Genomic DNA, 55,007 nt, shown 5'->3' with positions numbered 1-55,007 from the left:
TCGGGCGCAATGATCATCCGCACCGCGAGCGCGCCGCGCGGCTCGCCCGGCACCAGCGAGCAGAGATTGTTGGAGATGCGCTCGGGCAGCATCGGCACGACGCGGTCGGGGAAATAGACCGAGTTGCCACGGTCGAGCGCGGCGCGATCGAGCGCGGTGCCCGGCTGCACGTAGAAGCTCACATCCGCGATGGCGACGTCGACGATGAAGCCGCCCTTGTTGTTCGGATCGGGATCGGCCTGCGCGTGCACCGCGTCGTCGTGATCCTTGGCGTCAGGCGGATCGATGGTGACGAGCGGCACGTCGCGCCAGTCCTCGCGTCCCCTAAGGTTAGCCGGCTCCGCCGCTTCCGCCTCGCGCTCGGCGGCGGAGGAGAACTGCAAGGGGATGTCGTGGGCGTAGATCGCGATCAGGCTGATCGCCTTCTCCGACTTGACCGAACCGAGCTTCTCCTTGACCCGGCCCGAAGCCAGCCCAAAACTACGGGTGCGGACGATGTCGACGCTCACGAGGTCGCCGTCCTGCGCGCCGCGCGTGTCGGCGGCTGCGATGTTCAGCTCGCGGTCGGCGGACTTCTTGTCGACAGGGACCAGCCGTCCGCCACCTTCAGGCAGACTGCGGAAGACCCCGAGAATGCGGCTCTTGGTCTTGTCGAAGACCTTGATGATATGGCCGCGATAGGCCGGGCCTTCGTTCTCGTTGGTCGGCTCGACCCGCAGCAGTGCGCGGTCGCCGACGCCGGCGGCGGTACCCGGCTTCGGCCGGCGCGGCATTGTGATGAGGATCTTTGGCGGCTCGCCGCTCTCGACCTCGTCCCATTCGCTGGGGGAGGCGATCAGCTCGCCGTCAGAATCGCGGCCTGTGATGTCGGCGACCAGCGTCGTCGGCAGACTGTCCGGCTCGGAGACGGTGTGGCGCTTCTTCTTGATGGTGCCGTCGTCGGCAAGCTCGCGCAAAATGCGCTTGAGCTCGATGCGATCGGCGTTCTTCAGGCCGAACTCGCGCGCGATGTCGCGGGTTCCGACCTTTCCTGGATGTGCCTTGATGAAGGCGACGATGGCTTGCCTGTCGGGAAAGCCATGGTCATTCTTGCGTTTCACTTAACCTCTAATTGGTGCCGGCACTCTTCTTGGCCGGAGCTTTGGCTGCGCCACCTGACTTGGTCGCCGAGGTCTTTGCCGTCGACGCCACGCCTGCGCGCGCCTTGCTGGTGGATTCGGTTTTGGTTTTGGCCGCGGTTTTCTTCGCGGCCGGTTTCTTTGGCTTCGGCGCGGTGTCGTCACCGTCCGCGGCCTTCTCTGCAGTCTTCTTGGCCTTGGCCGGCTTCGCAGCCTTCTTTGCCGTCTTGGTGGTTGTCTTGGCCTTGCCGCCGCCCTTGGCGGCGCGCTCGTCGATCAGTGCGATCGCCTGTGCCAGCGTCACCGTGTCCTTTTCGAACTCGGCCGGGATCGTCGCGTTGACGCCGCCCGCGGTGACATAGGCACCGTAGCGGCCGCTCTTCACGGTGACGGTGCCGAGCGAGGGGTGATCGCCGAGCGCCTTGCCGGGATCGGCGCCGAAGCGACGGCTCGGGCCCTTGGCAACCTTTTCCGCGATCAGCGTCACCGCGCGATTGAGGCCGATGTCAAAGACCTCGTCTCCGGCCTCAAGGCTGGCATAGGTCTTCTCGTGCTTCACGAACGGCCCGAAGCGGCCGAGGCCGGCCGTGATCGGTTGGCCGGTCTCGGGATGCTTGCCGATCTCGCGCGGCAGCGACAAGAGCTTGAGCGCAAGCTCGAGCTCGATATCGCTGGGCGATGTGCCCTTGGGGATGCCTGCGCGCTTCGGCTTCTCGCCTTCCTCATAATCCTTCTGCTCGCCGAGCTGGATGTAGGGGCCGAAGCGGCCGGCCTTGACCCAGACATCGCGACCCGTCTCCGGATCCTGGCCGAGCGAACGGTCGGCGGTGGTCTCGCTGTCGGCGGCGAGTTGGCGCGTGTAGCGGCACTCCGGATAGTTCGAGCAGCCGACGAAGGCGCCGAACTTGCCGGCCTTGAGATTGAGCCGGCCGTTGCCGCAGCTCGGGCACTGCCTGATGTCGCCGCCATCCGTGCGCGGCGGATAGATGTGCTGGCCCAGCATGTCGTCGAGCACGTCGAGCACCTGTGCGACGCGCAGATCCTTGATCTCGTCGACAGCGCCGATGAAGCCGGTCCAGAAATCCTTCAGCACCTGCTGCCAGGAGATCTCGTTGTTGGAGATGCGGTCGAGCTGCTCTTCGAGATTGGCCGTGAAATCGTATTCGACGTAGCGGCTGAAGAAGCTCTCCAGGAACGCCACCACGACGCGGCCCTTGTCCTCGCCGTGCAGGCGCTTCTTCTCCAGCTTGACGTAACCGCGGTCCTTCAGCACCTGGAGGATCGAGGCATAGGTCGAGGGCCGGCCGATGCCGAGCTCTTCCATGCGCTTGACCAGCGATGCTTCCGAGAAGCGCGGCGGCGGCTCGGTGAAATGCTGGGTGACGGAAAGCGACTGCCGCTTGAGTGCGTCGTTCGGGCTCATCGCGGGCAGGCGGCGGGAGTCCTCGTCTTCCTCGTCGTCGCGGCCTTCTTGATAGAGTGCCAGAAAGCCGTCGAACTTGACGACCTGGCCGGTGGCGCGCAGCTCCAGCGTGCGACCGCCGGCCTTCGCCGTGATGTCGACGGTGGTGCGCTCGAGTTCGGCCGATTCCATCTGGCTGGCGATAGTGCGCTTCCAGATCAGCTCATAGAGCCGCGCCTGATCGGCATCGAGCTTGCGGCTCATGCTGTCGGGGCGGCGGGAAAGATCGGTCGGGCGGATCGCTTCGTGCGCTTCCTGGGCGTTCTTGGCCTTGGCCTGATACTGGCGCGGTGCATCCGGGACGTAGGCGTTGCCATAGTCCTCGCCGATTACCTTGCGCGCCTGGGTGATCGCAGAGGGATCAATCTGCACGCCGTCGGTACGCATATAAGTAATGAGTCCGGTGGTCTCGCCGCCGATGTCGATGCCCTCATAAAGGCGCTGCGCGATGCGCATGGTGTGCGCCGGCGCAAAGCCGTATTTGCGGCTGGCTTCCTGCTGCAAGGTCGAGGTGGTGAAGGGGGCCTGCGGATTGCGGCGCGCCGGCTTGGCATCGACCGCGGTCACCGCGTAGGTCGCCAGTTCCAGCGCCTTCTTGAAGTCTTCGGCCTCAGCGCCGCTGCCGATGTCGAGGCGCTGGATCTTCTTGCCGTCGGCACCGACGAGGCGCGCCTCGAAGGCATCGCCGCGGGGCGTCAGCAGGGTCGCGATCAGCGACCAATATTCGCGCGGCACGAACTTCTCGATCTCGAGCTCGCGGTCGCAGACGAGGCGCAGCGCCACCGACTGCACACGGCCCGCCGAGCGGGCGCCCGGCAGCTTGCGCCACAGCACGGGAGAAAGGGTGAAGCCGACCAGATAGTCCAGCGCCCGGCGCGCCATATAGGCGTCGACCAGGGCGCCATCGATCTGGCGCGGGTTCTTCATCGCGTCGGTGACGGCCTGCTTGGTGATGGCGTTGAACACCACGCGCTCGATCTTCTGATCCTTCAGCGCGCGCTTCTCTTTCATCACCTCCAGCACATGCCAGGAGATGGCTTCGCCCTCGCGATCAGGGTCGGTCGCCAGAATCAGGCGGTCGGCACCCTTCAGGGACTTGGCGATATCGTTGAGCCGGCCGGCCGCCTTGGGGTCGACCTCCCAGATCATCTTGAAATTGGCGTCGGGATCGACGGAACCGTTCTTCGCAGGGAGGTCGCGGACATGGCCAAATGAGGCCAGAACCTCATAGGACGAGCCCAAATACTTGTTGATCGTCTTGGCTTTCGCCGGCGACTCCACAATGACGATATTCATGTAGTTCCAGTAACTTACGGGGAAATATTGGGCCGATTTCCTCTAGATTCGGGTCGGCCGTTTCGTCCCGAACATGGGTGGTGGGGCGGGTCCTGTCAAATCGAAGGGTGTTGAAAGCCCGCGGATTGGGAAAAGTTTCATATCGAGAAAGTTGCAAATTACCACCTTGGAGTTGCGGCCGCTATCGGCGTAATGTCCCCGCGGGGCATGGATTCGGGTGGGGCTGGTGGCAAAGCCAGAGAAGAAGCGGGCGCGCGCCGCGTCGGGCGCACAAGCAGTTTCGCGCAACGAGGAACCGGGCGAGGGCGGGGCTGATGAGGCGGTTGCCTTCATTGCCGAGCAGGTCGCCAGCTTGCGCAAGCTCGCCGAGCGCCACAAGCTGGACGTGCTCCATTATCTCCTGGGCATGACCAAGCTCGAGGCCGACGAGCATTTGCGGCTACGGAGCAAGCGGAAGCTGTCGTGAGGGTGGCTGTCGCTCCACAACATTCGTCATTCCCCGCGAAGGCGGGGAATCCAGTATGCCGCAGCTTATCGGGGAATCACGACCGCCTCTGGACTACTGGATCGCCCGCCTTCGCGGGCGATGACATCGAGTGTTTGGTCACGGCTTTGCCACAGAGCGACTGGTACGATAGTTATCCCGCCGACCGCCGCCGCGGTGCCGGCCGCGGCTTCAGCGTGATGTCGGCGAGGCTGAGCAACCGTCCATCCTCGGCGTGCAGCTCGAGCTTCTTCACCGGACGGCCTTTGGCACGATCGATCATGATGGTGTCGATCTCCTCGGGCGCATCGTCGAACTCTTCGCTCCATTGCCGGAGCGCGACCAGGATTGGGAACAGGCCGCGTCCCTTCGGCGTCAGCAGATAATCCTGATAGGCGCTGCCGTCGGAGGCGGGGGCTGTTTCCAGAATTCCGTGGTCGACCATTGATCGCAGCCGCGCGGACAGGATGTTCTTGGCCACGCCCAGCTTGCTCTGAAACTCGCCGAAGCGACGCAAGCCGAGCATCGCATCGCGGATGATTATGAGTGACCACCAATCGCCGATCACCTCCAGCGATCGCGCGATCGGGCAGCCATCGCCCTCAAAGCTCGTTCGTTTCACCATCGTCCTGGTCCTATCGCGTTCGCACGATGTTGGGGCGGATCACGCGGATGTGTGGTTGCATCATAAAACCATTCGGCCTAGATGGCAACATAGTTTCATTATGCAACCACTGGAGGCGAACATGAGGCTGACGAATAAGACGGCACTGATCACCGGCGGCAATAGCGGCATTGGCCTGGCAACGGCAAAGCTGTTCGTGGCCGAGGGCGCGAAGGTGACCATCACAGGGCGCAACAAGGAAACGTTGGAGGCGGCCGCAAGGGAACTCGGCCCGAACGCGATCGCGCTCGCTGCGGATGCGACCGACATCGCCGCGACCGAAGCTGCGATCAAGAAGGGCACCGACAAGTTCGGCAAGCTCGACATCTTGTTTGTAAATGCCGGCATCCCCGGCGGCACACCGCTCGGCTCGACGACGCGTGAGATGTTCGAGAAGGTGATCAGCACCAATCTCACCGGCGTGTTCTTCACGGTGCAATCGGCGCTGCCTTATCTCAACGACAACGCCTCGATCATCCTCAATGGATCGGTGATCTCAGTGCTCGGCAATCCCGGCTACTCCGCTTATGGCGCGGCGAAGGCGGGTGTGCGGGCGATGGCGCGGATCATGGCCTCGGAACTCTCGCCGCGCGGCATCCGCGTGAATGTCGTTGCGCCGGGTGCGATCCGCACGCCGATCTGGGGCGCCGCGATTGCAACGCCCGACGCGGAGAAGGCGTTCGAGAAGCGCATCGGGCTCGCGACGCCGCTCGGCCGCATTGGTGAACCCGATCACATCTCGAAGACGGTGCTGTTCCTCGCCTCCGACGATGCCGGGCACATTCAGGGACAGGAGATCTTCGTCGACGGCGGCGCGGTGGCCTCGCCGAGCGGTGCGCCGATCTATCGCTGATGATCAAGTGAAGTGAAAATTGAATCGGCTGGTGCGCCGAAAATGGTTGCGCCGGCCGGTTCCCGCGTCTTGCGAGATGTATTTTCTGAACCTTGCGTGATGCGTTGAACCTTCGCGTGCGCTGCCAAGACCTTTCTACGGGCAGGGGGTCATAAGACCCATTAAAGGGAGCCCGTTATGCCGAAAGCAGCACGCATTTTTGCTCCGATTTCAGACCCGCGTATTTACACTGAACGTTCCGCAGTTCCCGCCAGGCACTCCGACATGTCGGAATTCATTGGGGTTGCCATATTCTCGGGCATCGGCTTGCTCATGTCGCTCGTTGCCGTGATCCTCGGCGTGCAGGGCGCCTGGTTTTAGCTTTGTCGATCTTTCAGCCGCCGCCGGGATCCGGCAGCGGCTGTCGTCGGCGCAGCCTTACGCCGCTCGCAAGGAGGTGGCCGCCTGGAGCGCGCCGGCCAACGCTTTCTCGCGATGGTCGGGGCCAACCTGGATTCCGTCAGCGACGATGAATTCGGGGTTGGTGATGCCCATGAACGCGAACACGCCGCGCAGATAGCTTTCGAGATGTTCGAGTGAGGCTGCCGGAGTGCCCGGACCGTAGTAGCCGCCACGCGAGATCGCCACGATCACGCGCTTGCCGCCGGCAAGGCCCTGCGGGCCGTTGGCGTCATATTTGAAGGTCTTCCCCGCCACCAGCACGCGATCGATCCAGGCCTTGAGCTGGCTTGGAATCGTAAAATTGTACATGGGCGCGCCGATCACGACGACGTCGGCCGCGAGGAACTCGTCCAGCACGGCCGCACTCGCCGCGAGGTCGGGTCCGAGTTCCGCCGGCGCCGGCGCGCCCTGGGCGGCCGCCAGATGCGATCCGGAGAGATGCGCGAGCGGGGTCTGGGTCAGGTCACGGTAGACGAGGTCGAGCGAGGGCGTCGCCTGTCTGAGCCGGTCGACGATGGCGGCAGAAACCTGCCTGGAGACGGAGTGGGGGCCGAGGACGCTGGAGTCGATATGGAGGAGTTTCATTGGGGTCACCCATGGTATAGATTTGTAACCCGCACTACATGAGTGACTGTCAAAACTCCCGCAAGAACGCACTTTTTTGAGCCATGGGCACATCTTTGGAACCGACACACATCGATTTTCCTGCCGAGCGGAGGCCGGATCCCAACCATTCCGACTGCCGCAGCGTCGCTTCGATCCTCGCGCGCGTCGGGGACAAATGGAGTGTGTTCGTCATCATGATGCTCAGCGACGGACCGAAGCGCTTCAATGAGCTCAAGCGCATGATCAACGGCATCTCGCAGCGGATGCTGACCTTGACGCTGCGCGGGCTGGAGCGCGACGGCCTCGTCACGCGCACGATCTTCCCGACCATTCCGCCGCGCGTCGACTACGAGCTGACCGATCTCGGTCGCGGATTGCAGCAGCCGGTGAAGGCACTGGGCGAGTGGGCGATGACCCACCAGGACCAGATCGCGGCGGCAAGAACGCGGTTTGACGGGCGGAACGGCGGCTAGAGCAGCGACACAAGTCCGCCGCCGTGGCGCTCGAGCCGGCCGGCGAGCTCGAGCTCCAGCAGCACCATGCGCACGATCGCGGGCGAGGCGCCGGACATCCGCACGAGATCGTCGATCGAGATGGGGGCGGGGCCGAGCAGGCCGGTGATCTGGTCGCGGTCATGTCCTTGCGGATCGCTCTCGAACGGTTCGCCGTCGGGCTCGCTCGCAGGACTCATCAACGGCCGCTCCATGATCGGCTGAACCGCGTTGATGATGTCGGACGCTCCCGTGACGAGCGTTGCGCCCTGCTTGATCAGATCGTTGGTGCCGGCGGCGCGCGGATCGAGCGGCGAGCCGGGGACCGCGAACACCTCGCGGCCCTGTTCGGCGGCCATGCGCGCGGTGATCAGCGAGCCCGAGCGGTGCGCGGCTTCCACCACGACCACGCCGAGCGATGCGCCCGAGATCAGCCGGTTGCGGCGGGGGAAGTCGCGGGCGCGCGGCTCATGGCCGAGCGGCATTTCGGAGATCGCTGCGCCCGCGTGATCGAGGATCGCGCTGAGCAGATCGCCATGCTCGGGTGGATAGATGCAGTCGTGGCCGCCGGCGAGCACCGCGATGGTGCCGCACTCGACGCTGGCGCGATGCGCCGCCTGGTCGACGCCGCGGGCAAGGCCGGAGATGACGATGAAGCCGGCTTCGCCGAGCTCGCGCGCGAGTTGACCGGCGAATTTCAGGCCGGCGCCGGAGGCATTGCGCGAGCCGACGATCGCGATCATCGGACGCATCAGCGTTGCGACGTCGCCGCGTACGGCGAGCAATGGCGGGGCATCGTCGAGCGTCGCGAGCCGCGCCGGATATCCGTCCTCGCCCGCTGCGAGCCAGGCGATGCCGAACTTGCGGCTCGCGGCGAGCTCGGCCTTCGCTTCATCCACGCTGCAGATGCGGCCGGATCGCTGTGCGCCGCCTCGGCGCGCCAGATCCGGCAGCCGCTCCAGCGCCGCACGCGCCGTGCCGAAATGTTCGACCAGTGACCGGAAGGTACGTGGCCCGACATTGTCCGTGCGGATCAGCCGCAGGCGGTCAATCCGCTCTTGTTCGGTCAGCTCGCTGCTCGGATTGATGGCGTCCACGGTGTCTCCTTGTAGAGGCAGCATGGAACAACCTGAAGGCGTGAGCAAGCGTGGCATGCGCTTGCGCGGCCTTGTCGCAATGCTAAAAGCGATGCCAATAAGAAGGGTATTGCCATGATTTCACTTGCCGATCTCCAGCGCCGCATTGAAGCTGGCGAGCTTTCGCCCGATGCGGCGATCGCCCAGTCGCATGCGGCGATCGAGGCCAGGGAGAAGGACGTTCGCGCCTTCGTTCGTCACGACAAATCGGCGAAAGCGCAGGCCTCCGGACCGCTGCGCGGTATCGCGGTCGGCATCAAGGACATCATCGACACCGCCGATATGCCGACCGAGATGGGCTCGGAGATCTATCGAGGCTGGCAGCCGCGCGCGGATGCGGCTGTGGTGATGATGCTGAAGCGGGCGGGTGCCACCATCATCGGCAAGACCACGACCACGGCGTTCGCCTCGCGCGATCCGACGCCGACCCTCAATCCGCACAATCCCGGCCACACGCCGGGAGGTTCGTCCTCGGGATCGGCGGCCGCGGTCGGCGCCGGCATGATCCCGCTGGCGCTGGGCACCCAGACCGGGGGCTCGGTGATCCGGCCTGCCGCCTATTGCGGAGCTGCTGCGATCAAGCCGTCGTTCCGGATGCTGCCGACGGTCGGTGTGAAATGCTATTCGTGGGCGCTCGACACGGTCGGCCTGTTCGGATCGCGCGCGGAAGATCTCGCGCGCGGACTTTTGGGAATGACCGGCCGCACCGAGTTCTCCGGCATCGTCGCGGCGAAGTCGCCGCGCATCGGCGTGGTCAGGCAGGAGTTTGCCGACGCCGTCGAGCCGGCGGCAGAGGAGGGCTTGCTGGCCGCGATCAAGGCGGCCGAGAAGGCGGGGGCCAGCGTGCAGATCGTCGATCTGCCTGAAGCGGTCAAGGAAGCCTGGCGCATCCATCCCATCATCCAGGATTTTGAGGCGCATCGCGCGCTCGCCTGGGAGTTTGACCAGCACCATGACGAGATCGCGCCGCTGCTGCGCGCCAGCCTCGATGAGACCGTCGGACTGACACCGAAGCAGTACGACGACGCGCGCCGCATCGCCCGCCGCGGCCGTCGCGAGATGGCTGAACTGTTCGAGGGTTTCGACGTGCTGCTCACTTATTCCGCGCCGGGCACGGCGCCGGCCAAGGAGCTCGCATCGACCGGTTCGCCTCGCTACAATCGGCTGTGGACTCTGATGGGCAATCCTTGCGTCAACGTGCCGGTGATGAAGGTCTGCGGCCTGCCTGTTGGCGTGCAGGTGATCGCGCGCTTTGGCAACGATCCCGGCGCACTCGCGGCGGCGTGGTTTTTGGAGAACGCGCTGGCGAAATCAGGCTAGCGCCGGCTCGGCCACGGGCAAAGCGCGTCGGGCTTCAGTGCCTGTCGTGCCTTGCCTGAGCCAGCGCTCAGCGGCCTCGCGGCCGCTTCTGTGCAAAGCGCGAATGAAGCCGCGGCCGAGATCGGCGGATGAGCGCTGCGCGAGCCCGTCAACGGAGTCTTCGGCCGCGATCCTTGAGAACCGCAGCGTTGGCGCCGCGTGCGCCTGCGCCCATTCGATCGCGGCGATCTCGGCCTTGAGCGCGGCGTTGGCCGCGATCTGGTCGAGACGGCGATCGATCGCGGCGAGCGTGATGGGCACGTAAGCATCGCGCGTCGGCGTGACCTGAACGAGGAGCAAGTCGGCGGTCGTCGATTGCTGCGCCAGCTTGATCAGCGGCGGATTGCCGCCGAAGCCCCCATCCCAATAGGCCTCGCCGTCGATCTCGACCGCGCAGTGCACCAGCGGCGGGCAGGTCGAGGCCAGCGCGACATCGGCGGTGATGACGTCATTGCCGAAAATCTGCAGCTCGCCGTCGCGGATTCGCGTCGCCGCGATCAGCAGCTTCGGGCATTTCGCGTCGCGCAAGGCAGCAAAATTGATGTCGCGCGAGAGCGTCTGGCGCAGCGGGTCGAGATCGAACGGATCGAACTGGCCGGAGCGCAGCGTCGGGCCGAAGGCGACGGAGCTTCCCGCCGGCGAGAAGCCGCCGACCAGCATCAGCGAGCGGAACGAGGCCTCGTGCATCAGCCGGGTCCAGAACCGGTTCAGACGATTGCGGGCACCTTCGCGGCCGCCTTCGGCAAGGCCGCAGCCGAGCAGCAGCGCGTTGATGGCGCCGGCGCTGGCGCCGCTGATGGTGTCGAATTCAACGGACGGCTCTTCCAGCAGCCGCTCCAGCACGCCCCAGGTGAAGGCGGCAAAGGTGCCGCCGCCTTGGAGCGCCAACGAGAGTTTTCGCGGTGGCCATTGGTTCGCACGCGTTCGCACGGGTGCGGGCCTCGGTGCCACCTCGACCGTTACAGGGGCTTGCGCGATGCGAGCAGGCTGCGGCGGCGGAACGGGAGCTGGCTCTGGGGCCGGAGGCGGCGAGGGCGCATCCGACCAGACGTTGGTCAGCGAGAGCAGGCGGCTTGCCGCAGTGCCCTGCGAGCCACCACCATCATGCGTGCCGTCAATCTTCTCGCTCATTCTGAGCTACCGCGTAACGCCATGTCCACTGTCAGGATGACAGGCATGGAACCTGACCGCCACTAGCTCCCGCGAGTCGGATGAAAGTTGCGAACAGGATTTGGCATATAATGCGGAAGCCCTGTGGCGGTATCCGTACTTTTTCCGGTCTCGGATTCGAAAGCGGGACTTAAGCCTTCTCGCCGATGCGGCCTTCTTTTCCTGATTGCAGCCGCTTGATGTTCTCGCGATGCATGTAGAACAGCAGCAGCGTCAGCACGGCGGACAGCGAGGCCAGGGCAAGGTGGCCGAACCACCACAGGAACAGCGGCGTGATGAACGCCGCCACCAGCGCCGAGAGCGAGGAGTAGCGGGTGGTGAAGGCGGTCGCCAGCCAGATCACGCAGAACACCAGCGCTGCCGGCCAGAACAGGCCGAGCAGGATGCCGATATAGACGGCGACGCCCTTGCCGCCCTTGAACTTGAGCCAGACCGGGAAGAGGTGGCCGAGGAAGGCGCCGAGTCCCGCCAGCATCGCGGCATTGGGGCCGGCGAGATAGCCCGAAATCACCACCGCCGCGGTGCCCTTGAGCGCGTCGAGCAGCAGGGTTGCCGCGGCGAGGCCCTTGCGGCCGGTGCGCAGCACGTTGGTGGCGCCGATATTGCCGGAGCCGATCGAGCGCAGATCCTGCGTGCCGGCGAGCTTGGTCAGCACCAGCCCGAATGGAATCGAGCCGAGGAGGTAGCCGATGACGAAGGCCACCGGCAGGAATGCATCAAGCCCCATGGCGGCCTCTCCATGGCTGACATAACCAGCGCCCATTAGACATGCTCGTAAACCGTTCGTCCGCCGACGATGGTCCTGATGGCGCGGCCTGTAAAGCGCGCTTCGTCGAACGGGGTGTTCTTGCAGGGTGATTTGAGGTCGGCGGGATCGACCACCCAGGGGACATCAGGGTCGATCACCACGACATCGGCCGGGCTGCCCACGCGCAGGGTTCCGCCTGCTAGACCCAGCAATTCGGCCGGCCGTGTCGACATCGCCCGGATCAGCGTCTTGAGGTCGAGCTCGTCATTGTGCACCAGCCGCAGGCCCGCCGGCAGCATGGTCTCGAGCCCGATGGCGCCGGGAGCGGCTTCCGCGAAGGGCAGACGCTTGACCTCGACGTCCTGCGGATTGTGATCGGACATGATGACGTCGACGAGGCCGGAGGCCACCGCCTCGACCAGCGCGCGGCGATCGTCCTCGCTGCGCAGCGGCGGCGACAATTTCAGGAAGGACCGGTAGGGCCCGATGTCATTCTCGTTCAGCGCAAGATGATTGATCGAGACCGAGGCGCTGACGGCAAGGCCGGCGTCGCGGGCGCGCTTCAGGATCTCGAGCGAGTCGACGCAGGACAGCGAGGCCGCGTGATAGCGGCCGCCGGTGAGCGCGACGAGGCGCATGTCGCGCTCCAGCATCACGGCCTCCGCGGCGTTCGGGATGCCCATCAGGCCGAGCCGGCTCGCGAACTCGCCTTCGTTCATCACGCCTTCGCCGACGAGGTCGGGGTCCTCGGTGTGATGCACGATCAGCGCGTCGAAATCGCGGGCGTAGGTCAGCGCGCGCCGCATCACCTGCGAATTGGTCACGCTGCGGTCGCCATCGCTGAAGGCAATCGCGCCGGCGGCCTTGAGCAGGCCGAACTCGGTCATCTCCTCGCCGCGCATGCCTTTGGTCAGCGCGGCCATCGGCTGGATGTTGACGATCGCGGTGTCGCGTGCGCGGCGCATCACGAAGTCGACGGTCGCCGAGTTGTCGATGACCGGCGACGTTTCGGGCTGGCAGATGATGGTGGTGATACCGCCGGTCGCGGCCGCCTGGCTCGCCGACGCAAAGGTTTCGCGATGGCTGAAGCCGGGCTCGCCGACAAAGGCGCGCATGTCGATCAGGCCGGGGGCCACGATCTTGCCGGAGCAGTTGACGACGTCGGTACCTTCCGGGACGCCGGCAGCACCAATGCCGCGGCGGGTCTCGCGGATGATGCCGTCGGCAATCAGGACGTCGCCGGGGCCGTCGAAATCCCTCGAGGGGTCGACGACGCGGGCGTTGGCGAGCAGGATCGGGCGGCGGTCGGTCAGCATGGGCATCACGCGTTCGGAAGGTTACGGGCGAGCGCTTCCAGCACCGCCATGCGCACGGCAACCCCCATCTCCACCTGTTCGCGGATCAGGGACTGCGCGCCGTCGGCAACCGCGGTGTCGATCTCGACGCCGCGGTTCATGGGACCCGGATGCATCACCAGCGCGTCGGGCTTGGCGTAGGCGAGCTTCTTCTGGTCGAGCCCAAAATAGTGGAAATATTCCGAGGTCGACGGCACGAAGGAGCCGTTCATGCGCTCGCGCTGCAGCCGCAGCATCATGACGATGTCAGCGCCGTTGAGGCCCTCGCGCATGTCGCGCGCGACTTCGACGCCCATGCGCTCGATGCCGGGCGGCAGCAGCGTGGAGGGGCCGACGACGCGGACGCGGGCGCCCATTGTGTTGAGCAGGATGATGTTGGAGCGGGCGACGCGCGAATGCAGCACGTCGCCGCAGATCGCGACGACGAGGCCCTCGATCCGGCCCTTGTTGCGGCGGATGGTGAGCGCGTCGAGCAGCGCCTGGGTCGGATGCTCATGCGCGCCGTCGCCGGCATTGATCACGGAACCGTCAACCTTGCGCGCCAGCAGTTCCACCGCGCCGGAGGCGTGATGGCGCACCACCAGGATATCAGGGTGCATGGCGTTCAGCGTCATTGCAGTGTCGACCAGCGTCTCGCCCTTCTTGATGGACGAGGAGGACACCGACATGTTCATGACGTCGGCGCCGAGGCGCTTGCCTGCGAGCTCGAACGAGGATTGGGTCCGGGTGGAGGCCTCGAAGAAGAGGTTCACCTGCGTCCGTCCACGCAGGACGGTGCGCTTCTTGTCAACCTGGCGGTTGAGCTCGACATATTCTTCGGACAGGTCGAGAAGGCCGGTAATGTCGGCCGCGGAAAGGCCCTCGATGCCCAGCAAATGCCGGTGGCCGAGGACGAAGGTCGATTTCGATGTCATTAAAGCGAGAGCTATAGGCGCGGATGGCGGGGGGAGCAAGGGCCAATGCCGGGGCGGGGAGTTATCCCCTGATCTGTCTGACTTCTCGCCGCAAAAAGGGCTTGGATGGCCGGGACAAGCCCGACCAGGCGATGCAGGGGCATTCCGTGAAATCAATTCGAATTGCAATTGTACTGATCGCGACCGTTTCCGCAGCCCACGCCCAGTCACTCCCCGGCGGCTTCGTCTATCTGCGCGATATCGATCCCACGATCATCCAGGACATCCGCTACGCCACGCCGAACAATTTCGTCGGCCGTCCGCTCGCCGGCTACGGCGCCGGTGAGTGCGTGGTGAAGCGGGACGTGGGCTTGCGGCTGAAAGCGGTCCAGCAGGAACTGGCTGCGCAGAACCTGTCGGTGAAAATGTTCGACTGCTACCGGCCGGCGCGCGCCTCGCTCGACATGGTGAGATGGTCGCAGAACGGCCATGAGAGCGCGGCAGATCGACGCTATAACCCGCGGATCGCCAAGACCGAGCTGTTTCGTCTCGGCTATATCGCAAGCCGCTCGCAGCATTCCACGGGCGCGGCGCTCGACCTCACGCTGGTCGATCTGAAGGCCGACAATTCGGCCAGGATTGATCCCGCAAAATCCTACGCCGATTGCACGGCGCCGGTCGCGGCGCGGCTGCCGGAAGGCAGCGTCGACATGGGCACCGGCTATGATTGCACCGATGAGAAAGGGCATACCGCAGCACCGTCGATCTCGCCCGATCAGCGCGCCTGGCGCAAGCGACTGGTGGCTGCGATGGCGAGGCAAGGCTTTGTGAACTATTCGAAGGAGTGGTGGCATTTTTCCCTGCCGGGGGCGGGCGGGGCGGCCTATGATTTCCCGATCCAGCCGCGGCGGAACTGATTCCGGTCCGAGACCCGTCATGACCCAGCCTGTATTCGCGACCCACGAGGTCTTCAACCAGTCGCCACCCTTTGAGGATGTCGACCTGTTTGCCGTGGACCGTCCGCTGGTCGAGGCCGTGAAGGCCAATGGTGGCGCCGCAGCGGAACGGGAGCTGTCGGAGTTCGGCAAGCATTGGGGCTCGGCGGCGATGGCCGATCGCGGGCGCGTCGCGAACGAGAACACGCCGAAGCTCCGCACCTTCGATGCCAAGGGCAATCGCCGCGACCAGGTCGAGTTTCACCCTGGCTATCACGAGCTGATGGCGCACAGCGCGCACGCGGGCCTGCACAATTCGACATGGACCGCGGATGGGAAGCCTGTGGGCGACGCCGCGGAAGTCATACGTGCGGCAAAATTCTACATGGCCGCGCAAGTCGAGACCGGCCATCTCTGCCCGATCACGATGACGCGCGCCTCGGTCGCCGCGCTGGCGATGCAGCCGGACCTGCTCGGCAAGGTGATGCCGGTGCTGTCGACCAAAAGCTACGATCCGAGCTTTGCGCCGTGGTGGGACAAGCGCGGCATGACACTCGGCATGGGCATGACCGAGAAGCAGGGCGGCACCGACGTGCGCGCCAACATGACGCGCGCGGTGCGCGATGGGAATGCTTATCGCGTCACCGGCCACAAATGGTTCATGTCGGCACCGATGTGCGATGCGTTCCTGGTGCTGGCACAGGCCGAGCAGGGACTGACCTGCTTCTTCATGCCGCGCTTTGCGCCTGATGGCTCAGTCAATGCGATCCAGTTCCAGCGGCTGAAGGACAAGCTCGGCAATCGTTCGAACGCGTCGTCCGAGGTCGAGTTTGTCGGCGCCTATGCCGAACGTGTCGGCGAGGAGGGCAAGGGCATCCGCACCATCATCCAGATGGTGCAGCTGACGCGGCAGGATTGCGCGATTGCCTCTAGCGGCCTGATGCGCTCAGGCCTCGCCCATGCGTTGCATCACGCCCGTCACCGCAGCGTGTTCCAGAAGCATCTCGCCGATCAGCCCTTGATGCAGGCCGTCCTCTCCGACATGGCGCTGCATGTGGAGGCTAGCATAGCGCTGGTGATGCGGCTTTGCCGCGCTTTCGACCGCGCGCCGCATAATGCGGCGGAGGCCGCCTATATGCGGCTGTTGACGCCCGCGATCAAATACTGGACCTGCAAGAGTGCGCCGCCATTCCTTTACGAGGCGATGGAGTGCCTCGGCGGCAACGGCTATGTCGAGGACGGCATTCTGGCGCGCCATTACCGGGAGTCGCCGGTCAATGCGATCTGGGAAGGTTCGGGCAATGTGATGTGCCTCGACGTACTCCGCGCGCTCTCGCGCGAGCCGGAGGCGGCGATGGCCGTGCTGCAAACGCTGGCGGCCGAGACGAAAGGCCTGCCCGGGGCAGGCGAGGTCGTCGCCTTCATCGGCAAAACCTTCCGCCGCGCCGATGGCGAGCGCGTTGCGCGGCTGGCGGTCGAGAAGCTGGCGCTGCTGGCTGCGGCCGCTGCGCTCAACGACATGTCGCCTCACAACGCTGAATTGTTCGCCACCACCCGCCTCGCCACCAATCACGCCAGCATGTATGGCGCAGTCGAGCTCGAGGGTGGCGACGTGCGCGCGCTGCTCGGGCGGGCGCTGCCGTGAGCCTGCCAGACGAAAGCCTCCTGATGGATTCCCTCAATCCCGATCATCCGCCGCCGACCGAGACGCCTGCGCCGCCGCGCGTCTGGAAGTTCTGGGGCACGGCGTTGTGGGGCTTTTTGCTCCTTGTCGCGATGTTCGTCGGGCAGATCGGCGCGGTCGTGTTGCTCGTGGTGGGGCGCGGTCTGTCTCTCAACCTCGCATCGATGCAGCTCGTCGGCGCTGAGCCTCAAGCGCTCGCCCTGTCGGTCATCATGGGGCTGCCCGCGACGCTTCTCGTTGCGTGGCTCGCCATTCGTATCAGGAAGGCCTCCTTCGTCGATTATCTCGCGCTGCATTGGCCGTCATGGCGGCAAATCGTGCTTGGCGCGGTCGGTCTCATCCTGATCGTGCTCGCCTGGGAAGTTGTCTCCCGCTCGCTGGGCCGCGAGGCGACGCCCGGCTTCATGACCGATCTCCTCAAATCGGGGCGCGACAAGGGCGGCGCGCTGCTGCTCCTGCTGGCGTTCAGCCTGGCCGCGCCGATGTCGGAGGAGGTGCTCGCGCGCGGCTTCCTCTATCGCGGCTGGTCGGAAACCTTTCTGCGTGTGCCCGGCGCGATCGTGCTGTCGTCGCTGGTGTGGACGGTGGTGCACATCCAGTACGATCTCTACTTCCTTGCCGAGGTTTTCTCGATCGGCCTGTGGTTCGGCTATATGCGCTATCGCGCGGGCTCGTTGTGGCTCACCATCGTGCTGCATGGGCTGAACAACATGACCGCGGTGGTGCTGACGACATGGTTGGGAAGCTAGCCGAGCGCTCGCCCCACGTTCCGTCATTGCGGGCCACCGGGTCCGCGCGAAGCGCGGCCCGATGACGAGGCGTGAGAGGTGCGCTTGCGCCGACGAACTCTACGCCACCAGCGCGATCGCGATCGGCATCGTGATCGCCGCCAGGATCGTCTGCAGCGTGATGATCTGGGCCAACAGCGGCGCATCGCCACCCATTTGGCGGGCCAGCACATAGGCGCTCGGCGAGGTCGGCACCGCCGCGCAGATCGCGACGATCGCGAGGTTGGTGCCTGACAGTCCGAACCAGATGGCGAGCGCCAGTGCGAGCACCGGCATCAGGGCCAGCTTGAACGCCACGCCGATCGACGCGCCCAGGCTCGGACGGAGCAGACCCTTGAGCTGAAGGCCGGCGCCGGTGACGAGCAGGCCAATGGCGAGCGAGGAGCGGCCGAGCGCGTCAGCGACCTCGTGCCAGATCTTTGGCAGCGGCAGATGGACGACATTGATGCCCATGCCGATGATGCAGGCCCAGATCAGGGGATTGCGGATCACGGTCATGGCGATCGCGCGCGCGGATTGCTTCTCGGGCGATGCGTAATGCGCGAGCACGGCGACGCTGAACACGTTCACAAGGGGGATGATCGCGACCATGGCGACAGAGGCCAGCGCCAGGCCGACGTCGCCGTACAGATTGGCAGAAACGGACAGCGCCACATAGGTCTGCCAGCGCGTCGCGCCCTGGAAGATCGAGGTGAAAGCGGGACCGTCGATGTCGAGCCGCGACAGGGCCGGGCGCAGCGCAAGGCAGAGCAGCGACATCGCGAGTGCCGCCAGCAGCAGCGCGCCGCCGACGCCGGCGACCGGCACTTTTGAGAGATCGGCCTTCACCAGCGTCTGGATCAGCAGCATCGGGAACAGCACGAAATAGGTCAGCCGTTCCAGCCCGTGCCATTGCGTGTCGAGCCGCATCAGGCTGTGCCGGAGCACCACGCCGATCACGATGAGAATGAAGACCGGCAGCAGTGCCGCGATCACGACGACCATGGATCAGCCAGCCCCTGGGCTGGCGCGCAGATTGGCGAGCCGGTCGAGCGCGCCTTGCAGGATGAAGATCGCGGCGTGCTCGTCGATCACCTCGGCGCGCTTGGCGCGGCTGACGTCCATGCCGATCAATTCGCGCTCGACGGCCGCGGTTGACAGACGCTCGTCCCAGAGACCAATGGGGAGCGGGGTCAGATTGGCCAGATTGCGGGCGAAAGCGCGAGTCGATTGCGCGCGCGGCCCCTCGCTGCCGTCCATGTTGATGGGAAGACCGAGCACGATGCCGACCACCTTGCGTTCGGTTGCAATGGCGAGGAGGCGGGCAGCATCGTGCTTGAATTGCTTGCGTTGAATGGTCTCGACACCGGTCGCGAGGCGGCGGTCCGGATTGGACACGGCGACACCAATGGTCTTGGTGCCGAGATCGAGGCCGATCAACCCGCCGCGTTCGGGCCAGTGGGTTGCAGCATCGATGAGAGGCAGGATAAGAGCCGGCATGGTTTAGCGCATATCACGCGGCGTGCTGCGGAGTGAACCGGGAACATGGATGCGCTGACATTATTCGGTCTGTTTGCGGTGACGGCGATGCTGGTCACTTACGCCTTCGAGGACCGCAGTCCCTGGTTCGTGCTGTTGTTCGCGGCCTCCTGTGCCCTCGGTTCGGCCTACGGCTTCCTGCAAGGGGCTTGGCCGTTCGGCCTGGTTGAGGCGATCTGGGCCGTGGTGGCATTGCGGAGGTGGTCCATCAGGCCGCGATGATTTCGTCGTCCTTGGTCAGGCAGGATACAAAGCCTTCGAGCGCGCTGGTTTGATGGCCGGCGCGCCGCTGGATGAACAGTGTCTCGACGCGCCCGTGCGAGGGGCTCAGCGCGTGCATCGTCACGCTGCCGGTCATCGCGCTGCGCTCGACCACCGCGCGGGGCAGCAACGTGACGCCCATATCGGCAGCGACGCAGCCGATCATGCCATCCAGCGTGCCGAGCTCGAAGCGCGCGGCCGAAGGCCAGCCGAATTCGACGAAGATCTGTTCGAGGCGCTGGCGATAGGTGCAGCCGGTGCGGAACACCAGGGCGGTCGGGCCCGACTCGGGCGTGCCTGCGCGCAACTCGGCAAGCGAGGCCCAGCGCCGCGCGCTGACCAGCACCAGCTCTTCCCGGAATGCGTTTGTCACGGAGAGGTCGTCATGCGCGATGGGGCCGGCGACGAAGGCGCCATCGAGCGTGCCTTCGAGCACACCGGCGACGAGATCGGCGGTCGTTGACGTGCGCAGGCTGAGGCGTACTGCCGGGAAGCGACGGTGGAAGTCGGCGAGCAGCGGCGGCAATCGCACTGCCGCGGTCGTCTCCATCGAGCCGATCGAAAGCGGTCCCTTCGGCTCGCCATCGTCGCGCGCCGCGAGCAGGGCTTCGCGCGACAGCGCGGCCATCCGATGCGCGTAGGGGAGGAGGCGCTTGCCGGCGCCGGTCAGCGCCATGCCGCGGCTGTGGCGCTCGAACAATGGCGTGCCGATCTCGGCCTCCAGGGCCTTGATGCGCTGGGTGACGTTGGATTGCACCGTGTTGAGCTCTTCGGCGGCGCGGGTGATGCCGCCGGTGCGGGCGACTGCGGCAAAGGTCTGGATGTCGCTCAGTTCCATGGTATCGTTTCGCTTTTGTGATGGCAGCATTCGCAACAATTCATTTTTCGAGAATGCTAGTTGGGCCTAGTCTTCCTGTCCAGAGTGGGAGACCCCATGCCGATCGCCACGCCGTTGACGGAGCTTCTCGGGATCAAGCATCCGATCCTGTCGGCGCCCATGGATACGATCGCGGGCAGCCGGCTAACCCGTGCCGTGAGCGAGGCGGGTGGCTTCGGCATTCTGGGTGGCGGCTACGGTGACCGCGCCCGGCTTCAGTCCGAGGCCGCGGAGCTGAAGGGCTTTGCACCGTTCGGGATCGGCTTCATCACATGGAGCCTGGCAAAGCAGCCCGAGCTTCTCGACATTGCGCTCGAAGCGCACCCTCAAGCCGTCATGCTGTCGTTCGGCGATCCCGCGCCGTTCGCGCCGCGGATCAAAGTGAGTGGGGCGCGCTTGATCTGCCAGGTGCAGAACGAGGACATGGCGAAGCAGGCGCTCGATTCCGGCGCGGAGATTTTGGTCGCGCAGGGGACCGAGGCAGGCGGCCATGGCGCCTCGCGCACGACGGTCGATATCGTGCCTGCGATCGTCGATCTCGCGGCCGGGCGCATCCCAGTCGTTGCGGCCGGCGGCATTGCCGATGGTCGGGGGCTCGCAGCGATGATGATGTTAGGCGCATCCGGCGTGCTGGTCGGCACGCGTTTCTATGCGAGCGTCGAGGCCAATGGTGCCGACGCAGCCAAGGAACGCATTCGCGCGGCCGACGGCAACGGCACCGTGCGCGGCGTCGTCCCCGATTGGTCGCGAAAACTGTTCTGGCCGACGCCGTTCACTGCGCGCACGCTGGTCAACAACCATATCAAGACCTGGACCGGCCGTGAGATCGAGCTGCTGCAGCGCGCGGACGAGATTGCCAAGGACTATGCCGCGGCAAAAATGGCGGGCGATTTCGAAATTGCGGCCGTCTTTGCCGGAGAAGCGGTCGGCCTGATCCATGATATTCCACCGGCGGCCGAGATCGTGGAACGGATTGCGTCCGAGGCCGAGCAGTTGCTGGACGGCCGGCGCAATTCCATCGCGTCGCTCGCCTGAACCAAGAGAGAACAACCATGTGGCCTGACCGTCGACTGATCGATCTGTTCAAGACCGAATTCCCGATCGTGCTGGCGCCGATGGCCGGCGTGATGGATGCGGAGCTGGTGATCGCCGTGGCCGAGGGCGGCGGACTTGGCTCATTGCCGAGCGCAATGCTGTCGCCGGAGAAGGCGCGCGAGCAGGTCAACGTCATTCGCCAGCGCGTGAAGGCGCCGGTGAACATGAACTTCTTCTGCCACACGCCGATCGAGCTCACGGCGGAGGCTGAGGCGCGCTGGAAGCAGCGGCTCACTGGTTACTACACCGAGCATGGTCTCGATCCGGCGGCGCCCATCAATGCGGCCAACCGGGCGCCATTCGATGCCGCCTTCTGCGAGGTCGTCGAGGAGCTGAAGCCGGAGGTCGTCAGCTTCCATTTCGGCCTGCCGGAGCAGCCGCTGCTCAAGCGCGTCAAGGCGGCGGGCTGTCTCGTCATCTCGTCCGCCACGACCGTGCAGGAAGCGGTCTGGCTCGAGCAGCATGGCGCTGATGCCGTCATCGCACAGGGCGCCGAAGCGGGCGGCCATCGCGGCATGTTCCTGACCGAGAAGATAGCGGAGCAGCCCGGCACCTTTGCGCTGGTGCCGCAGGTCGCCGATGCCGTGAAGGTGCCTGTCATCGCCGCGGGTGGCATCGCGGACGGACGCGGCATCGCCGCGGCCTTCGCACTTGGCGCCTCCGGTGTGCAGATCGGCAGCGCCTATTTGCGCTGCCCGGAGTCCAAGGTCAGCGCGGGCGGCCGCAAGGCACTCGCCGAGGCGCGGGACGATTCCACCGTCATCACCAATGTGATGACCGGCCGCCCGGCGCGCGGTGTCCAAAACCGCCTGATGCGCGAGGCGGGCCCGATCTCGCCGGACGCGCCGCCGTTTCCCCATGCCGCGACGGCCCTGGCGCCGCTCAAGGCTGCTGCCGAGAAGCAGGGCAAGGTGGACTTTACCAATCTGTGGGCCGGGCAAGCCGTCGCCCTGGGCCGTGAGGTCCCTGCGGCCGAATTGACCCGGGATTTTGCCAAATCGGCGCTGGCCCGCATGAAAGCGCTGGCCGGCTAGGGCGCGATATGATCATCGCGCTTTAGGTTATTGTTTGCGCATGATCTTTCGGAAAACCGCTGCGCACTTTTCCGGATCATGCGCCCGCGCCGGTTGCGGCGCAAAACCGGCCTCTGCTATACGGCACATAGGTTTTGCCGTGAGAGGCCTTATATAATGTCCGTCGACGCCGCTACCGTCCGCCGCATCGCGCATCTAGCGCGCATTGCGGTTGCTGAGGACGAGGTTCCGCATCTGCAAGGCGAGCTCAACGCCATGCTCGCCTTTGTCGAGCAGCTCTCGGAGGTCAATGTCGAGGGTGTGGAGCCGATGACCTCGGTGACCTCGATGCAGATGAAGAAGCGGCAGGACGTGGTCACCGACGGCGAGATCGCCGACGATATCGTTGCCAATGCGCCGGCGACCGAAGGTCACTTCTTCCTGGTGCCCAAGGTCGTCGAATAATTCCCAGGACGCCTCCCGATGTGCATGCTTTGCGACGATGAGAAGGCCTATCAGGCCTACATGAACTACCTCGACAAGATGGAGCGGCAGGGCAAGGCTGCCGATCCCAATGTCGCCGTCAATGCCGTGCTCGACGAGCTCCAGGCCGCCGCGAATGTGGCCGAAAAAAAAGACGACCCGGCCAACGACAAGACCCTGTCTCCGTTCTTCTGCAGCCCGATCAATAAATGACCGATTTGACATCGCTGACGCTCGCCGAGGCCCGCAAGGGTCTCGCCGACAAGACTTTCACGTCACTCGAGCTGACTGACGCGCATCTTTCCGCGATCGAGAAGGCGCGCCTGCTCAACGCCTTCGTTCTGGAGACGCCCGACCAGGCGCGCAGCATGGCACGGGAGGCCGACGCCAAGCTCGCCAAGGGCGAGGCTGGCCCGCTCGCCGGCATTCCGCTCGGCATCAAGGACCTGTTCGCGACCAAGGGCGTGCGCACGACGGCCTGCTCGAAGATCCTCGGCAATTTCGTGCCGACCTATGAGTCCACGGTGACCTCGCAGCTCTGGCGCGACGGCGCCGTGATGCTCGGCAAGCTCAACAATGACGAGTTCGCGATGGGCTCGGCCAACGAGACCTCGTGCTTCGGTCCCGTCGGCAATCCCTGGCGGCGTGAGGGAAGCAATACGACGCTGGTGCCGGGCGGCTCATCCGGTGGCTCTGCGTCGGCTGTCGCCGCGCTGCTCTGCATGGGCGCGACCGCGACCGACACCGGCGGCTCGATCCGCCAGCCGGCGGCGTTCACCGCGACCGTCGGCATCAAGCCGACCTATGGCCGCTGCTCGCGCTGGGGCATCGTCGCCTTCGCGTCCTCGCTCGACCAGGCAGGCCCGATTGCGCGCAGCGTGCGAGACAGCGCAATGCTGCTGCGTTCGATGGCCGGTCATGACCCGAAGGACACCACCTCGGTCGACATCGCGGTGCCTGATTACGAGGCCGCGATCGGCAAGTCGGTGAAGGGCATGAAGATCGGCATCCCCAAGGAGTATCGTCTCGACGGCATGCCGGCCGAGATCGAGAAGCTGTGGAGCGAGGGCGCGGCCTGGTTGAAGGCGGCCGGCGCCGAGCTGGTCGAGGTGTCGCTGCCGCACACGAAGTACGCGCTGCCGGCTTACTACATCGTGGCTCCCGCGGAGGCGTCCTCGAACCTCGCACGCTATGACGGCGTCCGCTACGGCTTGCGCGAGCAGGGCAAGAGCATCACCGAGCTTTACGAGAATACCCGCGCTAGCGGCTTTGGTGCCGAGGTGCGCCGCCGCGTCATGATCGGCACCTATGTGCTCTCGGCCGGCTATTACGACGCTTATTATCTGCGGGCCCAGAAGGTGCGCACGCTGATCAAGAAGGACTTTGAGGATTGCTTCGCCAAGGGCGTGGACGCGATCCTGACGCCCGCGACCCCGTCGGCCGCCTTCGGCATCGGCGAGAAGGGCGGCGCCGACCCTGTCGAGATGTATCTCAACGACATCTTCACGGTGACCGTGAACATGGCGGGCCTGCCGGGCATCGCGGTCCCATCAGGCAAGGACGCGCAGGGCCTGCCGCTCGGGCTTCAGTTGATCGGCCGCCCGTTCGACGAGGAGACGCTGTTCTCGCTCGGCGAGGTGATCGAGCAGGCCGCCGGCCGCTTCACGCCCGCGAGGTGGTGGTGAATGTCGCCGATTTCATCGCGAGCCTCGACGGCGCGGCACCCGCGCCTGAGCTGAACGCGCCGCTCAGAGGTCTCTGGTGGGCTGCGAGAGGCGACTGGGACCAGGCGCACAAGATCGTCCAGGACGATCAGGGTCGCGACGCCGCCTGGGTGCACGCCTATCTGCACCGCGTCGAAGGTGACCTCGGCAATGCCGGCTACTGGTATCGCCAGGCTGGCCAGCCGGTCGCAATGGATTCATTGGAAGCGGAGTGGCAGCGGATCGCTGCCACGCTGCTCGGGAGCAAGACATGAGCACGGCCACGCACAAGCTTCTCAAGGGCGCCACCGGTGACTGGGAGGTGGTCATCGGCATGGAGATCCATGCCCAGGTGACATCGAACTCAAAGCTGTTCTCGGGCGCCTCGACCGCGTTCGGTGGTGAGCCGAATACGCAGGTGTCGTTGGTCGACGCCGCGATGCCGGGCATGCTCCCCGTCATCAACGAGGAATGCGTCAGGCAGGCTGTCCGGACCGGGCTTGGGCTGAACGCGAAGATCAATCTTCGCTCGGTGTTCGACCGCAAGAACTATTTCTATCCCGATCTGCCGCAGGGCTATCAGATCAGCCAATACAAGTCGCCGATCGTCGGCGAGGGTGAGGTGCTGCTCGAGCTCGAGGGCGGCAAGACCGCCACCGTCGGCATCGAGCGGCTGCATTTGGAGCAGGACCCGGCGAAAATGCTGCACGACAAGTTGCCGTCGCAGTCATTGATCGATCTCAATCGCTGCGGCGTCGCGCTGATGGAAATTGTCTCCAAGCCTGATATCCGCGATGCCGAGCAGGCCAAGGCCTATGTCACCAAGCTGCGCTCGATCCTGCGCTATCTCGGCACCTGCGACGGCGACATGGAGAAGGGGTCTCTGCGCGCTGACGTCAACGTCTCCGTGCGCAAGCCGGGCGCGCCGCTTGGCACCCGCTGCGAGATCAAGAACCTGAACTCGATCAACTTCATCGGTCAGGCGATCGAGTATGAGGCGCGGCGCCAGATCGAGATCATCGAGGACGGCGGCAAGATCGACCAGGAGACGCGCCTGTTCGACGCCAACAAGGGCGAAACGCGCGCGCTGCGCTCCAAGGAGGAGGCACACGACTACCGCTACTTCCCCGATCCGGATCTGTTGCCGCTGGAGTTCAGTCAGAGCTTCGTCGACGAGCTGAAGGCGAAGCTGCCGGAGCTGCCGGACCAGAAGAAGGCGCGCTTTGTCGCAGACTTCGGCCTGTCGGCCTATGATGCGAGCGTGCTGGTGGCCGAGCGCGAGAGCGCGATGTTCTACGAGACGGTGCTCGACAGGCTCGCCAACCGCGTTCGCGACGCCAAGATGGCGGCGAACTGGGTGATCAACGAGCTGTTCGGCCGTCTCAACAAGGAAGGCCGGGATATTACGGGCTCTCCAGTGTCATCCGAGCAGCTCGCGGCGATCATCGACCTGATCGGCGAGGGCACGATCAGCGGCAAGATCGCCAAGGATCTTTTCGAGATCGTCTGGCAGGAGGGCGGAGACCCGCGCGCGCTGGTCGAAAGCCGCGGCATGAAGCAGGTGACGGATCTTTCGGCGATCGAAAAGGTTGTCGACGACATCATCGCAGCCAATCCCGACAAGGCCGCGCAGGTGAAGGACAAGCCGCAGTCGCTCGGCTGGTTCGTCGGCCAGGTGATGAAGTCATCAGGCGGCAAGGCCAACCCGCAGGCGGTCAACGAGCTGCTGAAGTCCAAGCTCGGCGTCTGATCTCGCGCGATCGGACGAGGTGGCGACATGCTTCGTCACCTCGCGATGCGACGCACGCACGCGTCATCGACGGCAAGCATCATCCCATTCGAGCGCGCAGCTCCACCGAATCGCAGTCCGCGCGATTCGCTCAGAACGGCGACTTGCACACGCTCAGACGAGCGCTTCCGCCGTTAAGCATGAAAATAATTTCGTTGCCAAAAAACGCGACTCAGAGTCCGCGACTCTGCCTTGCGAGGCAATCGTGCGCGTTGTCGCGCGCTTCATCGCATCGATCGCGCGCGATGTGCGCGCGCAGAATCTTACTTGCTGCATAGTGTTTTCTTGCAATCGCAGTGCTCGACAACGTCGATGCTGCGCGACGCATTTGCAATCGTAGACGCGTGTTGCCGCTGATCGGCAAATCAAGCGCGGCTGGCGCACGGGCGCTGCGTCGTCAACACTTCCTTAAGTGAGAAGATGTTTTTTTCGTCGTGTTGGTGTATTCGGAATGGGTGTGCACTCGATCCCCGAATGCATGCAGCGATTAAAGCCATCTCACACATCGGAGGGCAACATGGCCAAGAAAGCGAAGAAGGCGAAGAAGGCGAAGAGCGCAGTGAAGAAGACTGCGAAGAAGACCCGCAAGGTCGCGAAGAAGAAGAAGTAACTTCGACTTCTGAAGTTGCCGGCTCCTAGCAGCCGGCACGTCATCAGCGCCTCCTAGAGGTTCTGGTCGACGATAGAGGGTGTCGGCGAGACATCAGGTCAACGGTCGGATCGTTCGACTTTACGGTCCGGCAGAAGAAACAGAGTTTTCTTCGTTCGGTGCGGGTCTCCTTCAAAAGAGCTCCGCAATTCCACAAGCGGCCTTCGGGCCCATTTGGAATCTGGTCCTGACGTGTTCGCCGACGCCCTCGTTCCCTGAGGCCGGGGTATTGCCGGCAATCCCTTTCCCGACATTGTTGACCTGACCGCGGTGCCGTCGCTTTGCGTGGCTGGCCGTCGAGGCTTGGCCCGCCGGCATGATTGCGAGCGGGCCTTGGTGCGAGGCGGCCTTTCCCGCGCGTCGCCTCCCCACAGGATGTAACCACCGTACTGATGTCTCCGTGCGCGATGGTTATCGATGTCCGAAAATCACAGGGTAAACGTATCCTAAGGAATCGCAGAAGTGCCTGCGAATCGGGGACTTCTTGAAGTTCCCGCGCGCCGGGCGCGGCCCCGCGTTTACGTCTGCTTCATCGCGATACTTAAACTGCCATTCAAATTTGCCCGCCATCATCCCCTTCAACAAGCCGGCAAACGGCAATGGGGATGAGTTGAACAACGCGCGGTCCAGAAGGATCACGCTGATCAGAGTGGGACGGGAGCCGCGCTCGGGGGATTCGAGGCGGCCATAAGAAAAAGGGGATGCGTTATGTTTCAGGGTACTTTCGATCTCGATACGGCGACGCCAATCGATGCAAGCGCGCTGTCGGACGTTCTGTTCGAGCGCGGAATCTACTGGGCGAGCGGTCGCGCGGGCCTGGTCGACCTCGTTGCCGCGCATAAATGGTTCAACCTCGCCGCCCTGAAGGGCCGCAAGGACGCCGTGGCGCTGCGCCAGGAAGTGGCCGGCCAGATGTCGGAAGCCGAGATCTCGGCCGCGCAGCGCGACGCAAGGGCCTGGGTGTCCGCCCATTGAGCCATCTCCGTCCTAGGGAACGGGGACGGCGCCGTTGACCTTGTTTCTGACGGCGAGGCGGAACGAGACCGCCCGTTCGCGCTCCATCAGCGGAGCGCTAGCCCGAGACGCGCGAGACACCTGCCGCTGGCTTTCAGCGGTACGATCAGGTCGCGGGTCATTTGAATTGGGTGGCGGAGAGAGAGGGATTCGAACCCTCGATACAGCTTGAGACCGTATGACGCTTTAGCAAAGCGTTGCCTTCAGCCACTCGGCCACCTCTCCGGTGCGAGCCTTATGCATCTATTTGCTTGGGCTGGTCAATTTCGAAGCGCGTGTTTGGGCCCGAATTTTCCCAGCGATTTTTGCAACCCATGCATCTGAAGCGCCGCCGTGCCCGTTCCTGCTCCAAAGGGAGCTCGGGGGAGGGCTGGGGTTAGTTCAGAAAGCTAAATCAAAACAATACGATAAGGATGCCCTGGCGGCTGCTTGTGCTGTTTGTGCAACACTGACCGAAATCGGCGCCTGTGAGGCTTCAATATCTTTGACAAATGGATCGGAGGAGGCCCGCTATTCCACGCTGCCAGCGCCGCGGCGCAAATCGGCCTCGATCTGCAGGCGCGTGCCACCGCCGAAGCGGGCGCGGTAGACCTGAAGATTCTCCATGATCCGCTGCACATAGTTGCGCGTCTCGGAGAACGGGATCAGCTCGACCCAGTCGACTGCGTCGACCTTGGGGTCGCGCGGGTCGCCATAGCGGTCGATCCATTTCTTCACGCTGCCGCGACCGGCATTGTAGGCCGCAAAGGTCATGATGTAGGAGCCGCGATAATCCTCAAGCAGGCCGCCGAGCTCGGCCGCGCCGAGCGTGGCGTTGTAGGACGAGTCGTTCTTCAGCCGCGACAGGTCATAGGTTGCGCCGTGCCGCTTGCAGACATAGCGCGCGGCATCGGGGGTGACCTGCATCAGGCCATAGGCCTGGGCCGGCGAGACCACGGCCGGATTGAACGCGCTTTCCTGCCGCGCGATGGCGTAGACGATGCTCCGCTCGACCTCGGGACCGATCTGGCTGAACTGCGGAATGCCGTTGACGGGGTAGGCATAGAAGTCGAACGGCAGCCCGCGATTGAGCGCGGCCTTGCCGAGCAGCAGCATGCCGCGCGCGTCGCTATAACGCTGGGTCAGCTCGCCGAGGCCGGTCAGCGCTTCGGGATCGCCGTTCTCGCCCATGTCGGCGAGAAGAGGCACCGCGAGCTCGCGCTCGTCGAGCTCGTAGAGCAATTGCGCCGCGCGCACGATCTCGAGCCGCTCGGCGCCACGGCCGCGCGGCTGGCTGTTCAGCTCGATCTGCGGCAGGCCGAGCTTGGCGCGCGCAAGCTGTCCGTAATAGCTGGTCGATTGCTCGGCGGCGCGGGCATAGGCGTTGCGCGCCTCCTGCTGGCGGCCCGCGGCTTCCGCCGCGCGGCCTTGCCAGTAACCGGCGCGCGCCAGCGTGGTCGGATTGACGCTGCCGACGCCGATACGGGCAAAGTGTTGGGCGGCAGCGGCGGGATCGTTGAGGAAGCGCAGCGCGATCCAGCCGGCGGTGAACTCCTGCTCGGTCTTGTAGATGTCGCGCGAGGGCAGCGCCGCATCGCGCGCGATCAGATAGGCGCTGCGGAAGTCCTCGGTGTCGATCATCTTGCGGGCCAGCAGGCGCCGCTCGATCCACCATTCATCGAGATTGTAGAGCCGGTTCGGATCCTTCGGCGCCGACAGCATCAGCTGGGCTGCTTCGGGAAACTTCTCTTCGCGGCGCAGAAGCTGGATCTTGCTGAAAATGAAGCCGGGATCGCTGTGCAGCTCGCGCGGCACCTCTTCGAGCAGCGCGCGCGTGTTCGGGGCTTTCTTGAAGGAGGCGATACGGGCTTTCGCAAGCGCGACGTAGCCCGCGCCGAGGCGCCTTGCGGCGCGCATCGCCGCCTCGTGCTCGCTGCCGTAAAGCAGCGTGTCCATCCGCGCCTTCTGGTCGCCGGGCGTCAGTAGCGCTCCGAACTGGTCGAGTGCGTTGTTCTCGGTGTCTTCCGACATCGGATCGTTGCGCCATGCCTCGCGTACCAGCCGCTCGGCATTGGCGCGGTCGCCGCGCGCCAGCATCGCCTTGGCGAGCACGAAGCGGCCCTTGGCCGAAACAGGGGATTCGTTCTCGAACCACGACCAGCCAACGGAGTCGTCGCGCCTGTCGTCCCACATCGCGGCCTCGAGCCGTCGGCGCAGGAAAGTCTGCGACGGCCAGCTCGGATTGGCGGAGAGGAAGGCGCGGTAGCGCTCGACGCTTGCGCCATTGTCTTCGCTGCGCAGGATGATCCATTCGGCGAGCTTTCGCGCGACCGGATCGGAAATCGAATCTGCGTAGCTGGTGGCATCGCCCGGCTTGCGCTTGCGCACGAGCTCGATGACGTTCTCCAGCGTGTCCTTGTCGGCCTGCGACGTCGACGAGGTCGCGGCGACCGCGGCCGGCGTCACCGGCTTGCGCGGCGCGGCGTGCTGGCGGGTCGCGGGCGCCAGCATGGGGGTTGCGACAGGTCTGCCGGCGGCGGAGGGCGAGGCTGTAGGTCTCACGGTCGCCGTCACCGCGGGCGCCGTCTGAGGCGCCGACGCGTTGGAGGCAGGTCGTGACTTTGGCGCGGAGGTCGCTGCTGCCGGTTTCGGCTTGTCCTTCGCGGCGTCCTTGCCGGCAGGCTTCTTCGCCGCATCCTTGGCCGTCGCCGGAGCTGCTCCCTTGCTTGCACCCTTGGTGGCGTCCTTGCTTGCGCCCTTGACCGTGTCTTTGGCGGTATCCTTGCCTGCGCCCTTGGAGGTCTCCTTGGCCGCCCCCTTCGCCGTGTCCTTCGCAGGCGGCTTGGCTGCTGGCCTTGCGATTCCCTTTGCCGCAGGCTTGGCGGGTTCCTTCGCACCGTCCTCGGTCGTCTCGCTGGATTTGGCCAGGGCGACACAACCGATCGACAGGCCGGCCATCAGGCACAGCGCCAGTCCGGCTGATCGCCATGCAGTACGGGATAAGAAGGTCACGGCGGTTCGTCGCCCCGAATCAGTCAATTGGCTCAAGACCTATCTGTACAAGATCTGGCTGTATTTGATTGAATATGCGGACAAAATACCAACAGCCGCTTACCGCCGCCGGGTTTGCACCACCACCGCGGCAAAATCGCGGCTTAAACGGTGCGTCACGCGGATGCAGGCCTTTTACGGGCTGACGAGACCCGATAAGAAAGGGGCTTGCTCTAAATCACGCCGCGTACGGAGGAAGTCCATGGCAGCCAAGACGAAATTCCGGGGGTCGTTCACCGCCTTGGTCACGCCGTTCAAAAACGGCTCGCTGGACGAGGCGGCGTTTCGCTCCCTGGTCAACTGGCAGATTTCGGAAGGCACCAACGGCCTGGTTCCGGTCGGCACGACCGGCGAGAGCCCGACGCTCAGCCATGACGAGCACAAGAAGGTCGTCGAATGGTGCATCGAGGAGGCCAAGGGCCGGGTGCCCGTGATTGCCGGCGCGGGCTCCAATTCGACCAAGGAAGCGGTCGAGCTGGCCCAGCACGCCGAGAAGGCGGGCGCCAATGCCGTGCTGGTGGTGACGCCTTATTACAACAAGCCGACCCAGGAAGGCATGTACCAGCACTTCAAGGCGATCAACGATGCGATCGGCATTCCGATCATCATCTACAACATCCCACCGCGTTCGGTGATCGACATGTCGGTCGACACGATGAAGCGGCTTTGGGAGCTGAAGAACATCGCCGGCGTCAAGGACGCGACCGCCAGCATGGTGCGCGTGTCGCAGCAGCGCGCAGCGATGGGCGAGGACTTCAACCAGCTCTCGGGCGAGGACGCAACCATCATCGGCTACATGGCGCATGGCGGTCACGGCTGCATCTCGGTGACGTCGAACGTCGCACCGCGCCTGTGCGCCGAGTTCCACGCCGCTTGGGCGAAGGGCGACACCAAGGCGGCGCTTGCGATCCACGACAAGCTGATGCCGCTGCACAACAACCTGTTCATCGAGAGCAATCCGGCCCCCATCAAGTATGCGATGTCGCTGCTCGGCAAGTTTGACGAGACGCTGCGCCTGCCGATGGTCCCGGTATCCGAGTCGACCCGTGCCGCCGTGCGCAGCGCGATGGTGCACGCTGGCCTGATCAACTGATTTAGCCAACCTGGGGAGTCGTTCATGAGCGTCGACGAGAAGGGCAGGAAGATGCTCACGGAGTTCCGTGAGTTCGCCATGAAAGGCAACGTCGTCGACCTTGCCGTCGGCGTCATCATCGGCGCGGCCTTCGGCGCCATCGTCACTTCGCTGGTCGGTGACATCATCATGCCGATCATCGGCGCCGCGACCGGCGGCCTCGACTTTTCGAACTACTACGCCCCCTTGTCGAAGGCGGTGACCGCCACCAACTTAGCGGATGCGAAAAAGCAAGGTGCCGTGCTCGCTTACGGCAACTTCCTGACGCTGACGATCAACTTCATCATCATCGCCTTTGTGCTGTTCCTGGTCATTCGCGCCATGAATACGTTGAAGCGCAAGGAAGAGACCAAGCCCGCGGAGCCGCCGAAGCCGTCGGCGGAGGTCGTTCTGCTCACCGAGATCCGCGATCTCCTCAAGAAGTGACGCGCGCGCTTCATCCAGGCTGTTAGCTTACGCGCTTATCTCGCTCAGGTTTGACTTCCATGGCCGATAAGAACGAACGTCCAATCAAGGTCATGGCGGAGAATCGCAAGGCCCGCTTCAACTACGCCATCGAGGATACGATCGAGGCGGGCATTGCGCTGACCGGCACCGAGGTGAAGTCGATCCGCAACGGCAAGAGCACGATCGCGGAATCCTACGCCGACTCTAAGGACGGCGAGATCTGGCTGATCAACGCCACCATTCCGGAATATCTGCAGGGCAATCGCTTCAACCACGAGCCCAAACGGCCGCGAAAGCTGCTGCTGCACCGCAAGCAGATCAACAAGCTGATGGGTGCCGTGGACCGCGAGGGCATGACGCTGATCCCGCTCAAGCTCTATTTCAACGAGCGTGGACGGGCCAAGCTTCAGCTCGCGGTTGCCAAGGGCAAGAAGCTGCATGACAAGCGCGAGAGCGAGAAGAAGCGCGACTGGAGCCGTGAAAAGGGCCGGCTGATGCGGGCAAGGGGATAGGGCGGATGACTCAGAAGAACCTGCTCGAGGTGGATTGGAGCCAGATTCCAGCCCCCACTGACGATGGCGGTGCCGCGCATCTGAAGGGGCTGATGGTGCCCGCGATCAGTCTGCTCGCAACCGATGACACTTCCGTCAATCTGTCGGCGCTCCCGGGTCGCACCGTGGTGTTCGCTTATCCCCGCACCGGCGAGCCCGGCAAGATCTCGTTGGTCGACGACTGGGACATGATCCCGGGTGCGCGCGGTTGCACGCCGCAGACCTGCGCGTTTCGCGACCTGTTCGCGGAGTTGAAGGCCACCGGTGCTTCCCACGTTTTCGGCCTCTCGACCCAGAGCAACGCCTACCAGACCGAGATGGCCTCGCGGCTGCATCTGCCGTTCCCGGTGCTCTCCGATGAGAAGCTGGCGTTCACGCGCGCGCTCAATCTGCCGACCATGGAGGTCGCGGGCCTGACGCTGATCAAGCGTCTCGCGCTGATCATCGATGACGCCAGGATCACCCACGTGTTCTACCCGGTGTTCCCGCCGGACCGGAACGCTGGCGACGTGCTGGACTGGCTGAAGGCCAACCCCGTCAAAGCCTAAAGCGCGATGAGATTTGGTTGAAACGTCATCGCGCTTTAGCTCCTTGTTTGAGCATGATCTTTTCGGAAAACCGCTTCACACTTTTCCGGATCATGCTCTAGTCGAGATCGGCCTTCACCTTCGCAAACACGCTACGAAACATATCCGGCGTCAGCACGCCGGTGTTCGTGTTGTAGCGGGAGCAGTGATAGCTGTCGTAGAGCTTGAACGGCCCGGCCTGGTGCACGGCGCCGTGGCCGAAGGGGGCTTGGGAAGCCTTCAGCTTCAGGGGCTTGAGCACGCTGTCGTGCGCAATCCGCCCAAGGGCGATGATCGCGCGCAGCTTCGGCATCGTTTCGAGATTCGCGATGAGAAATTGGCGGCAGGTGTTGATCTCGGCCGGCAGCGGCTTGTTCTGCGGCGGAACGCAATGCACGGCATTGGCGATTCGGCAGTCGACCAGTTTCAGGCCGTCATCCGGACGCGCCTGGTAGCTACCCCTGGCGAAGCCGTATTCCAGCAGCGTGGCGTAGAGCAGGTCGCCGGCATAGTCGCCGGTGAACGGGCGCCCGGTGCGGTTGGCGCCCTGCATTCCCGGCGCGAGACCGACGATCAGGAGGCGGGCCTCGATGTCGCCGAAAGGCGGGACCGGTGCATTGTGCCACAATGGCTCGCGCGCGCGGTTCGCCTCACGAAAGGCGACCAGGCGCGGACAAAGCGGACAGTCACGGTCAGGGACGAGGGTGGGGGCCTGGCGGCTCGACCGGGCCGCCTCACTCCTCGAAGTCGTCATCGCCCCTCGGCGCCATCGTGGTTGCGCGCTGGAGGAATTGCGGGGCGTGATGGCGTCCCTCACCACGCTCGCCGCGGTCGCGCGGGGCGGGGCGCTCTGACGGGTCGCGGCCAAGCTTGGACTGCAACTCGACGAGGTCGGTGAAGACGTCGGCTTGGCGGCGCAGCTCGTCGGCGATCATCGGCGGCTGGCTGGCGATGGTGGAGATCACGGTGACCCGCACGCCGCGGCGCTGCACGGCCTCAACCAGCGAGCGGAAGTCGCCGTCGCCGGAGAACAGCACCATCTGGTCGATGTGCTCGGCGAGCTCCATGGCATCACCCCCCCCCCCCCCCCCCCCCCCCCCCCCCCCCCCCCCCCCCCCCCCCCCCCCCCCCCCCCCCCCCCCCCCCCCCCCCCCCCCCCCCCCCCCCCCCCCCCCCCCCCCCCCCCCCCCCCCCCCCCCCCCCCCCCCCCCCCCCCCCCCCCCCCCCCCCCCCCCCCCCCCCCCCCCCCCCCCCCCCCCCCCCCCCCCCCCCCCCCCCCCCCCCCCCCCCCCCCCCCCCCCCCCCCCCCCCCCCCCCCCCCCCCCCCCTGCCCTTGACCTTGCGGCGGCCGGAGGCGTCGATGAACTCCTTGGTCGCCTTGGTGACGACGGTGTAGCCGTTGTAATCAAGCCAGTCGATCAGCGGGCGGATCGAGGAATACTCCTGATCTTCTATGATCGCTGTGTAGTAGAACGCCCGCAGCAGCGTCCCGCGGCTCTGAAATTCCTTCAGAAGGCGCTTGTAGTCGATGTCGAAGCCGAGAGTTTTCGCCGTCGCGTAAAGATTGGCCCCGTCGATGAAGAGCGCGATCTTGTTGGTAGGGGAAGGTGACATTCAGTTTGCTCGCGTAGTGTGTTCGTGATTGATCGTTTTATTGTTGGCGCAGCGGCAGCATGCCGCGCAGTTCAAAATGCTGCCGAAACCCGTCGAAACCGCAAATCCGGAGAAGTCGGGGCAATCAAGGTATAGTTATGGCGGCCCTGCTTACCCCCGGCGCCGCCCTCAAGGCAGCCCGGGAAACCACCCATCCCAGCCCCAATGTGGGGGTAGCAGAGCCGTTTGGCGAGGCCAAATCACAAATTGGCCTTGCGAAAACGGCCCGGTCCCTATAACTAGCCCGGATCATCCACATATTTCGTCCCACCCACAACGGAGCGACAGTCTATGGCTCGCGTCACCGTAGAAGATTGTATCGACAAGGTCGACAACCGGTTTGACCTGGTCCTGCTGGCCGCCCACCGTGCCCGCATGATTTCGTCCGGTTCACAACTAACGGTTGACCGCGATAACGACAAGAACCCTGTTGTATCTTTGCGCGAAATTGCCGACACGACCATCTCGCCGGAGGACCTCCGCGAGGAGCTGGTGCACTCCCTCCAGAAGTTTGTCGAGGTCGACGAGCCCGAGCCGGACACGGTTCCGCTGATCGGCTCCGCCGGCGCCAGCGTCGATGCGGACGATACCGAAGTCGCCGTGGAGCGCATGACCGAAGAGGAGCTCCTGAAGGGTCTCGAAGGTCTCGCGCCGCCGGAAGAGCAGCCCGAAGAGGACGAGTAATCGTCTTAACTCGCGATCGTCGAATTCTTGTGATCTTATCAAAGGCCCGAACCCGCGTTCGGGCCTTTGCTTTTGTTGGCGTTTTCGTGGTTACCATAGCATTGCCGGTTGACGCCGCGCCTGTCAGTGAATTGATCGGCCGCGGCCGCGATCGGAGCTTAGGATGTATACAACGGGCCGCTTCCTGGTCCGTTTGAAGGCAGGACGGCATGGTGTATCGACGCCGCAGACACACGCAGATGCAGGCCGCAACCGAATCGGTTGCCGTAGCCCCGACTGCGCCGGTGGCACGGCCGGTGAAGCCGCGGGCGCGGATGATGCGCCAATATGACCTCGTCGAGCGCGTGCGGTCCTACAATCCGAATACCAACGAAGACCTGCTGAACCGCGCCTATGTCTACGCCATGAAGGCGCATGGGTCGCAGACCCGCGCCTCCGGTGATCCCTATTTCTCGCACCCGCTCGAAGTGGCGGCGATTCTCACCGATTTGAAGCTCGACGACGCCACCATCGTCGCCGCGCTGCTGCACGACACGATCGAGGACACGGAGGCGACGCGCGCCGAGATCGACCAGATCTTCGGCCCCGAGATCGGCGCGCTGGTCGAGGGCCTGACCAAGCTGAAGCGGCTCGAATTGGTCTCGCGCGAGGCCAAACAGGCCGAGAACCTGCGCAAATTGCTGCTGGCGATCGCCGACGATGTCCGCGTGCTCCTGGTCAAGCTCGCCGACCGCCTGCACAACATGCGCACGCTCGATTTCGTGCCGACGGAATCACGCCGGCGCATTGCCGAGGAGACGCTCGACATCTATGCGCCGCTGGCCGGGCGCATGGGCATGCAGGAGATGCGCGAGGAGCTGGAGGACCTCTCCTTCCGCACCCTCGACCCCGAAGCCTATACGGTCGTGATGCAACGGCTCGATGCGCTCGCCGAGCGCAACCGCAATCTGATCGGCGAGATCGAGGACCAACTCTCCAACAATCTGCGTCACCGCGGCCTGGGGGCGAGGGTCTATGGCCGCCGCAAGAAGCCGTTTTCGATCTGGACCAAGATGGAGCGCAAATCGGTCGGCTTTGAGCAGCTGTCCGACATCTTCGGCTTCCGCGTCGTCGTCAACGACATCGAGGCCTGCTATCGCGCGCTCGGCATCGTCCACACCACCTGGCCGGTCGTGCCGGGGCGGTTCAAGGACTACATCTCGACGCCGAAGCAGAACGATTATCGTTCGATTCACACGACGGTCATCGGCCCCGGCAACCAGCGCGTGGAGCTGCAGATCCGCACCGAGGCGATGGACCAGATCGCCGAGCGCGGCATCGCCGCGCATGTCTTCTACAAGGAAGGCGTGGGCTCGCCGACCGAATTCCTGAAACGTGAGTCCAACGCGTTCGCCTGGCTGCGCCACACAATCGGCATCCTCTCGGAGAGTGCCAATCCGGAAGAGTTCCTCGAGCACACCAAGCTCGAGCTGTTCCACGACCAGGTGTTCTGCTTTACCCCCAAGGGCAAGCTGATCGCGCTGCCGCGCCACGCCAATGTGATCGACTTTGCCTATGCCGTGCACACCGACGTCGGCAACAGCGCGGTCGGGTGCAAGATCAACGGCAAGTTCGCGCCGCTGTCCTCGGAGCTGCAGAACGGCGACGAGGTCGAGGTGCTGACCTCGGAAGCGCAATCAGCCCCACCCTCGGCCTGGGAGACGCTCGCCGTCACCGGCAAGGCGCGCGCCGCGATTCGCCGCGCCACGCGGACCGCTGTGCGCGATCAATATGTCGGCCTCGGCCGGCGTATCGTCGAGCGCCTGTTCGAGCGCGCCAAGATCGAATACGCCGACGACAAGCTCAAGGGCGCGCTGCCGCGGCTGGCGCGCACCTCGATCGAGGACGTCATGGCGGCTGTGGGGCGCGGCGAGATCAAGGCCTCCCATGTCGCGCGCGCGATGTATCCTGACTACAAGGAAGAGCGTGTCGCTCGCTACGGCGTCAAGAAGGGTGCGCTCGCGGCCAAGGTCAAGGAGAAGTCGCCCGAGCCGTCGCGTAGTCCGGTCGCGATCCCGATCGGCGGAAACAATTCCGCCCTGCCGGTGAAGTTCGCGCCGAACGGCGGTGCCGTGCCGGGCGACCGCATCGTGGGCATCGTCACGCCGGGCGAGGGGATCACGATCTATCCGATCCAGTCGCCGGCGCTGAAGGATTTCGAGGAAGAGCCGGAGCGCTGGCTCGACGTCCGCTGGGACATCGAGGACTCCGCGCCGCAGCGCTTCCCGGCGCGGATCAAGGTCGAGAATGTCAACGAGCCCGGCGCGCTGGCGCAGATCGCGACCGTGATCGCCGAGCACGACGGCAATATCGACAATATCAGCATGCATCGCCGCTCACCCGACTTCACGGAGACGACGATCGATCTCGAAGTCTACGATCTCAAGCATTTGAGTGCGATCCTGGCCCAGCTGCGCGCCAAGGCGGTCGTCGCCAAAGTCGAACGTGTTAATGGATAGGCGCCTGTCGTCGTCGCCTGTTGCTCCGATCTCGTGAGTCCTGAAATGCCTGCATCTCCGCTCCGCCTCGGCGTTAATATCGATCACGTCGCGACCGTCCGTAACGCCCGCGGCGGACGTCATCCCGATCCGGTCCGCGCCGCGCTGCTGGCGATCGAGGCCGGCGCCGACGGCATCACGGCGCATTTGCGCGAGGACCGCCGGCACATCCGCGACGAGGACATGGCGCGGCTGAAGGCCGAGATCTCCAAGCCGCTGAACTTCGAGATGGCAGCGACCGACGACATGATGCGGATCTCGCTCGCCACCAAGCCGCATGCGGTGTGCCTGGTGCCGGAGCGGCGCCAGGAGGTGACGACCGAAGGCGGGCTAGATGTGGTTGGCCAGCACAATGCGCTCGCGCCCTACATCGCTCGGCTGAACGATGCCGGCATCCGGGTTTCGCTGTTCATCGCCGCCGATCCCGCGCAGATCGCGATGGCGGCACGGTTGCGCGCGCCTGTGATCGAGATCCACACCGGGGCCTGGTGCGATGCCGTCACCGACGGCCACACCGACAAGGCCGAGGCCGAATGGCAGCGGATCGTGGCGGGCGTGAAACTGGCGAAGGACGCGGGCCTCGAGGTCCATGCTGGGCATGGGCTCGACTACGCGACGGCGGAGAAGATCGCGGAGCTGCCCGAGATCATGGAGCTCAATATCGGCTACTACATGATCGGCGAGGCGCTGTTCGTCGGTCTTGCCGAGACGGTGCGCAAGATGCGCGCGGCGATGGATCGCGGCCGGAGCCGGGCATGATCATCGGCATCGGCTCCGACTTGGTTGACATCACCCGCGTGGCCAAGGTGATCGAGCGTCATGGCGAGCGTTTCCTCGATCGCATCTTCACCGCGGCCGAGCGCGCCAAGGCGGAGCGGCGGGCCAAGAACGAGAAGATGGTGGTGGCCACCTATGCCAAGCGCTTTGCCGCCAAGGAGGCCTGCTCCAAGGCGCTCGGCACCGGCATCCGGCAGGGTGTCTGGTGGCGTGACATGGGGGTGATCAATCTGCCCGGAGGGCGGCCGTCCATGCGGCTGACCGGCGGCGCGCTGGCCCGGCTTCAGGCCATGACGCCTGATGGTTTCGAGGCCCAGATCGATCTATCGATCACCGATGACTGGCCGTTGGCGCAGGCGTTCGTGATCATTTCCGCCGTGCCGCTGGCCAAGTCCTGAATGCCCAGTGGTCAATTTATAATTCGTGTTAAAGATCAATGATTTACGAGTTTTTGATGCGATCCTTGATTGCGTGGCCTGCGACAACCGTCTAAAAGTTCGCGGACGCAAATCAGGCTGGGCGAATTCGGCTTTACGCCGGAATTGGCCCTCACTATCAGAATCAGGACAATCTCCTTGGGCCGCGAACCGGTGGGCCGTTCGCGGGGGGAGGGCGTTCTGTGATCGCCGGCCGGAATTGAGAGAGCAATGAGCGTGACTTCAGGAACCAAAACTGAGAGCGGCGTCGGCGAAACGATCCGTGTCGTGATCCATGCTCTCCTGATCGCGCTGGTAATCCGCACCTTCCTGTTTCAGCCGTTCAACATCCCGTCCGGCTCAATGAAGGCAACGCTGCTGGTCGGCGACTATCTGTTCGTCTCGAAATATTCCTACGGCTACAGCCACTATTCGATCCCGTTCTCGCCGCCGCTGTTCTCGGGGCGGATCTGGGGCTCGGATCCGCACCGCGGCGACATCGTCGTGTTCCGCTTGCCGAAGGACGACACCACCGACTACATCAAGCGGGTGATCGGCCTGCCCGGCGACCACATCCAGATGAAGGACGGTCTGCTCTACATCAACGACACCCCGGTCGAGCGCCAGCGTATGAGCGAATTTGTCGGCGAGGATCCCTGCGGCTCCGAGGGCGGCGGCATCTCGCGGGTGAAGCGCTGGAAGGAAACGCTGCCGAACGGCGTCTCCTACGAGACGCTCGATTGCGCCGACAACGGCTATATGGACAACACCAATGTCTATACCGTGCCGCCCGGCCATTTCTTCATGATGGGTGACAACCGTGACAACTCCACCGACAGCCGCTTCCTCGGCCAGGTCGGCTATGTGCCGGCTGAAAATCTGATCGGCCGCGCCCAGATGATCTTCTTCTCCATCGGCGAAGGCGAGCATGCCTGGATGTTCTGGCGCTGGCCGTGGTCGGTGCGCTGGAATCGCTTCTTCAAAATCGTCCGATGAAAGACGAAGCCAAGGACATCGCGACCCAATCGATCGAGGCGCAAGCCGCTCCTGAGAGCGAAGCTGCAACCAAGGCGCTTGCGAGCAAGACTCTTGAGAGTAAGGCGTCCGAAAGCAAGACGCCTGCGAAGAAGAAGCGGACGCGGAGCAGCAAGACCAAGGATAAGGCCAAAGCGGCGGCCGATGCGAACGCGGCGCTCGAGGCCCGCATCGGCCACCATTTCTCGGACCCGAACCTGCTGATGCAGGCGATCACGCATGTCTCGGCGCTGAAGTCCGGGCGCAAGCGCGGTGACAGCTATCAGCGGCTGGAGTTCCTCGGCGACCACGTGCTTGGGCTCGTCGTCTCCGACATGCTCTATCATGCCTTCCCGAATGCCGATGAGGGCGAGTTGTCCAAGCGGCTTGCCGAGCTCGTGCGCAAGGAAAGCTGCGCCGACGTCGCCAAGTCGCTCGGTCTGCTCGACGACATCAAGCTCGGCTCGGTCGGCTCCAGCGCCGATGCCCGCCTGCGCAAGTCGATCCTCGGCGACATCTGCGAGGCCGTGATCGGCGCGATCTTCCTCGACGGCGGCCATGCGGCGGCGGACGAGTTCGTCAAGCGCAACTGGACCGAGCGCATGCACAAGCCGCGGCGTCCCTTGCGCGATCCCAAGACCGTGCTCCAGGAGTGGGCGCAAGGGAAGGGGCTGCCGACGCCTGTCTATCGCGAGGTCGAGCGCACCGGTCCGCATCACGATCCGCAGTTCCGCGTCGCCGTCGATCTGCCGGGGCTGGCGCCGGCCGAAGGGATCGGCGGCAGCAAGCGCGCGGCGGAAAAGGTGGCAGCTTCAGTCATGATCGAACGTGAAGGCGTTGGCGGCGGCAATGACGGTTGAAACAAGCGGCGAGGTGCCCCCTGCGACGCGCTGCGGTTTCGTCGCCCTGATCGGCGCGCCCAATGTCGGCAAGTCCACCCTGGTCAATGCGCTGGTCGGAGCCAAGGTCACGATCGTCTCGCGCAAGGTGCAGACCACGCGTGCGCTGATCCGCGGCATCGTGATCGAGAACAACGCGCAGATCATCCTGGTCGACACGCCCGGTATCTTCCTGCCCAAGCGAAGGCTCGACCGCGCCATGGTCTCGACCGCCTGGAGCGGAGCGCATGACGCCGACCTCGTCTGCGTGCTGCTCGATGCGAAGACCGGTATTGACGAGGAGGCCGAGGCGATCCTCGCCAAGGCTGCCAGCGTCAATCACGACAAGATTCTGGTCATCAACAAGGTCGATCTGGTCCAGCGCGAGAAACTCTTGGCGCTGGCGCAGGCCGCCAACGAGCGCATGAAGTTCGTCAAAACCTTCATGATCGCGGCGATCTCGGGCGACGGTGTCGACGACATCCTCACTACGCTTGCCGAGATGGTGCCGCCGGGGCCATACCTCTATCCCGAAGACCAGATGTCGGACGCGCCGATGCGGCAACTGGCGGCCGAGATCACGCGCGAAAAAATCTATCAGAAGCTGCATCAGGAATTGCCCTACCAGTCGACGGTCGAGACCGACAAATGGGAGGAGCGCAAGGACAAGTCGGTGCGCATCGAGCAGACGATCTTCGTGGAGCGCGAAAGCCAGCGCAAGATCGTGCTCGGCAAGGGCGGCGCCACCATCAAGTCGATCGGTGCGGACTCGCGCAAGGAACTGATGCAGATCCTGGACGTGCCAGTGCATCTGTTCCTGTTCGTCAAGGTGCGCGAGAACTGGGGTGACGACCCCGATCGCTACCGCGAGATGGGCCTGGAATTCCCCAAAGAATAAGCAAGAACAGATCGGCTACCGATGAGCGTGCCTCGTAACGTCCAGCGCTTCGAAGCGCTGCTCTATGCCTCGCTGATGCTGGACGCCTTGTCGGTGGCGGTGCAGGACCGCACGCCCTCCATCGAGATGACCGAGCAGATGATCATGACGGCGACGCTGCTCGCTGGCGGGATGATCCTGCTATTGGTCTATTTCGTCTGGCTGGCTGCGCATTGGCGCAAGAACTGGCCGCGCTGGGTGCTGGCGGCGGCGCTGGTGCTGTCGGTGATCTCGCTCGGCCAGATCCTCGGCGAGCGCGGCCTCGAACTCGACAGCGCCATCGAGATCGTGTCCTGCGTGCTGACGGCGTTCGGGCTGTATTTCTCCTTCACCGGCGATGCTAAGGGCTGGTTCAACGCCTAGATCCATCGCGAAAATGCGTGGGCACGCTTCGCTTTGCCCACCCTACGACAGCTCGAAATGCGGTAAGCTTTCCTCCATGGAGTGGACCGACGAAGGCATCGTGCTGGGCGTGCGGCGGCATGGCGAGAGCAGCGCCATCGTCGAACTGTTGACGCGCCAGCACGGCCGGCATCTTGGCCTGGTGCGTGGCGGGGCCAGCTCGCGGCTGCGGCCGCTCTTGCAGCCCGGCAACAGCGTCAGCGCGGTGTGGCGGGCGCGGCTCGACGAGCATCTCGGCACCTATGCGATCGAGGGATTGAAGCTGCGCGCGGCCACGCTGCTGGGATCGTCCCACGGGGTCTACGGCGTCACCCATCTGGCCTCGATTGCGCGGCTGCTGCCCGAGCGCGATCCGCACGAGGACATCTTTGGGCTGCTCGAACATTCGCTCGACGATTTCGACGACATCGGCAGCGCGGCCGTGCATCTCATCCATTTCGAGCTGGCCATGCTCTCCGAGCTCGGCTTTGGGCTGGCACTCGAAAACTGCGCGGTGACCGGGGAGACCACGGATCTGATCTATGTTTCGCCGAAATCGGGCGGCGCGGTCTCGCGCGGCGCGGGCGAGCCGTGGCGCGACCGGCTGCTTCGGCTGCCGCCGTTCCTGCGCCATGGCGAAGCTGCGCACGACCTTACCGACGAGGATCTCCAGGACGGCTTTCGGCTGACCGGTCTGTTCCTGCTGCGCAATGTGCTGGAGCCGCGCGGGCAGGGTCATTCCGACGCGCGGGCCGGCTTCATTAACGCCCTGACCCGGCAGCAGGCCAAGGCGGCGCTTCCCGCGCCATAAATGGGTGCGCTCCCAGCGCCATGAACCGACCGCTTGTCTGCCTTGCCGCAGAACATGGTGTTGCTCCGGAACGAAACCGGGGTGTTTGAGTTGGCCCCGCAGGTTCCACAACGGGACAAGCCAAATGTTGATCAGGGGATTCGCGCTGACCGCAGCGCTGCTCGCTATTGCGCCCGATGCAATGGCCGGTGAGCCGCAACCGGGGGTATTTCGGCGGGCCTCCTGCACCGTTGTCCGGTACTATGTGGCGAAATATTCCGTTGCGGCGGCAGAGACATGGGCGCGATCCCATGGCGCAACCGACGCCGAGATCGAGGCGGCCCGCCGCTGCGTCGCCAACATGCCGGCGACGCCTCCGGCCAAGGTCCAGTCGACCGTGACGGCAGGCTGGGCAGGGCAGTAGTAGCCCACAGGGAACCACTCCATCCTTGCCCGATTCGCTTCCACGGTTTAACCGGGCGGCATGGGAAAACGAATCGTTCCGCCGGAAGAACCGGCCGAAATTCACGAGGTCCGGCTGCAGGAAGCGCTGGAAGAGCGCTATCTTGCGTATGCGCTCTCCACCATCATGCATCGCGCGCTGCCCGACGCGCGCGACGGCCTGAAGCCTGTCCACCGGCGCATCCTTTACGGCATGCGCCTGCTCAGGTTGGACCCGGGCACACCGTTCAAAAAATCCGCCAAGATCGTCGGCGACGTGATGGGCTCGTTCCATCCGCACGGTGACCAGGCGATCTACGACGCCATGGTGCGTCTGGCGCAGGACTTCTCCTCGCGCTACCCGCTTGTCGACGGCCAGGGCAATTTCGGCAATATTGACGGCGATAATCCCGCCGCCTACCGCTACACCGAAGCGCGCATGACCGACGTCGCGCGGCTTCTGCTCGAGGGCATCGACGAGGACGGCGTCGAGTTCCGCGCCAATTACGACGGCCAGTCGAAAGAGCCGGTGGTCATGCCCGGCGGCTTCCCGAACCTGCTCGCCAACGGCGCGCAGGGTATCGCGGTCGGCATGGCGACCTCGATCCCGCCGCACAATGCTGCCGAACTCTGCGACGCCGCGCTGCATCTGATCGAGAAGCCCGACGCGAAGTCCAAGGCGTTGATGAAATGGGTCAAGGGGCCCGATTTTCCGACCGGCGGCATCTGCGTCGATTCCAAGCAGGCCATCGCTGAAGCCTACACCACGGGTCGAGGCTCCTTCCGCGTTCGCGCCCGCTGGGAACAGGAAGAGGGCAATCGCGGCACCTGGGCCGTCGTCGTCACCGAAATCCCCTTCCTGGTGCAGAAGTCGCGCTTGATCGAGAAGGTCGCCGAGCTGCTGGACCAGAAGAAGCTGCCGCTGGTCGGCGACATCAGGGACGAGTCGGCCGAAGACGTCCGCATCGTGATCGAGCCGAAATCGAAGAACGTCGATCCGGCGCTGATGATGGAATCGTTGTTCCGGCTGACAGAGCTTGAAAACAAGATTCCGCTGAACCTCAACGTGCTGATCAAGGGCCGCGTCCCCAAGGTGGTGGGGCTCGCGGAGTGCCTGCGCGAATGGCTCGACCATCTGCGCGATGTGTTGATCCGCCGCAGCAATTACCGCAAGGCGCAGATTGAGCACCGCCTGGAAGTCCTCGGCGGCTTCCTGATCGCCTATCTGAATATCGACAAGGTGATCAAGATCATCCGCACCGAGGATGAGCCGAAGCCCGCCTTGATGAAAGAGTTCAAGCTCACCGAGGTGCAGGCCGAAGCCATCCTCAACATGCGCCTGCGCTCCTTGCGCAAGCTCGAGGAAATGGAGCTCCGCACCGAGGACAAGAACCTTCGCGCCGAGCTCAAGGGCATCAACGCGGTGCTCGCGTCCGAGCCCGAGCAATGGAAGAAGGTCAGTGAGCAGGTCGGCAAGGTCCGCGACATGTTCGGGCCGAAGACGCCGCTCGGCAAGCGCCGCACCACCTTTGCCGACGCGCCCGAGCACGATCTTGCCGCGATGGAGGAAGCCCTCGTCGAGCGCGAGCCGGTGACGGTCGTCGTCTCCGACAAGGGCTGGATCCGCACCATGAAGGGTCATGTCGAGGATCTCTCGGGCCTGGCCTTCAAGCAGGACGACAAGCTCGGAATCGCCTTCTTCGCGGAAACGACGTCGAAACTCCTGCTGTTCGCGACCAACGGAAAGTTCTTCTCGATCGACGTGGCAAAGCTTCCGGGCGGCCGCGGCCACGGCGAGCCGATCCGCCAGTTCATCGATCTCGAGCCGGAGGCCGCGCCGGTCACGCTGTTCGTCAACAAGGGCGGCCGCAAATTCCTGGTCGCCAGCCACGAAGGCCAGGGCTTTATCGTCAACGAGGACGATTGTGTCGGCACGACGAAGAAGGGCAAGCAGGTCCTCAACGTCGACATGCCGAACGAGGCGCGCACGGTCACGGAGGTAACAGGCGACACCGTCGCGGTGATCGGCGAGAACCGCAAAATGCTGATCTTCCCGCTCGAGCAGGTCTCCGAGATGGCACGCGGCCGCGGCACGCGGCTGCAGAAGTACAAGGACGGCGGGCTCTCCGACGTCACTGTCTTCGAGGCCAAGGCTGGCCTGACCTGGAAGGACTCCGCGGGCCGCGAATTCTCCGCGACCATGAAGGAGCTTGCCGAATGGCAAGGCAATCGCGGTGACGCCGGCCGCCTGCCGCCGAAGGGTTTCCCGAAGTCGAACAAGTTCGGCAAGGTGATCGGGTAGGCGGCCCTCATATTCCTGATGTGCAGCGATGCTCTTGCATGGCTGCATCGGTCTGCGCGGTCTGATACCGTCCGCCGCGCCGGTCTTTGGGACGATTGAGAACTCACGCGATGTACGATGTCATTGTTGTCGGCGGCGGTTCGGCCGGCGCCGCGGTTGCGGCACGGCTTTCCGAGGATCCTGCACGGCGCATCCTGCTGCTTGAAGCCGGGCTCGACTGGCGCGCTGACGAGGCGCCCTGGGAAGTCAGGACGCCAAACCCGATCCCGATCATTCACAAGCGCGAGTATCAGGAGAAATGGCAGTGGCCCGATCTCTTGACGCGCCGCGTCGCCGGGCAGGAGCCGCGCTTCTACTGGCGCGGCAAGGGGCTCGGCGGCTCCTCGATGATGAATGGCCAGATCGCCATCCGCGGGGTTGCCGAAGCCTTCGACGAATGGGCGGCCAAGGGCTGCACCGGCTGGTCGGCCAGGGAGGTGATGCCGCTCTTCTCCGTGATCGAGGATGATTTTGAATTTGGCGACGCCGACGGACACGGTCGCGGCGGGCCATTGCCGGTCTATCGCGCGCCGCCCGAGAAATGGGGCCCGATCGATCGCGGCTTGCGCGATGCGGCGCTGGCAAGCGGCTATCCCTGGTGCGCCGATCTCAACGGCCCTGACGGTGAGGGTGTCGCCTGCTATCCCATTAACAGCCGCGACAGCCGCCGCATCACCACCAATGAGGGCTATCTGGAGCCCGCGCGCGGCCGCGCCAATCTGGACATCCGCGGCCGGACGCGGGTCGATCGCGTGCTGATCAGCGAGGGAAGGGCGGCCGGCGTCCGCGTTCACACCGAGGGGCAGGGCACCAGCGAGATCAGCGCACGCCAAATCGTGCTCTGCGCCGGCGCGATCCACAGCCCGGCGATCCTGCTGCGCTCGGGCATTGGTCCAGCGGACGAGTTGAAGGCGATGGGGATCGCGGTCGAGCGCGATCTGCCGGTCGGCCGCCACTTCTTCGATCACCCGCTGTTTCGCGCCACCATCCAGCTCCACGAAGATTTGCGGCCGACCGATCCGGACACTCGCCACACCAATTGCTGCGTGACCTATTCCTCTGGTCTCGCCCATGGCGGCAAGCGCGACATGATCCTGATCGCGTTCAATCATCGTGGCATCGGCATGCCCGGAGCCATCGGCGCCGGCCTGTTCAATGCGTATTCACGCGGCACCCTCAAGCTTGCCTCGACCGATCCTGATATCGACCCGGTCGTCGAGGAAAACATGCTCGCCGATCCGCGCGACATGCTGCGCATGATGGATGCGGTGAAACGCCTTGCCGTGATCACCTCCCAGCCGGCACTATCGGGCATCGCCGACTGGATCAGGCTCGCCGACACGGATCTGACATTGCCGCAGGCGGCCGCGCTGCCGGATCACGAGCTCGATGCGCTGCTGCGCCGTGAAACCGGCGATATCCAGCACGCCGCCGGCAGTTGCCGCATGAGCGGCGTCAATGATGCCGACGGCGTCGTCAATCCTGATGGCACGGTAAAGGGCATCTCGGGCCTACGCATCGCCGATGCCTCGATCATGCCGTCCGACTGCCGCGCCAATACGCACTTCACGACGGTGGTGATTGGGGAGGCAATCGCGCGGATGATGATGCGGTAGTTCGATTGCGGTTGCCTCCGCGCTCGCAATGACGGAGCGGGCGGCGAGGCCGTCGTTCTCCAATTTCATATTCCGAGAACATTGACTTGGATCAAGGCTGCCTGCGGCCAAAGTGCATGAGCATTATGAGGCTTCGAGGAAGTCCCAATGCGCACGTTGGTTTTGACAATTTTGACCTTGAGTGTCGCTTTTGCAGCAGGGCATGCTCGGGCCCAGACCTATGATCCGGCGTTTCCCGTTTGCTTGCGGGTCGTTTCTTGGGGAGGCGGCCCTTACTATAAATGCGCCTACCAAACGATGGGCCAATGCCGGGCAGCAGCTAACGGTCAGTCGTGCAGCCTCAACCCATATTATGCTGGCGCGAAGGCCGGGGTGAGACGGAATGATCCGCGATCAAGCTCTCGCGCGCCTACCGAGATCAGGTCGCACGCGCTACCTGAGCCACGGCCCCGCGCCCGGACCGGATCGTGCAATCATGGCGTCGAGGCCTATTACGGGGCTTGCCAAGGTTACGCGCCCGGCGAGAAAGAACGTTTTATCGAGAGTACAAGGCGTTTCATGTAACCCTACGGGCGACGGCCCGATCGCGTTCCGCTTTAGCGGCCGAACCGGACGCGACGAACACGCTTAGATCACCCCCGCCATCCGCAACGCCACGCCGGCGGCGCAACTGCCGGCGAGCACCGTCAGCATCCCCAGCTTGAAGCGGAAGATCGCGGTCGCGGCCGCGATCGACAGCACGAGCGCGGGAAGGTCGACGCTCTTCAGGACAGGCATATCGAAATCCAGCGGGAAGGCGTGCACCGGCACGGTCTCGCGGAATAGCGTGTGCAGCGCGAACCAGATCGAGAGGTTGAGGATCACGCCGACCACGGCGGCGGTGATCGCACTCAGCGCGCCTGCAAGGCCCGTATTGCCCCGCAGTCGCTCGATGTAGGGAGCACCGACGAAGATCCAGAGGAAGCAGGGCGTGAACGTGACCCAGGTGGCGAGCAGCCCGCCGAGCGTTGCCGCCAGCATTGGCGACAGCCCGCCCGGATCGCGATACGCCGCCATGAAGCCCACGAACTGGAGCACCATGATGAGCGGGCCCGGTGTGGTCTCGGCCATGCCGAGGCCGTCGAGCATCTCGTGCGGCTTCAGCCAGTGATAATGCTCAACGGCCTGCTGGGCGACGTAGGCCAGCACGGCATAGGCGCCGCCGAAGGTGACCAGCGCCATCTTGGAGAAGAACAAGGCGATCTGGCTGAATACGCTTGCCTGGCCGAGCGCCAGGAGCAGTCCGATCACCGGGACAAGCCACAGGGACAGCCAGAGCGCAGCGGTGCGGATCGCACGCGCGGTGTCGGGACGCACATGTGCGGGCACGGCTTCGCCAAGCATGCTGTCGATGACCGCGCCGTTGCCGCCATGGCCGTGAGCAGACGGCGCGAACTCGGTGCGGCCGGCGCGGGCGCCGGCATAGCCGATGAGGCCGGCGGCGATGATGATGACCGGGAAGGGGACCGCGAAGAAGAAGATCGCGACGAAGGCGATCGCGGCCAGCGCGATCATGACGCGATTCTTCAGCGCGCGCTTGCCGACGCGGAACACGGCTTCGACGACGATGGCGAGCACGGCAGCCTTCAGGCCGAAGAACAGCGCCTCGACGAAGCTGACATTGCCGTAAGCCGCGTAGATATAGCTCAGGCCCATAATGGCGATGATGCCGGGCAGGATGAACAGCCCGCCCGCCATCAGCCCGCCCGCGGTGCGATGCATCAGCCAGCCGATATAGGTGGCGAGCTGTTGCGCCTCGGGTCCCGGCAGCAGCATGCAGTAGTTCAGCGCGTGCAGGAAGCGGCCTTCGGAGATCCACTTCTTCTCCTCGACCAGGATGCGGTGCATCACCGCGATCTGGCCCGCAGGGCCGCCGAAGCTCAGGGACGCGACGCGGAGCCAGACGCGAAAGGCTTCGCCGAAGCTGATGCCGTGACCGGCATCAGCTCCTGCTTGAACATTGCGCGTATCCATTTACGCCTTCACCTTATTGGTCGGCCAGTTGTGGGTCTCGGCCGTGGCGTCGCGGCACCAGCGATAGAAGGCGTCGTAGAGCAGCATGCCGGCCTCGAGCTGCTCGAGGTCGTCATCGTACATGCGTGACAGCCCGAGCGAGGCCGCGAGCAGGCCTGGTGCTTCCGGCGCCAGGTCCGGCCGTGCCGTGTCGGCGCCGCGCACCAAAGTGGCGAGCCGCAGCAGCGCCGGCGTGGCAACGCCGAACTCCTCGATCATCACGTCGAAGGTGCAGAGCTCGCCACGGTGGCTCCAGAACACGTTCTCGATGTCGAAGGGCGCAGCTTTGAAGCGCTCGCCCACGGCGACCACCTCGGACGGCGCGACAAACAAGAACACCGCATTCGGATCGACGAAGCGGCGGATCAGCCAAGGGCAGGCGATACGGTCGACCTTCGGCCGCGCACGCGTGACCCAGACGGTGCGCCCCTTGGCGTCGCGCGGCGGCAGTTTTCGCGTGTCGAGCAGCGGCAGATTTGCTTCTTTCCAGCCTTCGAAGCCACCCTCCAGGGTTTCCGCCTCGGCGCCAAGCTGGCGCAACCAAGCCGCCGTGCCTTGCGCGAGCTTTGCTCCGCGGAGGCAGGAGACGATGGCCCGGCGGCCGGCAAATTCGCCGCCCCATTCGGCAACCGTCTCGTGGCTGAGTCTGATCGAGCCGGGGATTAGCCGCCGGTCGGCGGCAAAATCGTCGTCGGTGCGGACGTCGATCAGGACAGGAGCATTGGCCGTGCCAATCAGGCGGGCCATTTTATCGGATGATATGGTCGTGAATGTAGGCATGGTGTTGCGTCCTCGCAAAAACCGAACGGGACGCGATACTTGGGCATGTCGCCTCGTGGGGAGATCGCTCAAATCCCCATGACCCTGATTACAGCGAAACCGCGTCGGCCTGTCAATCGCCTGATACCATGGCATTGGATGACATGTGGCTCGGGCCTAGAGTGCGTGGGAGCGGAATTCTGCGGCAGGATCGGGGTTGATCCTCGGTCGCGGCAAGAAGGCGCTGCCAGGAGGGACCAAGGATGACACACAAGTTCAAGCTCGCTCTCGCCATCGCGGCGCTCGCCCTGTCCGCCCAGGCTGCGTTGGCGCAGAAACCGGGTGTCGAGAAACTTTACATCATGAATTGCGGGGAGGGCGTCGCCGGCGACATCGGGCGCTGGTCTCCCGGGGTAAACGAAGGCAGGTCGATGGACTTCGTCGACACCTGCTATCTGATCAAGCACGCGAAGGGCTGGTTCCTGTGGGACACCGGCATTCCCGACGCCGTGGCCGCGATGCCGAACGGGCTTGTGCCCGCCGATCCAAAGGCCGTGACCTGGAAGCGGCCGAAGACGCTTGCGTCGCAGCTCGAGCAGGTCGGCGTGAAGCCGGCCGACGTCAAGGCGATGGGCGTCTCGCACACGCATCCCGACCATATCGGCAATGTCGAGATGTTCCCGCAGGCGACCCTCTACGTGCAGAAGGCGGAATATGAGTGGCCCGGCGCCAACAACGAGCCACGCTTCAAGCCCTCGCATCCGGTCGAGCTGCTCTCCGGCGACAAGGATGTGTTCGGCGACGGCAGCATCACCATCCTCTCGACGCCTGGCCATACGCCGGGGCATCAATCGCTGATGGTGCGGCTGCCGAAGACCGGCGTGGTGGTGCTCTCAGGCGATGCCGTTCATTTCAAGGACAATTGGGACAACCGCCGCGTTCCCAGCATGAACGCCAACAAGGAGCTGACCACAGCCTCGATGCAGAAGATCGCCGACACGCTCGACAAGGAAAAGGCGCAGCTCTGGATCAACCACGACAAGGTCCAGCGCGACGGCCAGAAGATGTCGCCGGAGTTTTACGAGTAGCTTCCGCCGGCATCCCTGTTGCCATACAGATGGCAGCAGGGACGTGCTAGGCGCCTCCAAACGCTCCGGGACAGGAGGCCAAGCGTGGGAGAGTGGCTCGGGGTTGCTATCGCGCTTGTCTCGAGCAGCGTCGGCGGCACCGCTGCCGCGATCACACGCTATCTTGTGACCGGTGCCGATCCGGTCATGCTGGCAATCCTGCGCTGGGGGATTGGCTTCCTCTGCCTGCTGCCGTGTGCGCTTCTGCTCGGCGTGCGCTGGCCGCAGCGGTCGGATTGGCCGGCGGTGATGGCGCTCGGCATCTGCTTCTTCGGCCTGTTCTTCATCCTCTACAATATCGCGGTCTCCTACACGACTGCCGCGCGCGCCAGCCTCGCGCTGGCGACGCTGCCGCTTCACACCATGGTGGTCGGTGCGATCCTTGGCATCGAGCGGCTGACGTTACGGAAGATCATTGGCGTCGGCGTCGCGGTGCTGGGCGTTGCGGCGGCGCTGGCCGTGGGCCTCGCACAGAGCCCGCCCGGATCCTGGCGCGGCGAGCTGATCATGACCGGTGCCGTGTTCTGCATGGCGTTCTACAACGTGCTGTCGCGGCCGCTGATGCAGCGTTCCAGCGCGCTCGGCTTTCTCACGGTCGGGATGGGCGCGGGCGCTTTGGTGCTGGTGCTCGTGGGACTTGCGAAGGGCAGCTTTGCCGCGCTCGATCACTTCACGATGGCGCAGTGGATTGCCGGACTCTATCTCGGCGCCGGTGGCGGCGCGCTCGCCTTCATCCTCTGGGTCATGGCGCTAGCGCGCGCGACGCCAACGCGCGTTGCCAACACGATGACGGTCAATCCGATCGCGGCGACCTTGCTGGCGGCGCTGCTGATCGGCGAGCCGATCACGCCAAATCTCCTGATTGGCCTCGTTGCCGTGTTCGCCGGCATCTGGATCGCGACCAGCCAGCCGAAGCTGGCCTAGCTTTTCGGCGCGGTGACCGGTGGTGGGCTTGCCTCCGGCGTCTTCTTTGGCTTCAGGGAGCCAGCGTAGAACGAGACCAGCCACACCAACAGCACGGCGAGGAGATAGACGCCCCAGGCCTGTGGTGGCGTCATGGCCCAGCGTATGAGGCCTTTGAATGTGCGGGGCGGGGTTTTGTCGTCGGTCATGCCGCGCTTGTGCGCGAAAGCGGCGGCACGGTCAATCCGGTCGCTTCTCTGCACGGATCAGGAAGAGCGCAGCCAACGCCGACAGGCTGAGCGCGGACGAGACCATCAGCACCTTGGCGCCCATCACGTCGATCAGCAGGCCGAAGGCCAGCGGCGCGATGGCCTGTGCCATCCGCGCCGGCGCGCCGATGACGCCGAGGCGGTAGCCGAAATCCTTCGGGCCGAAGATCGCGAGCGGCAGCGTCCCGCGCGCGATGGTCAAAATGCCGTTGCCGGAGCCGTGCAGCAGCGCAAAGGCAGTCGCCGCCGGCGCGCCGAAGATGGCGACGACGGCAGCTCCGATCGGGTGGGTGACGCAGGCAAGCCGGGTCGACCACAGCGGATGGAAGCGGGAGAGGACGCTCGCCTCGAGAATGCGCGCGATCACCTGGGCCGGGCCGATCAGCGCACCGGCCGCGATCGCCTCGACATGGGTCGCGCCGGTCGCTTCAAGGATACGCGGGAAATGCACCGCCATCGCGCCGGTGACGGTCCAGACCGCGGCGAAGACGAAGGCGAGCAGGATCATGGTGCGATCCAGCGGCAGGTGCGGCTTCTCCGCTGTCGTCGCTGCCTGTTTGGCGCCCTTGATCGAAGGCAGCATGAAGAAATTGAGTGGCAGGCCGATCAGGATGTTGGCGGTGGCCCAGGCGAAGCACGTCTCGCGCCAGCCTATATGGGCGAGCCCCCAGGCGGTGAGCGGCCAGCCGACTGTCGAGGCGAATCCGGCCATCAAGGTGATGCCGGTGATCGAGCCGCGCGCCTCGGTGCCGTAGATGCGGCCGAGCGCAGCGAAGGCGGCGTCGTAAAGGCCCATCGCCATGCCGATGCCGAGCACGAACCAGGCAAACGTCATCACCGCGACGGACTGGGAGAGGCCAAGCAGCGCCAGGCCGGCGGCGATGGTCAGGTTCGAGGCGGATAGCACCTGTCGCCCGCCGACGAGATCGATCTGTCGCCCGATGCGTGGACCCAGCAAGGCTGAGATCACCAGCGAGGCCGAGAACGCGCCAAAAATCCAGTTAGTGGAGATGCCGAGGTCGTGCGCCATGGGATCGGCGAGCAGGGCCGGCAAATAATAGCTGGAGGCCCAGGCCAGGGTCTGCGTCGTGCCGAGCGCAAGGATGATCGGAAGCTGGCGCTGGCTCATGTCCCCGAATTTCTGGGCCTTGGTGTCATCATTTGCATTTGCAGCCTGAGGCGAGAGCGCGTCAACAGCGTTCGCGGCATATTCGATCTGCTGTCGGTGGGAGCCTTGGTTGCGGCCTTTCGTTCGTCACGAATGCACGCCATAATGGCGTATGCAACTCACCTCTCGCCTTGCGTTGATGAACTGGCTGGCCGGCCAGGGGCTCACCGGTCTTCCCGAACCCGAACTCTTGCGTGGCTTCTGTGAGCGCTGCCGCGCCGAGGGGCTGGAACTCTCGCGCGGCCTCGTCGTCATCGACACGTTGCATCCGATCTATGAGGGGCGCGCCTTCCGCTGGAGCGACACACCGACCAACGAGAGCGACGTCCTCGAATACGGCTCGACGGCGGAGGGCGATGCGGCCAAGAACTGGCGCCGCTCGGTATTCTATCATCTGCTTGAGCACGGCCACGACGAGATGGTGCTCGACCTCGCCGACGCGCCCTCGCTCGATTTCTCGCAGATCGGCGAGCTCGCCGAAAACGGTCACCGCCATTTCCTGGCCTTCGTGCACCGTTTCGGCGAGAGCGGAGCGCTCGGGCAGATGGACTGCCTCTACTCCTACTGGACGACGCGACGCGACGATGGCTTTACCGAAGCCGAGCTCGCCGCGCTGCGCGATCTCGTGCCGGTGCTGGGACTTGCGATCAAAT

The 55,007-nt window shown here is 64.7% G+C and carries 55 protein-coding genes, 1 tRNA gene and 2 pseudogenes (2 of these 58 running past the window's edge); 37 read left to right on the top strand and 21 right to left on the bottom strand.

Annotated elements, in window-relative coordinates; translation table 11 throughout:
* Both rnr and topA read right to left on the bottom strand, forming a co-directional pair.
* Positions 1–1,100 carry the 5' end (the start) of a ribonuclease R gene (gene rnr / locus XI06_RS26720; RefSeq protein WP_271606919.1) on the bottom strand. Its footprint begins 1,252 nt before the window's first position, so the window shows 1,100 of its 2,352 coding nt (coding positions 1–1,100); the start codon lies at positions 1,098–1,100; its stop codon lies beyond the left edge, outside the window.
* Positions 1,101–1,107: 7 nt separating this feature from the next.
* Positions 1,108–3,876 carry a type I DNA topoisomerase gene (gene topA, locus XI06_RS26715; protein WP_237861640.1) on the bottom strand — a complete coding sequence of 923 codons (2,769 nt, stop codon included), beginning with the start codon at positions 3,874–3,876 and terminating at the stop codon, positions 1,108–1,110.
* 226 nt (positions 3,877–4,102) lie between these two features.
* Here topA and XI06_RS26710 point away from each other — a divergent pair, with 226 nt between their 5' ends.
* The gene (locus XI06_RS26710; RefSeq protein ID WP_237861642.1) at positions 4,103–4,342 is read left to right on the top strand and encodes a hypothetical protein; all 240 of its coding nucleotides are present in this window, start codon (positions 4,103–4,105) and stop codon (positions 4,340–4,342) included.
* A gap of 172 nt (positions 4,343–4,514) precedes the next feature.
* Here XI06_RS26710 and XI06_RS26705 read toward each other — a convergent pair whose 3' ends face one another.
* Positions 4,515–4,985 carry a winged helix-turn-helix transcriptional regulator gene (locus XI06_RS26705; protein WP_237861644.1) on the bottom strand — a complete coding sequence of 157 codons (471 nt, stop codon included), beginning with the start codon at positions 4,983–4,985 and terminating at the stop codon, positions 4,515–4,517.
* Between the two features lie 121 nt (positions 4,986–5,106).
* On the opposite strand from XI06_RS26705, the gene XI06_RS26700 reads away from it, so the two are divergent.
* A complete protein-coding gene (locus XI06_RS26700) occupies positions 5,107–5,877 on the top strand; it encodes an SDR family NAD(P)-dependent oxidoreductase (protein ID WP_237861645.1) in 771 nt (256 codons plus the stop codon).
* 177 nt (positions 5,878–6,054) lie between these two features.
* The gene (locus XI06_RS26695; protein ID WP_237861646.1) at positions 6,055–6,237 is read left to right on the top strand and encodes a hypothetical protein; all 183 of its coding nucleotides are present in this window, start codon (positions 6,055–6,057) and stop codon (positions 6,235–6,237) included.
* Between the two features lie 57 nt (positions 6,238–6,294).
* Here the strand turns inward: XI06_RS26695 and XI06_RS26690 are convergent, their stop codons facing one another.
* Positions 6,295–6,903 carry an FMN-dependent NADH-azoreductase gene (locus tag XI06_RS26690; protein ID WP_271606918.1) on the bottom strand — a complete coding sequence of 203 codons (609 nt, stop codon included), beginning with the start codon at positions 6,901–6,903 and terminating at the stop codon, positions 6,295–6,297.
* Positions 6,904–6,986: 83 nt separating this feature from the next.
* Between XI06_RS26690 and XI06_RS26685 the strand changes: the two genes are divergently transcribed.
* Positions 6,987–7,397 carry a winged helix-turn-helix transcriptional regulator gene (locus XI06_RS26685; RefSeq protein ID WP_271606917.1) on the top strand — a complete coding sequence of 137 codons (411 nt, stop codon included), beginning with the start codon at positions 6,987–6,989 and terminating at the stop codon, positions 7,395–7,397.
* Here the strand turns inward: XI06_RS26685 and dprA are convergent.
* Positions 7,394–8,536 carry a DNA-processing protein DprA gene (gene dprA / locus XI06_RS26680; protein WP_271606916.1) on the bottom strand — a complete coding sequence of 381 codons (1,143 nt, stop codon included), beginning with the start codon at positions 8,534–8,536 and terminating at the stop codon, positions 7,394–7,396. The genes XI06_RS26685 and dprA overlap by 4 nt on opposite strands.
* Before the next feature lie 90 nt (positions 8,537–8,626).
* On the opposite strand from dprA, the gene XI06_RS26675 reads away from it, so the two are divergent.
* Positions 8,627–9,871: an amidase gene (locus tag XI06_RS26675; protein ID WP_271606915.1), complete on the top strand. Its 1,245-nt coding sequence runs from the start codon at positions 8,627–8,629 to the stop codon at positions 9,869–9,871.
* On the opposite strand, the gene XI06_RS26670 is transcribed toward XI06_RS26675, so the two are convergent.
* The 4 genes from XI06_RS26670 to XI06_RS26655 form a co-directional block, all read right to left on the bottom strand.
* Positions 9,863–11,041 carry a patatin-like phospholipase family protein gene (locus XI06_RS26670; protein ID WP_271606914.1) on the bottom strand — a complete coding sequence of 393 codons (1,179 nt, stop codon included), beginning with the start codon at positions 11,039–11,041 and terminating at the stop codon, positions 9,863–9,865. The genes XI06_RS26675 and XI06_RS26670 overlap by 9 nt on opposite strands.
* 169 nt (positions 11,042–11,210) lie before the next feature.
* Positions 11,211–11,807 carry a glycerol-3-phosphate 1-O-acyltransferase PlsY gene (plsY, locus tag XI06_RS26665; protein ID WP_237861654.1) on the bottom strand — a complete coding sequence of 199 codons (597 nt, stop codon included), beginning with the start codon at positions 11,805–11,807 and terminating at the stop codon, positions 11,211–11,213.
* 35 nt (positions 11,808–11,842) lie between these two features.
* Entirely contained in the window at positions 11,843–13,144 is a 1,302-nt protein-coding gene (locus XI06_RS26660) for a dihydroorotase (RefSeq protein ID WP_237862555.1), read from the bottom strand.
* Positions 13,145–13,149: 5 nt separating this feature from the next.
* Positions 13,150–14,097: an aspartate carbamoyltransferase catalytic subunit gene (locus XI06_RS26655; RefSeq protein ID WP_143845774.1), complete on the bottom strand. Its 948-nt coding sequence runs from the start codon at positions 14,095–14,097 to the stop codon at positions 13,150–13,152.
* Positions 14,098–14,228: 131 nt separating this feature from the next.
* Between XI06_RS26655 and XI06_RS26650 the strand changes: the two genes are divergently transcribed.
* From XI06_RS26650 to XI06_RS26640, 3 genes are read left to right on the top strand one after another with little or no spacing between them, the layout of a single operon-like run.
* Positions 14,229–14,993 (top strand): M15 family metallopeptidase, encoded by a 765-nt coding sequence (locus XI06_RS26650; RefSeq protein ID WP_271606930.1) that lies wholly within the window; start codon positions 14,229–14,231, stop codon positions 14,991–14,993.
* A gap of 19 nt (positions 14,994–15,012) precedes the next feature.
* Positions 15,013–16,656: an acyl-CoA dehydrogenase family protein gene (locus XI06_RS26645; RefSeq protein WP_271606913.1), complete on the top strand. Its 1,644-nt coding sequence runs from the start codon at positions 15,013–15,015 to the stop codon at positions 16,654–16,656.
* A 23-nt stretch (positions 16,657–16,679) separates the two neighbouring features.
* Positions 16,680–17,444, top strand: coding sequence for a CPBP family intramembrane glutamic endopeptidase (locus XI06_RS26640; RefSeq protein WP_271606929.1), 765 nt, complete (start codon positions 16,680–16,682; stop codon positions 17,442–17,444).
* 99 nt (positions 17,445–17,543) lie between these two features.
* Here the strand turns inward: XI06_RS26640 and XI06_RS26635 are convergent, their stop codons facing one another.
* On the bottom strand, positions 17,544–18,467 hold the full coding sequence (locus tag XI06_RS26635; RefSeq protein WP_237873415.1) for an AEC family transporter: 924 nt from the start codon (positions 18,465–18,467) through the stop codon (positions 17,544–17,546).
* A gap of 3 nt (positions 18,468–18,470) precedes the next feature.
* On the bottom strand, positions 18,471–18,962 hold the full coding sequence (gene ruvX / locus XI06_RS26630) for a Holliday junction resolvase RuvX (RefSeq protein ID WP_271606912.1): 492 nt from the start codon (positions 18,960–18,962) through the stop codon (positions 18,471–18,473).
* A gap of 45 nt (positions 18,963–19,007) precedes the next feature.
* On the opposite strand from ruvX, the gene XI06_RS26625 reads away from it, so the two are divergent.
* Complete coding sequence (locus XI06_RS26625) at positions 19,008–19,223, top strand: hypothetical protein (RefSeq protein WP_237861660.1); 216 nt, start codon at positions 19,008–19,010, stop codon at positions 19,221–19,223.
* Here the strand turns inward: XI06_RS26625 and XI06_RS26620 are convergent.
* Positions 19,210–20,100 (bottom strand): LysR family transcriptional regulator, encoded by an 891-nt coding sequence (locus XI06_RS26620; protein ID WP_271606911.1) that lies wholly within the window; start codon positions 20,098–20,100, stop codon positions 19,210–19,212. The genes XI06_RS26625 and XI06_RS26620 overlap by 14 nt on opposite strands.
* Positions 20,101–20,196: 96 nt before the next feature.
* Between XI06_RS26620 and XI06_RS26615 the strand changes: the two genes are divergently transcribed.
* The 8 genes from XI06_RS26615 (at position 20,197) to XI06_RS26580 (ending at position 27,846) form a co-directional block, all read left to right on the top strand.
* On the top strand, positions 20,197–21,174 hold the full coding sequence (locus XI06_RS26615; protein WP_237861662.1) for an NAD(P)H-dependent flavin oxidoreductase: 978 nt from the start codon (positions 20,197–20,199) through the stop codon (positions 21,172–21,174).
* A gap of 17 nt (positions 21,175–21,191) precedes the next feature.
* A complete protein-coding gene (locus XI06_RS26610; RefSeq protein ID WP_271606910.1) occupies positions 21,192–22,268 on the top strand; it encodes an NAD(P)H-dependent flavin oxidoreductase in 1,077 nt (358 codons plus the stop codon).
* A 156-nt stretch (positions 22,269–22,424) separates the two neighbouring features.
* Positions 22,425–22,712: an Asp-tRNA(Asn)/Glu-tRNA(Gln) amidotransferase subunit GatC gene (gene gatC, locus XI06_RS26605; RefSeq protein WP_271606909.1), complete on the top strand. Its 288-nt coding sequence runs from the start codon at positions 22,425–22,427 to the stop codon at positions 22,710–22,712.
* Between the two features lie 18 nt (positions 22,713–22,730).
* On the top strand, positions 22,731–22,943 hold the full coding sequence (locus XI06_RS26600; RefSeq protein ID WP_237861667.1) for a hypothetical protein: 213 nt from the start codon (positions 22,731–22,733) through the stop codon (positions 22,941–22,943).
* Complete coding sequence (gatA, locus tag XI06_RS26595; protein WP_237861669.1) at positions 22,940–24,415, top strand: Asp-tRNA(Asn)/Glu-tRNA(Gln) amidotransferase subunit GatA; 1,476 nt, start codon at positions 22,940–22,942, stop codon at positions 24,413–24,415. Before XI06_RS26600 ends, gatA begins: the two co-directional genes overlap by 4 nt.
* Positions 24,406–24,708, top strand: coding sequence for a hypothetical protein (locus XI06_RS26590; RefSeq protein WP_271606908.1), 303 nt, complete (start codon positions 24,406–24,408; stop codon positions 24,706–24,708). The genes gatA and XI06_RS26590 overlap by 10 nt, the downstream gene beginning before the upstream one ends.
* Positions 24,705–26,183, top strand: a complete 1,479-nt coding sequence (gene gatB / locus XI06_RS26585; protein WP_237861672.1) for an Asp-tRNA(Asn)/Glu-tRNA(Gln) amidotransferase subunit GatB — start codon at positions 24,705–24,707, stop codon at positions 26,181–26,183. Before XI06_RS26590 ends, gatB begins: the two co-directional genes overlap by 4 nt.
* A gap of 1,396 nt (positions 26,184–27,579) precedes the next feature.
* The gene (locus XI06_RS26580; protein ID WP_237861674.1) at positions 27,580–27,846 is read left to right on the top strand and encodes a hypothetical protein; all 267 of its coding nucleotides are present in this window, start codon (positions 27,580–27,582) and stop codon (positions 27,844–27,846) included.
* A 171-nt stretch (positions 27,847–28,017) separates the two neighbouring features.
* On the opposite strand, the gene XI06_RS26575 is transcribed toward XI06_RS26580, so the two are convergent.
* Positions 28,018–28,110: transfer RNA gene (locus XI06_RS26575), tRNA-Ser, on the bottom strand.
* Between the two features lie 285 nt (positions 28,111–28,395).
* Positions 28,396–30,822 carry a lytic transglycosylase domain-containing protein gene (locus XI06_RS26570; RefSeq protein WP_271606928.1) on the bottom strand — a complete coding sequence of 809 codons (2,427 nt, stop codon included), beginning with the start codon at positions 30,820–30,822 and terminating at the stop codon, positions 28,396–28,398.
* Positions 30,823–31,117: 295 nt separating this feature from the next.
* On the opposite strand from XI06_RS26570, the gene dapA reads away from it, so the two are divergent.
* The 4 genes from dapA to XI06_RS26550 are packed head-to-tail and all read left to right on the top strand — an operon-like array spanning position 31,118 to position 33,593.
* Entirely contained in the window at positions 31,118–32,008 is an 891-nt protein-coding gene (gene dapA, locus XI06_RS26565) for a 4-hydroxy-tetrahydrodipicolinate synthase (protein ID WP_237861676.1), read from the top strand.
* A 51-nt stretch (positions 32,009–32,059) separates the two neighbouring features.
* Positions 32,060–32,473 (top strand): large conductance mechanosensitive channel protein MscL, encoded by a 414-nt coding sequence (gene mscL, locus XI06_RS26560; protein ID WP_237873436.1) that lies wholly within the window; start codon positions 32,060–32,062, stop codon positions 32,471–32,473.
* 59 nt (positions 32,474–32,532) lie between these two features.
* Positions 32,533–33,006 carry an SsrA-binding protein SmpB gene (gene smpB, locus XI06_RS26555; protein ID WP_237861677.1) on the top strand — a complete coding sequence of 158 codons (474 nt, stop codon included), beginning with the start codon at positions 32,533–32,535 and terminating at the stop codon, positions 33,004–33,006.
* Positions 33,007–33,011: 5 nt separating this feature from the next.
* Entirely contained in the window at positions 33,012–33,593 is a 582-nt protein-coding gene (locus tag XI06_RS26550) for a peroxiredoxin (RefSeq protein WP_237861679.1), read from the top strand.
* A 97-nt stretch (positions 33,594–33,690) separates the two neighbouring features.
* Here XI06_RS26550 and XI06_RS26545 read toward each other — a convergent pair whose 3' ends face one another.
* The 3 genes and pseudogenes from XI06_RS26545 to XI06_RS26535 form a co-directional block, all read right to left on the bottom strand.
* Positions 33,691–34,365, bottom strand: a complete 675-nt coding sequence (locus XI06_RS26545) for a uracil-DNA glycosylase (protein WP_237861681.1) — start codon at positions 34,363–34,365, stop codon at positions 33,691–33,693.
* Positions 34,346–34,696 (bottom strand): annotated as a pseudogene (locus XI06_RS26540) (NYN domain-containing protein); the annotation flags it as partial. The gene XI06_RS26545 and the pseudogene XI06_RS26540, both read right to left, overlap by 20 nt.
* Positions 34,697–34,930: 234 nt before the next feature.
* Positions 34,931–35,189, bottom strand: a pseudogene (locus XI06_RS26535) (NYN domain-containing protein); the annotation flags it as partial.
* A 366-nt stretch (positions 35,190–35,555) separates the two neighbouring features.
* Between XI06_RS26535 and rpoZ the strand changes: the two are divergent.
* From rpoZ to XI06_RS43585, 13 genes are all read left to right on the top strand, one after another.
* On the top strand, positions 35,556–35,948 hold the full coding sequence (rpoZ, locus tag XI06_RS26530; protein WP_008133017.1) for a DNA-directed RNA polymerase subunit omega: 393 nt from the start codon (positions 35,556–35,558) through the stop codon (positions 35,946–35,948).
* 209 nt (positions 35,949–36,157) lie between these two features.
* Positions 36,158–38,446 (top strand): RelA/SpoT family protein, encoded by a 2,289-nt coding sequence (locus XI06_RS26525; protein WP_237861683.1) that lies wholly within the window; start codon positions 36,158–36,160, stop codon positions 38,444–38,446.
* 45 nt (positions 38,447–38,491) lie between these two features.
* On the top strand, positions 38,492–39,244 hold the full coding sequence (locus tag XI06_RS26520; protein WP_271606906.1) for a pyridoxine 5'-phosphate synthase: 753 nt from the start codon (positions 38,492–38,494) through the stop codon (positions 39,242–39,244).
* Positions 39,241–39,660 (top strand): holo-ACP synthase, encoded by a 420-nt coding sequence (acpS, locus tag XI06_RS26515; protein ID WP_271606905.1) that lies wholly within the window; start codon positions 39,241–39,243, stop codon positions 39,658–39,660. The genes XI06_RS26520 and acpS overlap by 4 nt, the downstream gene beginning before the upstream one ends.
* Before the next feature lie 249 nt (positions 39,661–39,909).
* Positions 39,910–40,674, top strand: a complete 765-nt coding sequence (gene lepB, locus XI06_RS26510) for a signal peptidase I (protein WP_237861688.1) — start codon at positions 39,910–39,912, stop codon at positions 40,672–40,674.
* Positions 40,671–41,552, top strand: a complete 882-nt coding sequence (gene rnc / locus XI06_RS26505) for a ribonuclease III (RefSeq protein ID WP_237861690.1) — start codon at positions 40,671–40,673, stop codon at positions 41,550–41,552. The genes lepB and rnc overlap by 4 nt, the downstream gene beginning before the upstream one ends.
* Positions 41,542–42,468: a GTPase Era gene (era, locus tag XI06_RS26500; protein ID WP_271606904.1), complete on the top strand. Its 927-nt coding sequence runs from the start codon at positions 41,542–41,544 to the stop codon at positions 42,466–42,468. The genes rnc and era overlap by 11 nt, the downstream gene beginning before the upstream one ends.
* A gap of 21 nt (positions 42,469–42,489) precedes the next feature.
* Positions 42,490–42,870: a hypothetical protein gene (locus XI06_RS26495; protein WP_271606903.1), complete on the top strand. Its 381-nt coding sequence runs from the start codon at positions 42,490–42,492 to the stop codon at positions 42,868–42,870.
* 76 nt (positions 42,871–42,946) lie between these two features.
* Positions 42,947–43,699 (top strand): DNA repair protein RecO, encoded by a 753-nt coding sequence (gene recO / locus XI06_RS26490; RefSeq protein WP_271606902.1) that lies wholly within the window; start codon positions 42,947–42,949, stop codon positions 43,697–43,699.
* Positions 43,700–43,823: 124 nt separating this feature from the next.
* Entirely contained in the window at positions 43,824–44,102 is a 279-nt protein-coding gene (locus tag XI06_RS26485) for a hypothetical protein (protein WP_271606901.1), read from the top strand.
* Between the two features lie 60 nt (positions 44,103–44,162).
* Positions 44,163–46,421: a DNA topoisomerase IV subunit A gene (gene parC / locus XI06_RS26480; RefSeq protein WP_271606900.1), complete on the top strand. Its 2,259-nt coding sequence runs from the start codon at positions 44,163–44,165 to the stop codon at positions 46,419–46,421.
* A gap of 110 nt (positions 46,422–46,531) precedes the next feature.
* Positions 46,532–48,076, top strand: a complete 1,545-nt coding sequence (locus tag XI06_RS26475) for a GMC family oxidoreductase (RefSeq protein ID WP_271606899.1) — start codon at positions 46,532–46,534, stop codon at positions 48,074–48,076.
* 147 nt (positions 48,077–48,223) lie between these two features.
* The gene (locus tag XI06_RS43585) at positions 48,224–48,640 is read left to right on the top strand and encodes a DUF3551 domain-containing protein (RefSeq protein ID WP_333909370.1); all 417 of its coding nucleotides are present in this window, start codon (positions 48,224–48,226) and stop codon (positions 48,638–48,640) included.
* A gap of 63 nt (positions 48,641–48,703) precedes the next feature.
* Here the strand turns inward: XI06_RS43585 and chrA are convergent, their stop codons facing one another.
* Together chrA and XI06_RS26460 are read right to left on the bottom strand one after the other, a co-directional pair.
* Positions 48,704–50,089: a chromate efflux transporter gene (chrA, locus tag XI06_RS26465; RefSeq protein ID WP_237891804.1), complete on the bottom strand. Its 1,386-nt coding sequence runs from the start codon at positions 50,087–50,089 to the stop codon at positions 48,704–48,706.
* On the bottom strand, positions 50,090–50,908 hold the full coding sequence (locus XI06_RS26460; protein ID WP_237873944.1) for a chromate resistance protein ChrB domain-containing protein: 819 nt from the start codon (positions 50,906–50,908) through the stop codon (positions 50,090–50,092). It lies immediately after the preceding gene.
* 242 nt (positions 50,909–51,150) lie between these two features.
* Between XI06_RS26460 and XI06_RS26455 the strand changes: the two genes are divergently transcribed.
* Together XI06_RS26455 and XI06_RS26450 are read left to right on the top strand one after the other, a co-directional pair.
* Positions 51,151–51,975, top strand: coding sequence for an N-acyl homoserine lactonase family protein (locus XI06_RS26455; RefSeq protein WP_271606898.1), 825 nt, complete (start codon positions 51,151–51,153; stop codon positions 51,973–51,975).
* Between the two features lie 84 nt (positions 51,976–52,059).
* Entirely contained in the window at positions 52,060–52,938 is an 879-nt protein-coding gene (locus XI06_RS26450; RefSeq protein WP_271606897.1) for a DMT family transporter, read from the top strand.
* Here XI06_RS26450 and XI06_RS26445 read toward each other — a convergent pair.
* Entirely contained in the window at positions 52,935–53,126 is a 192-nt protein-coding gene (locus XI06_RS26445) for a hypothetical protein (RefSeq protein WP_237861712.1), read from the bottom strand. The two genes, XI06_RS26450 and XI06_RS26445, sit on opposite strands and share 4 nt — an antisense overlap.
* 31 nt (positions 53,127–53,157) lie before the next feature.
* The gene (locus tag XI06_RS26440; RefSeq protein ID WP_237861714.1) at positions 53,158–54,315 is read right to left on the bottom strand and encodes an MFS transporter; all 1,158 of its coding nucleotides are present in this window, start codon (positions 54,313–54,315) and stop codon (positions 53,158–53,160) included.
* A gap of 151 nt (positions 54,316–54,466) precedes the next feature.
* Between XI06_RS26440 and XI06_RS26435 the strand changes: the two genes are divergently transcribed.
* On the top strand, positions 54,467–55,007 hold the 5' end (the start) of the coding sequence (locus XI06_RS26435; protein WP_271606896.1) for an adenylate/guanylate cyclase domain-containing protein. 719 nt of this gene lie beyond the right edge of the window; 541 of the gene's 1,260 nt are visible here — the first part of the coding sequence; the start codon lies at positions 54,467–54,469; the stop codon falls past the right edge of the window.

It is taken from the genome of Bradyrhizobium sp. CCBAU 11434, assembly GCF_028128895.1.
Classification (GTDB): domain Bacteria; phylum Pseudomonadota; class Alphaproteobacteria; order Rhizobiales; family Xanthobacteraceae; genus Bradyrhizobium; species Bradyrhizobium zhengyangense.
The sequence above is the reverse complement of the archived record's forward strand: the minus strand, read 5'-3'. Positions and strand labels throughout refer to the sequence as shown.

What these genes read in the sequence shown, in the direction of transcription:
- topA (WP_237861640.1), bottom strand. Translation starts at nt 3,876, where the DNA reads ATGAATATCGTCATTGTGGAGTCGCCGGCGAAAGCCAAGACGATCAAC.
- XI06_RS26705 (WP_237861644.1), bottom strand. Translation starts at nt 4,985, where the DNA reads ATGGTGAAACGAACGAGCTTTGAGGGCGATGGCTGCCCGATCGCGCGA.
- XI06_RS26700 (WP_237861645.1), top strand. Translation starts at nt 5,107, where the DNA reads ATGAGGCTGACGAATAAGACGGCACTGATCACCGGCGGCAATAGCGGC.
- XI06_RS26695 (WP_237861646.1), top strand. Translation starts at nt 6,055, where the DNA reads ATGCCGAAAGCAGCACGCATTTTTGCTCCGATTTCAGACCCGCGTATT.
- XI06_RS26690 (WP_271606918.1), bottom strand. Translation starts at nt 6,903, where the DNA reads ATGAAACTCCTCCATATCGACTCCAGCGTCCTCGGCCCCCACTCCGTC.
- XI06_RS26685 (WP_271606917.1), top strand. Translation starts at nt 6,987, where the DNA reads ATGGGCACATCTTTGGAACCGACACACATCGATTTTCCTGCCGAGCGG.
- dprA (WP_271606916.1), bottom strand. Translation starts at nt 8,536, where the DNA reads ATGCTGCCTCTACAAGGAGACACCGTGGACGCCATCAATCCGAGCAGC.
- XI06_RS26675 (WP_271606915.1), top strand. Translation starts at nt 8,627, where the DNA reads ATGATTTCACTTGCCGATCTCCAGCGCCGCATTGAAGCTGGCGAGCTT.
- XI06_RS26670 (WP_271606914.1), bottom strand. Translation starts at nt 11,041, where the DNA reads ATGAGCGAGAAGATTGACGGCACGCATGATGGTGGTGGCTCGCAGGGC.
- plsY (WP_237861654.1), bottom strand. Translation starts at nt 11,807, where the DNA reads ATGGGGCTTGATGCATTCCTGCCGGTGGCCTTCGTCATCGGCTACCTC.
- XI06_RS26660 (WP_237862555.1), bottom strand. Translation starts at nt 13,144, where the DNA reads ATGCTGACCGACCGCCGCCCGATCCTGCTCGCCAACGCCCGCGTCGTC.
- XI06_RS26655 (WP_143845774.1), bottom strand. Translation starts at nt 14,097, where the DNA reads ATGACATCGAAATCGACCTTCGTCCTCGGCCACCGGCATTTGCTGGGC.
- XI06_RS26650 (WP_271606930.1), top strand. Translation starts at nt 14,229, where the DNA reads ATGCAGGGGCATTCCGTGAAATCAATTCGAATTGCAATTGTACTGATC.
- XI06_RS26645 (WP_271606913.1), top strand. Translation starts at nt 15,013, where the DNA reads ATGACCCAGCCTGTATTCGCGACCCACGAGGTCTTCAACCAGTCGCCA.
- XI06_RS26640 (WP_271606929.1), top strand. Translation starts at nt 16,680, where the DNA reads ATGGATTCCCTCAATCCCGATCATCCGCCGCCGACCGAGACGCCTGCG.
- XI06_RS26635 (WP_237873415.1), bottom strand. Translation starts at nt 18,467, where the DNA reads ATGGTCGTCGTGATCGCGGCACTGCTGCCGGTCTTCATTCTCATCGTG.
- ruvX (WP_271606912.1), bottom strand. Translation starts at nt 18,962, where the DNA reads ATGCCGGCTCTTATCCTGCCTCTCATCGATGCTGCAACCCACTGGCCC.
- XI06_RS26625 (WP_237861660.1), top strand. Translation starts at nt 19,008, where the DNA reads ATGGATGCGCTGACATTATTCGGTCTGTTTGCGGTGACGGCGATGCTG.
- XI06_RS26620 (WP_271606911.1), bottom strand. Translation starts at nt 20,100, where the DNA reads ATGGAACTGAGCGACATCCAGACCTTTGCCGCAGTCGCCCGCACCGGC.
- XI06_RS26615 (WP_237861662.1), top strand. Translation starts at nt 20,197, where the DNA reads ATGCCGATCGCCACGCCGTTGACGGAGCTTCTCGGGATCAAGCATCCG.
- XI06_RS26610 (WP_271606910.1), top strand. Translation starts at nt 21,192, where the DNA reads ATGTGGCCTGACCGTCGACTGATCGATCTGTTCAAGACCGAATTCCCG.
- gatC (WP_271606909.1), top strand. Translation starts at nt 22,425, where the DNA reads ATGTCCGTCGACGCCGCTACCGTCCGCCGCATCGCGCATCTAGCGCGC.
- XI06_RS26600 (WP_237861667.1), top strand. Translation starts at nt 22,731, where the DNA reads ATGTGCATGCTTTGCGACGATGAGAAGGCCTATCAGGCCTACATGAAC.
- gatA (WP_237861669.1), top strand. Translation starts at nt 22,940, where the DNA reads ATGACCGATTTGACATCGCTGACGCTCGCCGAGGCCCGCAAGGGTCTC.
- gatB (WP_237861672.1), top strand. Translation starts at nt 24,705, where the DNA reads ATGAGCACGGCCACGCACAAGCTTCTCAAGGGCGCCACCGGTGACTGG.
- XI06_RS26580 (WP_237861674.1), top strand. Translation starts at nt 27,580, where the DNA reads ATGTTTCAGGGTACTTTCGATCTCGATACGGCGACGCCAATCGATGCA.
- XI06_RS26570 (WP_271606928.1), bottom strand. Translation starts at nt 30,822, where the DNA reads ATGGCCGGCCTGTCGATCGGTTGTGTCGCCCTGGCCAAATCCAGCGAG.
- dapA (WP_237861676.1), top strand. Translation starts at nt 31,118, where the DNA reads ATGGCAGCCAAGACGAAATTCCGGGGGTCGTTCACCGCCTTGGTCACG.
- mscL (WP_237873436.1), top strand. Translation starts at nt 32,060, where the DNA reads ATGCTCACGGAGTTCCGTGAGTTCGCCATGAAAGGCAACGTCGTCGAC.
- smpB (WP_237861677.1), top strand. Translation starts at nt 32,533, where the DNA reads ATGGCCGATAAGAACGAACGTCCAATCAAGGTCATGGCGGAGAATCGC.
- XI06_RS26550 (WP_237861679.1), top strand. Translation starts at nt 33,012, where the DNA reads ATGACTCAGAAGAACCTGCTCGAGGTGGATTGGAGCCAGATTCCAGCC.
- XI06_RS26545 (WP_237861681.1), bottom strand. Translation starts at nt 34,365, where the DNA reads ATGACGACTTCGAGGAGTGAGGCGGCCCGGTCGAGCCGCCAGGCCCCC.
- rpoZ (WP_008133017.1), top strand. Translation starts at nt 35,556, where the DNA reads ATGGCTCGCGTCACCGTAGAAGATTGTATCGACAAGGTCGACAACCGG.
- XI06_RS26525 (WP_237861683.1), top strand. Translation starts at nt 36,158, where the DNA reads ATGGTGTATCGACGCCGCAGACACACGCAGATGCAGGCCGCAACCGAA.
- XI06_RS26520 (WP_271606906.1), top strand. Translation starts at nt 38,492, where the DNA reads ATGCCTGCATCTCCGCTCCGCCTCGGCGTTAATATCGATCACGTCGCG.
- acpS (WP_271606905.1), top strand. Translation starts at nt 39,241, where the DNA reads ATGATCATCGGCATCGGCTCCGACTTGGTTGACATCACCCGCGTGGCC.
- lepB (WP_237861688.1), top strand. Translation starts at nt 39,910, where the DNA reads ATGAGCGTGACTTCAGGAACCAAAACTGAGAGCGGCGTCGGCGAAACG.
- rnc (WP_237861690.1), top strand. Translation starts at nt 40,671, where the DNA reads ATGAAAGACGAAGCCAAGGACATCGCGACCCAATCGATCGAGGCGCAA.
- era (WP_271606904.1), top strand. Translation starts at nt 41,542, where the DNA reads ATGACGGTTGAAACAAGCGGCGAGGTGCCCCCTGCGACGCGCTGCGGT.
- XI06_RS26495 (WP_271606903.1), top strand. Translation starts at nt 42,490, where the DNA reads ATGAGCGTGCCTCGTAACGTCCAGCGCTTCGAAGCGCTGCTCTATGCC.
- recO (WP_271606902.1), top strand. Translation starts at nt 42,947, where the DNA reads ATGGAGTGGACCGACGAAGGCATCGTGCTGGGCGTGCGGCGGCATGGC.
- XI06_RS26485 (WP_271606901.1), top strand. Translation starts at nt 43,824, where the DNA reads ATGTTGATCAGGGGATTCGCGCTGACCGCAGCGCTGCTCGCTATTGCG.
- parC (WP_271606900.1), top strand. Translation starts at nt 44,163, where the DNA reads ATGGGAAAACGAATCGTTCCGCCGGAAGAACCGGCCGAAATTCACGAG.
- XI06_RS26475 (WP_271606899.1), top strand. Translation starts at nt 46,532, where the DNA reads ATGTACGATGTCATTGTTGTCGGCGGCGGTTCGGCCGGCGCCGCGGTT.
- XI06_RS43585 (WP_333909370.1), top strand. Translation starts at nt 48,224, where the DNA reads ATGCGCACGTTGGTTTTGACAATTTTGACCTTGAGTGTCGCTTTTGCA.
- chrA (WP_237891804.1), bottom strand. Translation starts at nt 50,089, where the DNA reads ATGGATACGCGCAATGTTCAAGCAGGAGCTGATGCCGGTCACGGCATC.
- XI06_RS26460 (WP_237873944.1), bottom strand. Translation starts at nt 50,908, where the DNA reads ATGCCTACATTCACGACCATATCATCCGATAAAATGGCCCGCCTGATT.
- XI06_RS26455 (WP_271606898.1), top strand. Translation starts at nt 51,151, where the DNA reads ATGACACACAAGTTCAAGCTCGCTCTCGCCATCGCGGCGCTCGCCCTG.
- XI06_RS26445 (WP_237861712.1), bottom strand. Translation starts at nt 53,126, where the DNA reads ATGACCGACGACAAAACCCCGCCCCGCACATTCAAAGGCCTCATACGC.
- XI06_RS26440 (WP_237861714.1), bottom strand. Translation starts at nt 54,315, where the DNA reads ATGAGCCAGCGCCAGCTTCCGATCATCCTTGCGCTCGGCACGACGCAG.